The following is a 53921-nucleotide window of genomic DNA, read 5'->3' on the forward strand; positions in this document are numbered from 1 at the left end:
TGAAGGCACAGACGTCTTCTCGATCATGCGGACGGCGATCCACGAACAGCGCGAGCGCGAGGACCGATTGGGAGACCTCGGACTCGTGGTCTGCCGGTGGGGGCAGCGCGATGCGCTGGCGATGACCCCGCTGGCGGACCGCCTGCGGTCAGCCATCGAGCGGGCCGAGCCCGCGCGGGTCACTGCCCGCTACCGGTGCTCATGCTGCAGCCGCGACCTGACTGATTGCGCAGGAGCGACACGAATCGCCCGTCTGGGGGCCTGAAACTGTCGCTCCTGCGCAATAAGTCGGGATCAGCGCGGGGGGTCAGAGGCCGATGATGAGCTTGAGGAGGAGGAAGGTGAGGGCGGCGACGATGCCGGCGCCGGGGAAGGTGAAGATCCACGCGCCGACGATGTTCTTGGCCACGCCCCAACGCACTGCCTTGACCGACTTCGTCGAGCCGACGCCCATGATCGCCGAGGTGATGGCGTGGGTCGTCGAGATCGGGGCACCCGTGGCGGTCGCAACGTAGAGCACGGCGGCAGCCGTCGTCTCCGCCGCGAAGCCCTGCGGCGGGTCGAGGTGGATGATGCGGCGGCCGAGCGTACGCATGATCCGCCACCCACCGGCATACGTGCCGGCGGAGATGACCACGGCGCTCATGACGAGGACCCACAAAGGGATCGCGTCGTCGCCCTCGGCGGCGAACCCACCGACCGTGAGCGCGAGCACGACGACACCGGCGGTCTTCGCGGCGTCCTGCATCCCGTGACCGAACGCCATGGCGGCAGCGGACACGGTCTGCGCGTAGCGGAAGTTGCGGTTGACCTTGCCCGGGTGTCCACCCTTGAACAGCCACAGGATGGCCGTCATGACGAGGAAGCCCACGATGAGCCCGACGATCGGGGAGGCGATCATCGGCAGGATGACCTTCTCGAGCACCGCTCCCCAGTGCACGGTGGACGAGGCAGCGATCGCCGCCCCGCCGAGGCCGCCGATGAGGGCGTGCGAGGAGGACGAGGGCAGGCCGTACCACCACGTGAGCATGTTCCACGCGATGGCGCCGACGAGGCCGGCGGCACAGATCGTCAGGCCGACCTTGCCGGCGGGCGCGTCGATGATGCCGCTGCCGACCGTCTTGGCGACCTTGGTGCCGAGGAACGCTCCGGCGAGGTTGGCGATGGCCGCCATGCCGAGCGCGATGCGCGGGGTGAGGGCACGGGTTGACACCGACGTCGCGATCGCGTTCGCGGCGTCGTGAAAGCCGTTGGTGTAGTTGAAGCCCATCGCCAGCGCGACGACGAGGGCCACCGGGATCCAGCTCTCCACGGTGGTCAGGACTCCTTGACGGCGATGCTCTCGACCTTGTGGGCCACGGTCTCGAAGGCGTCGGCCGCGGCCTCGAGCTCGTCGATGAGCTCCTTGTGCTTCATCACCGTGATGGCGTCGGCACCCTCGGCGTTGAAGAGCTCGGCGAGCATGCGGCGGTAGGCCTTGTCGGCGGAGTTCTCGAGGCGGTTGATCTCGATCCAGAAGGAGCTGAGGTCCTTCATCGAGCGCAGCCGCGGCATCGCCTCGACGGTGACCTCGGCCATCCGCGAGAGGATCTCGACCTGCTTGACGACGCCCTTGGGGAACGTGTCGATCCGGTAGAGCGCCACGAGGTCGGCCGCGGCGTCCATGTGGTCGACGCAGTCGTCGAGCGCACTGGCCAGACCGTGGATGTCCTCACGGTCGAAGGGCGTGATGAACGAGCTGTTCACCTTGCGGATGAGCTCGTGCGTGGACTCGTCGGCGGAGGTCTCCACCTCGTCCATGCGCTTGGCGATCGCCTCGCGCTCCTCCTGGCTCTGTGCGCCGAGGATGGCGGTGAGCTCGGCGGCGCCTTCGACGAGGTGCGCGGCGGACTGGGAGAACAGGTCGTAGAACCCGGTGTCCTGGGGGGTCAGGCGGAAGCCCACGTGAGTGCTCCGAAAAGGCTCGAGGTCAACGGTCGCGGACAAGGCTACGGCCTCCCGGCCAGATCCACGTCATCGGCCGTTACCGCTCGGTTCGCCTTCGCGCAACCCGTGCGACTCGTGTGACGCGGGAGGCCCCCGGGACGAGAAGCGGTGCCGGACCGGGAGCGCCTCACGGCGCGTGGCCGCTCGTAGCGGCTGAATTTGGGACCCGGGGCTGCCGCGGTCCGGCACCACCACGAGAGCCTAACGCGCCGATGCCCCGAGTCTGTTCCCGAACCACAATCCCGTATGCCGTCCGCCCACCGACACTCTCGTCCCACCGGAGCTTCGGTCACCGTTGCGTCCGGCAAGATGCCGGTGGAGCCACCACAGTTGCGGACGCAAGCGTCAGTCGAGCTCGTCGGCCCGCCACAGCCGGGCGCACGCGACGAGGTCCTCGCCGGTGCGTTGCATCGCCGCGGCGCTCGTCGTGAGGGCTCCGGCCCAGGCCGGGTCGGTGTCGTCGCGGTCGTGTGCGAGGTCGGCCCGGCCTGCGGCGACGACCGAAGCGAAGGCCGCCGCACGCTCCAGCGCGACCGCGAGGTCACCCTCGAAGACGCCCGTGAGGATCTCGTCCGCGAGCGACTTCACCTCCTCCGGACCCGGGGGCTCGGCCACCCCGGCGACGGCGTGGGCGACGTCGGTGTACCGCACCCCCGCGGCGTACTGCCTGCTCGCCTCGACCGGCTGGCGACGCACCCACTCGCGGACGGCATACAGGCGCCAGAGGGCACCGGGCAGGCTGCGCGCGGGTCGTCCGGCCCACAGGTCGGCGACCGTCGACAGGCCCAGCTCGTCGACGAGCGCGACGAGTCGTGCGGTGACCTCGGGGTCGTGGGCGGCTCGCCCGGTGCCGACGAGGACGGCGGCGGTCTGGTGGGCGATCTCGGTCGTCTCGGCGGGACCCGGAAGGGTGCCACCGTGCGCCTCGAGCGCGTCGGGACCGAAGTGCACGGGACGCCGAGGAAGGCTGCGGCCACTGTCTGTCACGCTCCCATCCTGCCCCGTACGTTGGGGAGATGATGTCCACCGACGGCCCGCCCGCCTACGAGACCCTGCTCTGGGAGGTCTCCGACGACGGGATCCTCACGCTCACGCTCCACCGGCCCGACGCGCTCAACGCCTTCACGGTGACGATGGCGCGCGAGCTCGAGGACGCCTTCAGGCGGGTCAACGACAACGACACGGTGGCCGCCGTCGTCGTCACCGGCTCGGGGCGCGCCTTCTGCGCCGGAATGGATCTGTCGCGCGAGGGCAACGTCTTCGGGCTCGACGAGTCGCTGGCGCCGACGCTCGACGACATGCGCGAGCGCCTCGACTCCCCTGAGATCGCGGACGGCGTGCGCGACACCGGCGGTCGCGTCGTGCTCGCCATCTATGACTGCACCAAGCCGGTCATCGCCGCGATCAACGGCCCCGCCGTCGGCATCGGCGCGACGATGACCCTGCCGATGGACGTGCGGCTCGCATCGACGTCGGCGCGGATCGGCTTCGTCTTCGGACGGCTCGGGATCGTGCCCGAGGCCTGCTCATCGTGGTTCCTGCCGCGGCTCGTCGGCATCTCGCGGGCGCTGGAATGGACCTACTCCGCCGACGTCCTCACCGCCGAGGAGGCCCTCGACGGAGGCCTGCTGCGCTCGGTGGTGGAGCCGGAAGCGTTGCTGGACACGGCATACGGGCTCGCTCGTCGCTTCGTCTCGGGACGCTCGCCGGTCGCGACCGCACTGACCCGGCAGATGATGTGGCGCAACGCCGCTCAGCCGCACCCGCTCGAGGCGCACCGCGTCGACTCGCTCGCGATGTGGTGGACGAGCGTGCACGACGGCCGCGAAGGCGTGGCGGCGTTCCGCGAGAAGCGCGCGCCGGAGTTCACGTCCGCGGCATCGCGAGACTTGCCGAAGTGGTTGCCGTGGGACTGAACCGGTTCGTCGAGGCGCAGGACGCCGGCGGCACCTATGCGACGGCGCTCGCCGAGCTGCGCCGCGGCCGCAAGACGAGCCACTGGATGTGGTTCGTCTTCCCCCAGGTCGAGGGGCTCGGCCGCAGCGAGATGGCGCAGAGGTATGCCGTGTCGGGGCTTGCGGAGGCGCGCGCCTACCTCGCGGATCCCGTTCTCGGACAGCGGTTGCGCGAGTGCGCCGAGGTGCTGCTCGAGCTCGACGAGCCGGATGCGGTGGCGGTATTCGGGTCCGTCGACGCGATGAAGCTGCGGTCGTCGATGACGCTCCTCTCGTGCGCTGCGGAGGTCGAGCTCGACCGGGCGCTGTTCGACGGGGTGCTCGAGAAGTGGTTCGACGGCGAGCCGGACCCCGCGACCCTCGAGCTGCTGTGACGGTCCCTAGGACCACATCCGGCCAGGCTCTTCGGAGAACGAACCCATATTGTGCGCATGACGAAGGAGACGCGAGCAGCCGCGAACAGCCGCCTGCGGATCTCTCTGGCGGTGGTCGGGGTTGGGCTCGTGGCCGCAAGCATGTTCGCCTTCGCCGACGGTGAGGTCGGCCCGGGCGCGGGCATCCTCACGGTCGGGGTGGTATTCCTCATCGCTGCGGCCGCCGCCTGGTCGCCGCGTGGTCCCGCGTCCTTGGCGAACCTCAACCGCTACCAGACGTCGTCCGACAGTGGCTACGTCCCTCCCGTCGGCGACAGCGGTGGGGACAGCCGCGGCGGGGACGGTGGCGGCGGGGGCGGAGGCGGGGACTGACCCACGACAGGGAGCTCGACCTGGTGGCGCACGACCGGCTCTGCCGTCGCCCGCGGAGTGCCGGGTATCGTCGGCGCACGTGCGAGCCGGGCTCGCGCAGGGCCTCTAGCTCAATTGGCAGAGCTGCGGACTTTTAATCCGTAGGTTGTGGGTTCGAGTCCCACGGGGCCCACCGACGTCAGCCGGTGACCATGATCTGCGCGGCTGACTCCTTGAGCTTCGCCTCGGCCCACTTCATCTGGCGGACCGTCTCGGGGTGGCAGTCCTCGGCGAGCTTCTGGAGCTCGCTGTCCTTGAGCGCCTTGGCCGTCTGCAGGAGCACCTCCCAGTCGAGCGAGACTCCTGCTGCCTCGCGGTGCAGGTGGCGCAGGTCGGCGAGCAGGAGCAGACCCGGCTCGTGGAACCGGCCCATGAGCTCGGACCCCTTCTGCTTCGCGGTCGCGAGGAGGCCGCCGGGCTCGGCCGGCTCCGCGTCGAGGTCGAGGCCGCGCGAGCGCCCGACCTCGGCGAGACGACGGACGTGTTCCTGGGACCAGCCGGCCAGGTCGCGCGCGACGTGGAACACCTCGTGGTCGGCCTTCTGCTGGTCGGCCAGGCTGAGCAGCGCCTCGACGAGGCCGTTCTCGGCGCGGTGCAACTCCTCGACCGCCGCACCGACCTTGTTGCCCCTGAGGCTGCGCAGGGTCTGGGTGATCTTCACGACTCCTCCTCGCTGGTCCCGATGCGTTCGTCGACAGCGGCTGACTCCCCACCCCGGGTCGCCTGGACGGACCCACCCACGGGGCGGGAGGCGGTCGTCGTCGGCGCCGGGGCCGGGGTGCCGTCAGTGCGGGAGACGAGCGTGGCCGATGCCGCGGCCGTCTTGAAGATCGGCTGCTTGGACGCGGGGTCCCACTCGGTGATCGTGAGCTCGTTCGCCGCTCGGTCGCGCGCCGGCTGACCGCCGTTCTCACCGCCGTTCCCGCCGGCCGACGCTCCCGTGTCACCCGTGTCCCGGTCCCAGTAGCCGTAGTGGAACGGCAGGAAGAGCACGCCGTCCCGCACGCCACTCACCCGGACCCGTGCAGTCACCTCGCCGCGCGGGGTCGCCACGCGCAGCACGTCGCCCTCCGACCAGCCCTCGCGGGCGGCGTCGCGCTCCGACGCCTCGACCCACACCTCCGGCGCCGCCGCCGCGAGCTGCGGGGCGCGACCCGTCTTGGTGCGCGTGTGGAAGTGGTAGAGCGTCCGGCCGGTGATGAGCTGGTAGGGGTACTCCGCCGAGGGCAGCTCGTGCGGCGGCAGGTAGTCGGCGGACCGGAGGATCGCCCGGCCCTCCGGGTTGAGCGCCTTGTAGGCGTCGGCGTCCTCGGGGGCGCCGGTCACCATGTCCTTGCCGTAGCTCTCGCAGTCGTCCGGCGCGGCCCGGAACGCACCGTCCACGTAGATCCGCTCCGTGCCGTCGGGTGCGTCCTCGGTACACGGCCACTGGATGCCGCTCGGCCCACGCAGCTTCTCGTAGGTCATGCCCGAGTAGTCGCAGGGGCGTCCGCGGCTGCACTCCTTCCACGCCTCGAACGCCTCCTCGGGCGTGCTCCACTTGACGAGCGGGGCTCCGTCCTTGTCGCGCAGTCCGAGCCGGTGCGCGTAGTCGACGAGGATGTCGAGGTCCGGGCGGGCCTCGCCGGGCGGCTCGACGGCCTTCTCGGAGAGGTGGACCGTGCGGTCGACGTTGGTGAAGGTTCCGGTCTTCTCGCCCCAGGTTGCCGCCGGCAGCACGACGTCGGCGAGCTCGGCCGTCTCCGTGAGGAAGAGGTCCTGCACGACGAGGAACAGTCGGTCCTGCGACAGGATCGACCTGATCCGCTCGAGCTCTGGCAGCGAGACGGCCGGGTTCGTGCCGGTGACGTAGAGGAAGCGGATCGACCCGTCCTCGACGTAGCGCATGATCTGCATCGCATGGGTGGGCGACGTCCAGTGCGGGATGTCGGTCGGCTCGATGTTCCACACCTTCGCCAGTTCGGCGATGTGGCTCTCGTTGTGCCAGTTGCGGAACCCCGGCAGGTCGCCGTCCGCGCCGGCCTCGCGCGTGTTCTCGGCGGTCGGCTGGCCGTTCATCTGCAGGACGCCGCACCCGGGGCGCCCCAGCATCCCTCGCAGGATGTGGATGTTGTTCACCTGCACCGACGCGGCGGTCGCCTGGTGCGACTGGTAGAAGCCCTGCAGCACCGTCGACATCAGCCGCTCGGCAGTCCCGATGACCCGTGCCGCCTCGCGGACGTCCTCGACCGGCACGTCGCAGACCTCGGCCGCGCGCTCCGGCGGGTACTTCGCCACGACCTTCTCGAGATCCGCGAGCCCCACCGCGTGCTTCTCCACGTATGCCGTGTCGACCCATCCGTTCTCGACGAGCTCGTGGATGAGGGCGTTGAGGAGCACGAGGTTGGTGCCCGGACGGGGAGCAAGGTGGACCGTCGCCCGCTCGGCGACCGGTGTCCGGCGCGGGTCGACGCAGACGAGCCGCGGTGGGTCCACGCCGTCGAGCCGGTCGAGCATGCGCGACCACAGCACGGTCTGCGTCTCGGCGACGTTGTGCCCGAAGAGTGCGATGACGTCTGCGTGGTCCACGTCCGTGTAGGAGCCGGGCTGGCCGTCGCATCCGAACGACTGCTTCAGTGCCTCCGCGGCGGTCGCGGTGCACAGGCGCGTGTTGCCGTCGACGTGGATCGTCCCGATCCCGCCGTGCGCGATGAGCCCGAGCGTGTAGTACTCCTCGAGGAAGAGCTGCCCGGTCGTGTAGAACGCGACCGAGCTCGGCCCGCGCTCCTCGAGGAGCTCTGTCGTGCGGCCGGCCACCGCCGCCATCGCGGTGTCCCAGTCGGTCTCGACGAGCCGGCCGTCGCGGCGGACGAGTGGTCTCGTCAGCCGGTCGGCGGACGCGTTCGCCTGCCACCCGAAGAGGTCCTTGGGTCCCAGTCGTCCGTGGTTGACGCGGTCACCGGCCCGGCCCCGGACACCGACGATCCGTCCGTCCTTGACGGCGATGTCCATGGCGTCGCCGTTCGAGTGCAGCAGCGAGGCCGACTGCACCCACGCGTCGACGTCGGACTCGGCCAGACCGTCCTCGAGGCGACAGTCGACCCTGACCGGCCACGGCTCCCCAACGGCATACGGTGTGCGGCTCCCCCACGGTTCGGCAATGCGGTCGATGGACGTCACCCCGACGACTTACCCGACATCTGTGCCCACAAACGCGGACGTCCGCACTCTCCCGTGCCACCCTTCTGGGCGTGCCGTGGTGTCGTCAGCCACGCATAGCATCGGGGTCATGCGATCCGTCGACGAGGCCCACTCCCGCCCCGAGGGCACCAGCGACGCGACGGTCGAGGCCGTCGGGAAGCTGTCCGAGGCGTTCGAGGTGATCGAGGAGGCACGTGGCTCGCTCTATGCCTTCCACCGCAACCTCGGTCGCGCCGACCTCACCCTCGGCGAGGCCGTCAACAAGCTCCGCGAGGCGGGCCACGACGAGATCGCCGACGAGATCGAGGCCGACCTCCTCGGCCGCAACGTCCTCGCCGGGCGGTGGACCTTCCAGGTCGTCGAGGAGTTCGACGACGGCTACTACACCGCGTTCCGCGAGCACGACCGTCGGGTGCGCGACGCGCTCATGGGCGGCCGGCGCCACGTCTTCGAGGCCGAGATGAAGCAGGAGCGGCGGACCTACGATCGTCCGGGACACGAGGCCACGCCCGACGACGTGTGAGGGCGCAACGCCTCACATCGGCAGTGGAACTCCCTTGTCCCGCAACGTGTGCGCCAGGGCGAGCAGCACCATCGAGACGAGGATCGATCCGAGGAAGCCGCGCAGACCGCTGATCCGCCGGTCGAGGGGCCGGTCGGGGCGGCGACGGATCCCGACGAGCTCGAGGACGGCATACGCGAGCACGCCGGAGGCGGCCGGAAGGGTGAGCGTCACCCAGAACCAGAACCACCGGGTCCCCACCCGCGGCGCCGGCCCCAGGACGAGGAACGCGAAGAGCGCCAGCCCACCGAACGACACGGCGTTGGTGACCCACGACCCCTCGGAGAACTCGAAGGGCTTCATCGGCACCTGGGCCTCGCGGAGCTGTCCGACGATGGCGGTGGACTCCTCCGTCGCGGGCTCCTGGTAGTCGTCACCCCTGCTGCTCACACCGGTGGACGAGGCGACCTGCCAGCCGGGGTCGCCCCAGGAGCGCCACACGAGGATGCCGCCGAGCGGGTCGCCCTTCGGCGGGAGATAGACACCCTCGCCCGTCTCGTCGAGGTCGCCACGCATCGTGGACGCCTGGGCACGCGTGAGGTCGAGTGGCCCCGACTCAAGCCGCTCGGCGGCGTACCACTGCTGGACCGAGCCGTCGGCGATGTCCCTCTGCAGCTGCTCGAAGGTCGAGGCCCGCAGTCCGGTCTGCCACGCGGATGCGAGGAGGACGGCGACGACCGCCACGACCACGCCGCCGAGGGCGACGACGAGGCGGTCGCGCCACCCAGCCCACGTGCGTGGTTGCTCCGGCGTCGCCGCGGGCGGCGCCGAGATCGGCGCCGCCGGGCCCTGCTTGGCCTCGTCCCCCACCCCGACCGTCATGGATGAAGAGTGGCACGACAAACCCCCGCTGACCAGATGTCAGCGAGGGCCTGCGAGTCAGTGGCGCCGAGCGCCTCGCAGATCAGTCGAAGAGCTCGCCGAGGAAGGACTTCTTGCGGCGGTAGCCGGGCTGGCCGTAGTAGCCCCGGCCCGAGGTGGAGTAGCGCGGCGCGTGGCCGTAGGGCTGGGCCGCGGGCTGGCCGTAGGGGCCCTGCCCGTATGCCGGTTGCTGCGGCGCCGCTGCGGGCGGCGGTGCCTGCTGGGACTGCTGCCCCTGCTGGGAGGGCCCGGCGTAGTAAGCCGCCTCGGCGTTGACGAGCGCCTCGAGCTCACCACGGTCGAGGAAGAGGCCACCACAGCCGGTGCACTGGTCGACGTGGACCTGGTTGCGCTCGTAGCTGCGCATCTCGGATCCGCACTTGGGACACGTCAGGGTGCTCATGCCCGCTCAACGACCGACACCCACGGCGAGTGCCCGGTCGGCGTCCCGACTTCCGACGAGCCGTCAGCGGGCCGCGTCGAGCACGACCGGCAGGAGGAAGAGCATGCCGAGCGACCACGTGAGGTGGGTGACGATCGGGCCGAGAATGCCGCCGGTGACGCGTCGCTGGAGCCCGACGACCATCCCGACGAGCGCCGCGGCGAGGACGAGCAGGGCGATTCCCGAGCCGGCGACGACGAGCGCATAGACCACGGTCGTCACGAGCACCGCGTGCCGGCGGCCGACCGCGGCGAAGAGCGAGCCACGGAAGAAGAGCTCCTCCGCGACACCGTTGACCGCGGTGATGACGGCGACGACCGCGAACGACCCGAACCGGGCGTGGTCGAGGAGGCGGTCGACCGGCTCACGGAGCCCGGGGATCCGTGCGACAGCGACGGCCCCGACGAGGAAGAGTCCCAGCAGCATCGTGCCGAGGACGAGCGACTGCACCACGGACCTGCTCGGGCGGTCGCCCGCGCGCGTGTGCGCGAACCCGAGGTGGAGCGGCCCGGACATCAGCGCGCCGAAGGTCCACACGGCCGCGAGTGCGAGGGTCGCCGGATAGAAGAGGTCGTTGCCCGGTTCGATCCGCAGTGCCCAGGCGTTGACGCCCAGCCCGACGACGAGGGTGGCGAGTGCGACGACCCGACGCCGCTTGAACGCCCAGTCGCTCTCGGTGTGGTCGCGCGGGACCGGCGTCACGAGGGCAGCGTTGAGGAATCTCCGCAGTTCGTCGACCGGATTCGCCATGACGAGTGAGACGATGCCACAGATGACTTCCTCCCAGCAGCCTTCAGTCCTCGTGACGGGCGCGACCGGCTACATCGGGTCCCGTCTCGTGCCGGTGCTCCTCGACGCCGGGCTGCGGGTCCGCGTCCTCACCCGCTCCGCCGACCGGCTGCGCGCCCGTCGCTGGGCCGACGACGTCGAGGTCGTCGAGGGTGACGCGACCTCGCGCCAGGACCTCGACCGAGCCCTCGAGGGCATCGACGTCGCCTACTACCTCCTGCACTCGATGGACGGCAAGGACGACTTCGAGCAGCGCGATCGCGACCTCGCCCGCACCTTCGGGCTCGCCGCGCAGGGTGCCGACGTCGGCCGCATCGTCTACCTCTCCGGGTTGCACCCCGACAGTGGCCACCTCTCCCCCCACCTCGCGTCTCGGGTCGAGGTCGGTGACCTGCTCATGGCCTCGGGCGTGCCCACGGTGGTGCTCCAGGCAGCGATCATCATCGGCTCGGGGTCGGCGTCGTTCGAGATGCTGCGCCACCTCACCCGCAAGCTGCCGGTCATGGTGACGCCGAAGTGGGTCAACAACCGGATCCAGCCGATCGCCATCGCCGACATCCTCCACTACCTCGTCGGTGCGGCGACCGTCGAGGGCGACGTCAACCGCACCTTCGACGTGGGCGGGCCCGAGGTCCTCACCTACCGCGAGATGATCCAGCGCTTCGCCCGCGTCGCCGGGCTGCGAGAGCGGGCGATCCGCACCGTCCCCGTCCTCACCCCGGGCCTCGCGAGCCACTGGGTCGGGCTCGTCACCCCCGTGCCGTCGGGCATCGCCAAGCCGCTCGTCGGCAGCCTCATCCACGAGGTCGTCTGCCAGGAGGACGACATCGACGACGTCGTCGGACCCCCGCGGGGCGGCAAGACGGGCTTCGACGACGCCGTCCGCGCGGCGCTCGACGGTGCCAAGGACCGCCCCGAGCCGGGCACGGTTGACCCGGCCCGGCTCACGGCCGCCGACCCCGACTGGGCCGGCTGAGCGACGACCCCGCCGCCCGGCCGCGGGTCAGTCGCGGCGCATCGTCACCTGGGCGACGTCGAGGTAGCCGGACGCGAACCCCGCCTCGCAGTAGGCGAGGTAGAACTCCCACATCCGCTTGAACGTCTCGTCGAAGCCGCCGCCCTCGATCCGCGGCCACGCCTCGAGGAACTGCATCCGCCACCGGCGCAGCGTCTCGGCGTAGTCGCCGCCGAACGCCCGGACCCCGCGCACCCGCAGACCCGTATGCCGTCCGGTCACCTCCGAGATCGCGTCCAGCGACGGGATGAGGCCACCGGGGAAGATGTACTTCTGGATCCAGCCGTAGGAGTTGCGGGTGGCGAGGTAGCGGTCGTGGCCCATGAGGATCGCCTGGACGACGGCCGTCCCGCCCGGGGCGAGCAGCGCGTCGATGGCGGAGAAGTACGTGGGCCAGTACTCCTCACCGACGGCCTCGATCATCTCGACGGACACGACGGCGTCGAACTCGCCGGACACCTCGCGGTAGTCCTGGAGGCGCACCTCGACGCGGTCGGACAGGCCGGCTGCGGCGATCCGCTCGCGGGCGAGCGCCTGCTGCTCGCGCGACAGGGTGATCGTGAGGACGTCGGCGCCGCGGGCGGCGGCGCGCAGGCTCAGCTCGCCCCAGCCGGTGCCGATCTCGAGGACGCGGGACCCTGCACCCACCCCGGCGGAGTCGAGGATGGCGTCGATCTTGCGGTGCTGGGCCTCCACGAGGTCCTGCTCGGCCAGCGGCCGGCTGTGGTCGAAGAGGGCCGAGGAGTAGGACATCGTCGGGTCGAGGAAGGCCGCGAAGAGGTCGTTGGAGAGGTCGTAGTGCGCCTCGATGTTGGCCCGGCTGCCGACGAGCGTGTTGCGGGTGCCGGTGGGCAGCGCGCGGTCGACGATGCGGCGCATCGAGAGGACCGGCTTGGGCAGCAGGCGCCCCATGCGGGCGGCGAACGGGAGCAGCGCCTGGGCGAGGTCGGTGCCCGGGGCGGCTCGCCAGTCGCCCGCCATGTAGGCCTCGCCGAGACCGATCTTGGGGTGCTCCTCGAGACGGCGGTAGAAGGCCTCCGGCCTCACCACGTCGAGGGTCGGGCCGTCGGGCGTGCCACCGCCGACGTGGGTGCCGTCCGGGTAGCGGACGTGCACCGGCAGGCCGGCGACGATGCGGTGCACGAGGGCACGGGCGACGGCGCCTCGGGTGAAGAGGGCTCGCGCGGTCGGGAGCTCGAGCGGTGGCAGGGCTTCGGAGGTCATCGGACACTCTCCTCGTCGTGGGCGGGGCGGGGCTGGACGGGCAGACGGCGGGCCCACAGGCGGATGCCGTGCATCCGGATGAGAGCCGTCACCCGTTGGGGCATGAGGGGGTGGCGGGCGACGGTGCGCACCACCGACGTCGGCGTCGCCGGGACGACCGCGCCCTCGACGACGGCCGTGAGGACGAGCTCGCCCTCGCGGTGCAGCCGGATGCCGACGGACACCCGGTCGGCGTCGAGGTGGAAGCGGATCGCGTACTCCCCGGACGTGTCGTTGAAGGGCGAGACGTAGAAGTCCTTGTCCACGGTGGCGGCACCGCCGGGATCCGGACGGACGGCATACGCGTGTCGTCCGCCGTAGGTGTTGTGCACCTCCACGACGACGCCGCGCAGGGCCCCGCCCGCGGTGAGGCACCAGTAGGCGGTCATCGGGTCGAAGACGTGCCCGAGGACCCGCGCGTGGGTGAGGGCGACGACCCGGGTCACCCCGTCGACGGGGATGCCGGAGCGCTCGAGGCAGCGCAGGACGTTGGCCTTGAGCTCGGACAGCGACCCCGCACCGGCGAGGTGGTCCTCGGCATGGAGGCTCGCGACCGGACGCAGCCAACGCGGGAGGGTCGGCGGGTCGTCGAGGTCGACGAGCCACTGGTAGTGCCGGTGCGTGAAGGTGTGGCGCATCGGCGTGTGGCGCGTGTGGTGGACCTGCCCGACGACGAGAGCGGGGAGTTCGGGGAGCGTCACGACCTGGTCGGTGACGGCGGGCCGGACCTCGGTCATGTCCAGGCGACCCCGAGCGCCCGGGCCGCCTCGACGCCCGATCGGCAGCCGTCCTCGTGGAAGCCCCAGCCCCAGTGGGCGCCGGCGAACGCCGTTCTGCCCGTGGTGATCTCGTCACGCCGGCGCTGCGCGCGGACGGCGGCGAGGTCGTGGATCGGGTGGGCGTAGTCCATCACCGCGACGATCGAGTCGGGGTCGATGAGCGCGGTGGCGTTGAGGGTGACGTAGAGGGGATCGGAGGCCGGGAGGCCCATGAGCCGGGTCATGTCGTAGGTGACGACGGGCCCCGTCGCCCCGGTGTCGTGGCCGGGCCTGGCGACGCGGTAGTTCCACGACGCACGCGCCCAGCGCGCCGAGGGGAGCAAGGAGTCGTCGCGGTGGAGCACGGTCTCGTTGCGGGAGTAGCGGAAGGTACCGAGGACCTCCTTCTCGGCGGGCGTCGCGTCGACGAGCAGCGCCAAGGCGTCGTCTGCGTGGGTCGCGAGGACCACGTGGTCGAACCGTTCGGCGCCACCCTCGCGGGTCGTCACGGTGACGCCGTCGTCGTCGCGCTCGACCGCGAGGACGCCGGAGCCGCGTCGGACGTCGGGGAGGCGGGCCGCGAGTGCCTCGACGTAGGTCGCCGACCCGCCGACGACGGTGCGCCACTGGGGCGAGCCGGTGACGCTGAGCATGCCGTGGTGGTCGAGGAACTGGAAGAGGTAGCGCGCGGGGTAGTCCATCGCGTCACCGCGCCCGCTCGACCACACGCACGAGACGAGCGGGACGGCATACAGCTCGACGAAGCTCTCGGGGAAGTTCCGGGAGGCGACGAACTCGCCGTAGGTCGTCTGGTCCTCGTCGGTGGTCTCGGCGAGGAAGGCCGACGCCTCGGCGTGGAAGCGCCGGACCGAGCGCAGCATCGTGACGAAGTCGCGGTCGAGCAGCTGGCGTGGGCGGGCCAGGAAGCCGGTGATGCCGCGGCCGCCGGCGTACTGCATGCCGGTGGACGGGTCGAGGATCGACATCGACATCTCGGTGTCGCGGACCTCGATCTCGAGCTCGGCGAAGAGCCGCTGCAGGTGGGGGTAGGTCCGGTCGTTGTGCACGATGAAGCCGGAGTCGACCCGGACCTCGGCGGCGCCATCGGGCTCGCTCGCGTCCGCGCGTGCCCGCGCGCGCGAGGGGATCGTGTGGGTGTGGGCGTGGCCGCCGAGCCGCTGCTCGGACTCGAAGAGGGTCACGCGGTGCTGCCGGGAGAGCACGTGCGCAGCGGTGAGGCCCGAGACTCCGGAGCCGACGACGGCGGTGCGCGGTGCAGCGTCAGTCGAGGTCATGCCGTCCATTCGTGGCGCCGGTGGGATTGGATGGGTCCATCTTGGGGCCAGCCGGCACCAATCTCTGCAGGAGGCGGCCCCGAATGTCGACCGTGAGCACTTCGTCACCCGATCTTGCCCTGCGCATCGCCGACGCTCTGGTCCCCCTCCTGCGTGGGCCGTTGCCGGTGGGGCTGAGGGTCTGGGACGGCTCGCGGGCGGGGCCGGAGGAGGGGCCGGTCGTCGCCCTTCGCTCACCGAGGGCGCTCCAGCGGCTCCTGTGGTCGCCGGGCGAGCTCGGCGCGTCTCAGGCCTACGTCACGGGCGAGCTCGACATCGAGGGGGACGTCGGAGAGGCCCTCGACCTCGCGCGCGAGGCGCTCTCGGCCCGCGGGGTCACCGGGCTCGGCGTGGGCGTGCTCGCCCGCACCGCACCCAGGCTGGTCGCGTTGGCGCGCGAGCTGGGAGCGTTCGGTGCCCCGCTGGCCGCACCGGCCAGCCAGGCGCGGCTGCGCGGCCGGCTCCACTCGCTCGGGCGCGACCGGTCGGCGATCAGCCACCACTACGACCTCTCCAACGACTTCTACGAGCTGCTCCTCGACCCCCACATGGCCTACTCGTCGGCGTGGTGGAGCGACATCCCGTCGGCCACCGGCCAGTCGCTCGAGTCTGCGCAGGCCGCCAAGCTCGACCTCGTCTGCCGCAAGATCGGCCTCACCGAGGGCGCGCGGTTCCTCGACGTCGGCTGTGGCTGGGGCTCGCTCTCCCTGTATGCCGCGGAGCACTTCGGCGCGCAGGTCACCGGCGTGACCATCGCCGCCGAGCAGAAGCGGTTCATCGACGCCCGCGTCCGCGAGCGCGGGCTCGAGGACCTCGTGACGATCCGGCTGCAGGACTACCGCGACGTCGCCGACGGCCCCTACGACGCCGTCGCCTCCATCGAGATGGGCGAGCACGTCGGGCAGGGCAACTACCCGACCTACGTCTCCGTGCTGCGCGAGGCGGTCAAGCCGGGTGGTCACGTCCTCGTCCAGCAGATGTCCCGGCGCGGCCGCCACCCGGGGGGTGGGCCGTTCATCGAGTCGTTCATCGCGCCCGACATGCACATGCGCCCCGTCGGCGAGACCGTCGAGCTTCTCGAGGCCGGCGGGCTCGAGGTCCGTGACGTCCACGCCATGCGGGAGCACTACGTCTGGACCGTCGACGCCTGGCTCGACACCTTCGAGAAGAACTGGGCGGCGGTCGTCGACCTCGTCGGCGAGGAGGTCGCGCGCGTCTGGCGGCTCTACCTCGTCGGTGGCGGCCAGGCGTTCCGGGACGGGCGCATGGGCGTCGACCAGATCCTCGCGCGTCGCCCCGGCGGTCCGATGCTCGCCCATGAGACGGTGCGCTGATGGGCCGCTTCCTCGTCGTCACCCTCCTGTCGCTCGCGACGTCCGCCGTCGTCATGACCGTGACGGCGCTCGTCGCCCGCCGCCTCGGCAAGGTCAGCGTCGTCGACATCGCCTGGGGCCTCGTCTTCGTGGCGATCGCCTGGGTCTGCACCCTCGTCGGTGCCGGCCCACGTCCGCTCCTGCTCGCCGTGCTCGTCACCGTGTGGGGCGTGCGCCTCGCGTGGCACATCCGCCGGCGCGCGCTCGGCGCCGGTGAGGACCCGCGCTACGAGAAGCTCCTCTCCGCGGCGCCGCCCGAGAAGCGCTTCTCGTATGCCGTCCGCCGCGTCTTCCTCGTCCAGGGGCTCGCGGCCTACCTCGTCTCCATGCCGCTCCAGGTGGCGGCGGCGGCGGACAGCAAGCCGCTCGGCTGGGTCGCGGCGCTCGGCCTCGTCGTCTTCGTCGTCGGCGTCGGCTTCGAGGCGATCGGCGACCTGCAGCTGGCGCGCTTCAAGGCCGACCCGTCCAACAAGGGCAGGATCATGGACCGCGGCCTGTGGGCGTGGACGCGCCACCCGAACTACTTCGGCGACTCGGCCGTGTGGTGGGGACTGTGGGTGATCGCGGCCGAGGTGTGGCCGGGCGTGCTCACCGTGTTCTCGCCCGCGATCATGACCTACTTCCTCGCGTTCGCCACGGGCGCCCGGCTGCTCGAGTCCGAGATGGCCAAGCGCCCCGGCTACGCCGAGTACATGCAGCGCACGTCGATGTTCTTCCCGCTCCCGCCCCGCCGCAGCCGCGCCACCTGAGGACGTCGGCGCTGATCAGCGCCACTTTTTGGGCTGACGGCCCGCCACCGATCGGCCCTGGACCTCACTACCGTCGATGACGAGGACAACCCTCACGTCATCGAAGGAGAGTGATCCCTATGGACCCCATCTGGTGGTGGGTCGTCGCAGCGGTGGTGCTCGTCGCCCTCGTGCTGCTCCTCGTGCCGCAGATGCGGCGACGTCAGGAGGAGTCGCGAAGGCGTCAGGCTGCCGAGGTGCGCGAGGAGGCGCAGGAGCACTCGCAGGTCGTGCGAGAGCGTGAGGCGCACGCCGCGCAGGCCGAGGCCGAGGCGCGTCAGGCGCGGGCCGAGGCGGAGCAGAAGCTCGCCGAGGCAGAGAAGCTCGAGACCGAGGGCCACCGGCGCGGGCAGACCGCGGCCGAGGCGCGCGCGGAGTACGACGAGAAGCTGCAGCGGGCCGACGAGCTCGACCCGGACGTCGACGCCGACGGTCGACGTGACCGTGGCGTCGTCGACGGCGACCGCGACGTGCGGGCGAACCGTGACGATGTCGCCGACCGCGACCGAGACGGCTTCGGAGACGGCGACAGACGGCTCGACCGTGACGACCTGCCCGGCCGTGACCGTGGCGACGTCGCCGCCCGCGAGCGCGACCGCGACGGCTTCGGAGACGGCGACGGGCGGCTCGACCGTGACGACCTTCCTGGTCGCCACGAGCGGGACGACGTCCGCCGCGACGTCTGACCGGTCGTCCGACCGACACCCCGTGCACCGTGAGTCGCACGGGGTGTCGTGCGTCCCGGGGGCGGGGATCCTCCGGGTCAGGCGGCGACGGAGGCGACGGCGTGGATGACGATGCCAGCGAGGGCGCCGACGATCGTGCCGTTGATGCGGATGAACTGGAGGTCGCGGCCGACGTGGAGCTCGATGCGCTCGGCCGCCTCACGACCGTCCCACTGCTCGACGGTCACCGAGATGACCTCGGCGAGCTCGGAGCCGTAGGTGTTGACGAAGAACGACACCGCCTCGCCGAGGTGGCCCTCGAGCCGCGTGCGCCACGCGTCGTCCTCCACCAAGTGGCGGCCGAGGTGCTCGAGCAGCTCGTCGCCACGCGTGTGGAAGTAGGACGTGGGGTCGTCCATCGCCGTCTCGAGGGCGGTCGCGAACGAGCGCCACAGGCCGACCGCCGTCTCCGGGACCTGCGGGTGTGACAGGAGCCGCTCCTTGAGCGACTCGGCCCGCGCCATAACCTCGGGGTCGGACTGGAGGTCACCGGCGAGGCGGGTGAGCAGCTCGTCGAGGGCGACCCGGGCCGGGTGGCCGGGCGTGACGCGGATGTCGCGCAGCCACGTGAGCACCTGCTGGTAGCTCCAGTTGATGACCTTGTCGTCGACCCACGGCGGCGACCACCACGGCGCCCGCTCGCCGATGACCGACGCGAATTTCCCGGGGTTGTCGCTCAACCAGCCGTGGAGCTGCTCGAGCCCGAGGTCGACGAGACCGTGGTGGGTCTGCTCGTCGACGACACCCTCGAGCAGCGACCCGGCGATCGGGCTGATCGGCTCCTTCGCCAGCCGGGGCAGGAGGAAGTCCTCCATGACCTCTCGGACGTCGTCGTCGGACAGCCGGCCGAGCCCCGCCCGCGAGACCCGGACGACCTCGGTCATGACCCGTCGCCGGTGGGCGGGCACCGAGAGCCACGTCCCGAGCCGCTCCCCCACCCGAGCCGCCGCCAGCCGCTCGCGGGCGATCTCCTCGGTGAGGAAGTTCTCGGTGACGAAGTCCTGAAGGTTGCGGCCGATCTCGTTCTTGCGCTTGGGGATGATCGCCGTGTGCGGCACCGGCAGCCCGAGCGGGTGGCGGAAGAGCGCCGTCACCGCGAACCAGTCCGCGAGCGCACCCACCATGGCGGCCTCCGCACCGGCGTTGACGTAGCCGAGCCAGCCCGAGTCCGAGCCGAGCGTCACGGCATACACGATCGCGGCGAGGACGAGGAGCGAGAGGGCGACGGCCCGCATGCGGCGCAGGCCCACGCGGCGCTGGTCGTCGGCGGGCGACGGGGCGAGGAGGCTCACGGCCACGATCCTGCTACACGACGGCTCCTAGACTGTGACCGTGCATTTCCTCAACGGCCTCCAGCCCCAGTTCGACCTCACGTACGACGACGTCTTCATGGTCCCCAACGAGTCCGACGTCACGAGCCGCCTCGACGTCGACCTGAGCACCGAGGACGGCACGGGCACGACGATCCCGCTCGTCGTCGCCAACATGACCGCGATCGCGGGCCGCCGGATGGCCGAGACGACCGCCCGCCGCGGCGCGCTGACGATCATCCCGCAGGACATCCCGGTCGAGGTCGTGAGCGAGGTCATCGGCTGGACCAAGCGCCGACACCTCGTCTTCGACACCGCGATCACGCTCGACCAGCACACGACCGTCGGCGAGGCGCAGGTCCTCCTCGGCAAGCGCGCGCACGGCGCCGCGGTCGTCACCGAGGGCGACCGCCCCGTCGGTCTCGTGACCGAGAAGGACCTCACCGGCGTCGACCGCTTCGTCCAGGTGCACGACGTCATGTCGCGCGACCTCGTCACCGTGACCGACGACGTCGACGTCGTGGGGGCCTTCGACACCCTCAACGAGAGCCGCCGCCGGCTTGCCCCCGTCGTTTCGGCCGACGGCACCCTCGTCGGTGTCCTCACCCGTCAGGGCGCGCTGCGGGCCAACCTCTACTCCCCCGCCGTCGACGCCGACGGCGCGCTGCGCATCGGCGCCGCGGTCGGCATCAACGGCGACGTCGCCGCCAAGGCGTCGCAGCTCCTCGAGGCCGGCGCCGACGTCCTCGTCATCGACACCGCCCACGGCCACCAGCGCAAGATGCTCGAGGCGCTCAAGGCCGTGCGCGACCTCGACCCGCAGGTCCCCGTCGTCGCCGGCAACGTCGTGAGTGCCACGGGCACCCGCGACCTCATCGAGGCGGGGGCCGACATCGTCAAGGTAGGCGTCGGTCCGGGTGCGATGTGCACGACGCGCATGATGACCGCTGTCGGTCGTCCGCAGTTCTCGGCCGTGCTCGAATGCGCCTCTGCCGCACGGGAGCTCGGCAAGCACGTCTGGGCCGACGGTGGCGTCCGCCACCCGCGCGACGTCGCGCTCGCCCTCGCCGCCGGTGCCTCCAACGTCATGATCGGCTCGTGGTTCGCGGGCACCCTCGAGTCGCCGGGCGACCTCTTCACCGACGAGAAGGGGCGCCAGTTCAAGGAGTCCTTCGGCATGGCCTCCTCGCGCGCCGTCCGCAACCGCACCGCGACGGACTCGGCCTACGAGCGCGCCCGCAAGGCGATGTTCGAGGAGGGCATCAGCTCGGCACGCATGTTCGTCGACCCCGCCCGGCCGTCGGTCGAGGACGTCATCGACGAGATCATCTCGGGCCTGCGGAGCTCATGCACCTACGCCGGGGCGCGCACCCTCGCCGAGTTCCACGAGCGCGCCACCGTCGGCATCCAGAGCACCGCCGGCTTCGCCGAGGGACGACCGCTGCACCAGTCCTGGTGACACCAGTCCTGGTGACCGGCGCAGGCTGCCCGTGAGGTCCCGTCCCCCGTGGGCGTATGCCGTCCTCGCGGCACTCGTCGTCGCCCTCGCCGTGGGTGCCGCGTGGCTCACGCGGCCGTCGACGGAGGGCCTCGAAGGCGTGTGGGAGGCCGCGGCCGTCGACGGTGAGGTGCTCGGCGGCCGGGCCCTCGTCGCGACCGACGACAACGTCGCGGTCGACCTCGTCTCGGGCACACGAATCACCCTCGGCTCGGTGCGGGGTGGCACCCGGGCCATCGGCGCCGGCCGGCTGCTCGTCCTGCGCGACGACGGTCCCCGCCCCACGCTCGACGGGGCCGGGCTCGACGGCGGGTCCCGCTGGACCTGGCAGGGACCGCCAGCTCACCGCGTGACCTTCGTGGCCGCGGCCTCGGCGACGACGGTCGTCCAGGCGTGCGGCGGCACCCCGGTCGCCTGCCGCCTCATCGGCGTCGGCACCAACGGCAGGGAGTCGTGGCAGGTCCAGCAGCCGACGGCGTCGGGCACCGAGGCGCCGGCCATCGGCGCCGACGGCAACCTGCCGACGGTCGGGGCCCTGCCGACGAAGGACGGGACCGTCGTGCTCGTCGACCCCACGAGCAGCCGGATCCTCCTGCGACCGCCGGCCGTGGCCTCCGTGGGCCGCGACGGCGCCCTCACGCTGAGCGCCCCCTCGGGTGGCGACTGCCGTCGCACGACCTTCACGACGCTCGACCGGTCCTCGACGACGACCTCGCCGGGGTCGTGCGACGCGTCGCCCCCGGCCTCGGCAACGGACACGACGGTCCGCGGAGGAGGGCGTGCCCACGCCTGGTGGTGGCCCTTCGGCGACGGCCACGCGACGCTCGAGGTGGGCGGCCGGCATACGGGCCGCGTCGTGGGCGACGACCCCCTGCGGGCGCTGCGCGTCGACGACGACGGGATCACGGTGCGGGAGGGTGAGGTCGTGCGTCGCTACGCATGGCAACGTTGAGCCATGACGTACGACGTGGGCGCGGTGCGCAGCCTCTTCCCTTCGCTGCTCGAGGGAGCGGCACACTTCGACGGGCCAGGCGGCTCGCAGACCCCAACCCCTGTCGCGGATGCGGTGCGCGACACGCTCGTCTCCGCGATCTCGAACCGCGGTGACGTCACCCCGAGCGAGCGCCACGCCGACGCGGTCGTCACCGAGGCGCGCGCGGCGATGGCCGACCTGCTCGGCGCCGACCCGCGCGGCATCGTCTTCGGGCGGAGCGCGACGGCGCTGACCTACGACCTGTCGCGCGCGCTCGCGAAGACCTGGCAGCCCGGCGACGAGATCGTCGTGACCCGGCTCGACCACGACTCCAACATCCGGCCGTGGGTGCAGGCGGCCGAGTCGGTGGGCGCGGTCGTCAAGTGGGCGGACTTCGAGCCGGACACCGGTGAGATGCACTCAGCCGCGGTCACCTCGCTCCTCAGCGACCGGACGCGGCTCGTCGCGACGACCGCCGCCTCCAACCTCATCGGCACCAAGCCCCCCGTCTGCAAGATCGCCCGCGCCGTCCATGAGGTCGGCGCCCTGCACTGGGTCGACGGGGTGCACGCGACGGCGCACGCGTCAGTGGACCTGCCCTCGCTCGGCGTCGACTTCTGGACGTGCTCGCCCTACAAGTTCCTGGGCCCGCACCTCGGCGTCCTCGCGGCGTCGCCGGAGCTGCTCGAGACGCTGACGATGGACAAGCTGCTGCCGTCGAGCGACGCCGTGCCCGAGCGGTTCGAGCTCGGCACGCTGCCCTACGAGCTGCTCGCCGGCACGACGGCCGCGGTCGAGGTCCTCGCCGGGCTCGACCCGTCGGCGACCGGGTCGCGTCGCGAGCGGATCCTCGCGTCGTTCGCGGCGCTGGAGGAGCACGAGCACCGTCTCCTGTCCCGTCTCGAGGCAGGCCTGCTCGGTATGCCGGGTGTCCGCCTGTTCTCGAACGCGCGCAAGCGCACGCCCACCCTGCTCTTCACGGTCGAGGGGATGACCGCGCAGGAGGTGCGGCGCGGGCTGGCCGAGCACGGCGTCAACGCTCCGGCGTCGCACTTCTACGCAATCGAGGCCTCGCGTCACCTGGGGCTCGGCGACGAGGGTGGCGTCCGGGTCGGGCTCGCCCCCTACACCGATGACAACGACATCGACCGCCTCCTCGCCGCCCTCGCGGACCTCACCCCCTCACGTACCTAACTCGCCAATTCCTCCCGTTCGGTACGCCGAGCCCTGTACCGAACGGGAGGAATTGGTGAGTTGTGCACGGGTCAGGTCGGGCGGCGCTCGACGAAGCCGCCGGCCCGCACGTCGGCGATGCTCGCCGCACCGGCCAGGCCCATCGTGAGATCGAGCTCGGCGACGACGTCGTCGATGACCGACTGCACCCCGTCGGCGCCGTCGAGCGCGAGCCCGTAGATGTGCGGCCGCCCGAGGAGCGTCGCGTCGGCCCCGAGCGCGAGGGCGACGAAGACGTCGGCACCCGAGCGCACCCCGCTGTCGAGGAGGACGACGGGGTCGGGCCCGATGCGCTCGCGGACGGCGACGAGGGCGTCGAGGGAGGCGACCGACCGGTCGACCTGGCGGCCGCCGTGGTTCGACACGATGATCCCGTCGATGCCCGAGTCGACGGCCCGCTGCGCATCGTCCGGGTGCAGGATCCCCTTGAGCAGCACCGGAAGTGACGTCCGGTCACGCAACGTCTCGATGTGCTGCCACGACAGCCCCGGGTTCGAGTAGATGTCGAGGAAGGTCTCGACGGCGGCCCGCGGCTCCGGTGAGCGCAGGTTGTCGCGCACCCCACCCGGGTGGCGCCGTGCCTGGCTCACGAGAGTCCTTGCGCCGCTCGCGACTGCGACGACCTTCTCGGCTCCCTTGGTGCCGGCGAGCGGGGACGGCTCCTCGCCGGCGGCGGCCACCCGCTCGCGGACGACCTCCATGAACCTCGGGTCCGAGGTGTACTGCGCGATGCCGATGCCCTGCGTGAACGGCAGCGACCCGAGGTCGAGGTCCCGGGTGCGCCAGCCGAGCATCGTCGTGTCGAGCGTGACGACGAGCGCCTGCGCACCCGCCGCCTCGGCCCGCCCGAGGAGCGAGTCGACGAGCGCCTCGTCGACCGACCAGTAGAGCTGATACCACCACGGCACGTCACCCATCGCGCGCGCCGTCTCCTCCATGGGCACGCACCCCTGCGTCGAGAAGACGTATGCCGTCCCCGCCGCTGCCGCTCCCCGCGCGATCGACTCGTCGGACCGGGGCGCGACGAGGTCGGCTGCGCCGACGGGCGCAAGCATGACGGGTGCGGCGAGCGGCGTCCCGAGGACCTCGGTGCGCAGGTCGCGGGTGGTGGTGCCATGGAGCATCCGCGGCACGACCTGCCACCGGTCGAAGGCGGCACGGTTGGCGTCGACCGTCGCTCCGGCCCCGGCTCCCCCGGCGACGTAGGCCCAGGCGCGGTCGCTCATCGCCGCCCGCGCCCGTGACTCGAGCTCGTCCGGGTGCGTCGGCACGCGCGGCGACTGGCCTAGGGTGCCGCGACGGTAGATCGTGCTCTGCCGGGCACGGCCGGGTCCGACAGGGGGCACGGGAGGTCGCTGCTCGCTCACCCGCGCCACGCTAGCGACCCCACCCCCACTTCTTGCCCGGATGCGACACAGTCCGTCGGGCCGCAGGCCCTGGGCCTGTGTCGCATCCGGGCAAGAAGTCGCGGGTTCGCGCGAAGGTGCGGTCGGCGAGCAGTGGGTGAGGATGGGGGCATGGTCGCGCTGCTCGCCCCGCTCGAGGCACCCGTTGAGCCCACCGACGCCCTGCGGCGGATCGCCTTCCTCCTCGAGCGCACCCGCTCGGGGACCTACCGCGTCGAGGCCTTCCGCAACGCGGCGAAGGCACTCAAGCAGCTCGACGACGGCGAGGTCGACGAGCGGGTCGCCGCCGGGACCCTCCAGCAGATCCCGGGCATCGGCAAGTCCACGTCCGCGGTCATCGAGGAGGCCGCGCGAGGTGAGCTGCCGGCATACCTGGAGTCGTTGCAGGACAGGAGCGGTGGCCCGCTCGCCAGCGGTGGTGAGGATCTGTATGCCGCGCTGCGCGGCGACTGCCACCTCCACTCGGACTGGTCCGACGGCGGGTCGCCCATCGACGAGATGGTGCTCACCGGCATCGAGCTCGGCCACGAGTGGATGGTGCTCACCGACCACTCGCCGCAGCTGCGCGTCGCCAACGGCCTCACCGCCGAGCGGCTCACGAAGCAGATCGCCATCGTCGACGCGATCAACCGCGGTGTGGGAGAGGCGTTCCGGCTCTTCAAGGGAATCGAGGTCGACATCCTCGACGACGGTGCGCTCGACCAGACAGACGAGATGCTCGCCCGGCTCGACCTCGTCACGGCGTCGGTGCACAGCAAGCTGCGGATGAACTCGGCGCCGATGACCAAGCGCATGGTCGCCGCGGTTCTCAACCCGAGGGTCAACGTCCTCGGCCACTGCACGGGCCGTCTCGTCACGGGCTCACGCGGCACCCGTCCGCAGTCGGACTTCGACGCCCACGCCGTCTTCGAGGCGTGCCTCGAGGGCAACACGGCAGTCGAGATCAACAGCCGGCCCGAGCGGCAGGACCCGCCGGACGACCTCATCGAGCTCGCGCTGGAGATGGGGTGCCTCTTCGCCGTCGACTCCGACGCGCACGCGCCGGGTCAGCTCGACATGAAGGCCTACGGCTGCGAACGGGCCGAAAGGCTCGGCGTGCCCGAGGACCGGATCATCACGACGTGGGACGCCGACCGCGTCCACGCCTGGGCCAACCCCGACCGCTGAGGCCTTGACGTTCAGCCGCCGCTATGTCTCAATGAGTCAACACATTGAGACAAAGGGGTGCGCCATGAACGACCAGGTGCTGAGCGACCTCACCAGGCTCGCCTCCATGCTCGTGGCCTACACGGTGGTGGCGCTGGTCATCGTCCTCGTCATGCGGCGGCGCGGCCCGGTGTGGGCCTCGAGCGCATCCAACGCCTCCCTGCTCGCCCTGACGCTGACGTTCGTCGTTCCCGCGTTCTTCGCCGCGCCAGGGGGAATGGCCCGCCCGTTCGTGGCGACGGCGCCGGTGGCGCTCATGGCCCAGTGCACGGCCGTCGCCGTCACCACCGCGCTGGGCTCCCGGCTCAGCCGGCTCCCGGCCGCCGGCGACGTGCGGACCGCGAAGATCGCACCCCGGCGCCTCTTCGTCGCCCGCGTCCCGCACCAGCGGTCTGCGGCACTGGCCAGCGCCGTCATCGCGTTCGCCGCGATGACCGCGGCGAGCCTCATGGCGACCGGTGGCACGTCGCTCGTGCGGGGCGACGATGGGGGCCAGGGCGTGTCCGGCGGCTTCCCGGGCTGGCCGACGATGCTTCCGGCGGGGTGCGCGGCGCTCGTCCTGGCGGCCTGCTCGTGGTGGGCCCTGCGCGAGATCCACGACCGGCCCCGGATCGCCGACCCGCTCGACACCCAGCTGCGGGCCCGGGACGCCTCAAGGGTCCTGCGCGCCTCGGCCTTCGGCTTCGCGGTCACCGGGAGCGCCGTGCTGTTCTCGATCGGTGCGCACATGAACGAGGTGAGCCAGCTCTTCCGGATCGAGTCCGAGACGGCACCGCGGTCGCCGTGGGACTTCTACCAGTGGACCGCGTTCGCGCTCTACGTCCCCGCCATCGCTCTCCTCCTCGTCGCGCTGGGGGCACTGGCCGGCTCGGTCGGCTCGCGCGAGGAGCTCGACGAGGCCACTCGCCCCGCCGAGAACGGGAGCGGCGCCGACGCCCTGGGGCGGCTCGAAGCCGGGAAGCGTGCATGAGCGACATCGTCGTCACCGTCGACGTCTCCGCGGCGGAGCCCCCCTACGAACAGGTCCGTACCCAGCTCGCCGGACTCATCGCCAGAGGCAACCTCGCCGAGGGCGACCGGCTGCCCACCGTCCGCGCCCTCGCCGGCGACCTCGGGCTGGCGGTCAACACCGTCGCCCGGGCCTACAAGGAGCTCGAGGCCGAGGGCCTGGTCACCACGCGCCGTCGCGCCGGGACCGTCGTCGCCGGCGGCGGCCACGCCACCGACGTCGCCCTGCACCGCAATGCGGCGGCCTACGCCGCGGCCGTCGCCAGGGCCGGGCTGAGCGACTCGGCGGCGATCGACCTCGTCCGCGCGGCCCTCCGCGAGGCCCGTGCGTGACCTCCGCAAGGCACCCCTCGAAGGCGGGTGGACGGCATACGAAGGGGTCGCCCTGAGCACGGAATCGGCTCGTTTTGGAACCTGCGCACAAGTCCCTTATGCTTTCCGAGTCCACGACGGATCCGAGCGCCCGCGCGCTGCGCGACTGTGGAGATTCGATCGAAAGATAGGGTCCCCATCGTCTAGCGGCCCAGGACCCCGCCCTTTCACGGCGGTAGCACGGGTTCGAATCCCGTTGGGGATACGCAGTACCGGTCTTGCACCAGCAAGGCCCCGTAGCGCAGTTGGTTAGCGCGCCGCCCTGTCACGGCGGAGGTCGCGGGTTCGAGTCCCGTCGGGGTCGCAGAGATTGCGAAGCACAGCGAAGAGCCCCACACCGGATGGTGTGGGGCTCTTCGCTTGCTCGAGAACACCGCGGTCAGCGGCTCACCTCGATGGCGATCTTGCCGCGCACGTGACCGGTCTGGCTCAGCGCATAGGCCTTGGCCGCGTCCTCGAGCGCGAAGACCTCGGCGACCGGCACAGTGAGCTTCCCGGCGTCCGCGAGGTCTGCGAGCGCCTGCAGGTCGGCCGAGTCGGGGCGCACCCAGGCAGAGATGCCACCGGCCTCCTCGACGCGGCCGTCGGCGATCGACCCGTGCCGACCGCCCTCTGCGAGAACGGCCTTCGTCACGTCGAGCACCCCGCCGACGAAGTCCGCGACGACGTCGACGCCGTCGGGCGCGAGCTCGCGGACCCGCTCGGCGAGCCCGTCGCCGTAGGCCACCGGCTCGGCGCCCATCTCGCGCAGGAAGCCGTGGTTGCCCTCCGACGCCGTCCCGATGACGCGCGCGCCGAGGTCACGCGCAATCTGCACCGCGAGGATGCCGACACCGCCGGCCGCCGCGTGAACGAGGACGGTGTCCCCCTCCTTCGTGCCCAGCCGGTGGAGCAGCTGGTATGCCGTGAGCCCGGTGAGCGGGAGCCCCGCGGACTGGTGCCAGTCGAGCCTCTTCGGCTTGCGGGCGACGGTGCGCACCGGGGCGGCGACGAGCTCGGCGAAGGTGCCGTGCTGCACCCAGTCCTTGCGGGCGTAGGCGATGACCTCGTCACCGACCGCGTACTCCGGGGTGTCGAGGCCGACCGCCTCGACGACACCGGCGACGTCCCACCCGGGGATCGCCGGGAAGTCGACCTGCATGAGGCCGTCGAGGTAGCCGCCCATGACCTTCCAGTCGACCGGGTTGACCGAGGCGCTGCGCACGCGGATGAGGACCTCACCCGGGCCGACCCTGGGGTCGGGGAGGTCGGTGAGCTCGAGGGTGTCGGGGGTGCCGTACTGGCGATAGGTGATGGCTCGCATGTCCGGACCCAACGCGGTGGCGAGGGGTGCGCATTCCGGGGGCGGACGGCATACGCTCGGTTCATGAGCCACAGGGTCTTCGGCATGCCCGTCGCGTCGGTCTACCCGCACTACGTGGCGAAGGCCGAGAAGAAGGGCCGAACGCAGGCGGAGGTCGACGAGGTCATCCGGTGGCTCACCGGCTTCGACGACACCGAGCTGCAGCGACATCTCGACGAGGAGACGACGTTCGAGAACTTCTTCGCGCAGGCCGACCTCAACCCGCACGCCTCGCTCATCACCGGCTCCGTCTGCGGGGTCAAGGTGCAGGAGGTCGAGGACCCGCTCATGCGGCGGATCCGCTACCTCGACAAGCTCGTCGACGAGCTCGCCAAGGGCCGCCCGATGGAGAAGGTCCTGCGCGGCTGAGCGGATTCGGACGGGCTCGGACCGTGGGTTATAGTTGCCGTCGCGTCAGGGCGACCTGGCGCATGTTCCACCCCGGCCAGGTAGCTCAGTTGGTACGAGCGTCCGACTGAAAATCGGAAGGTCGACGGTTCGACCCCGTCCCTGGCCACCACCACGAAACCGCAGGTATGCCGTCCGGCACGCCTGCGGTTTCGTCGTTCCGCGGTCGGTCGGCCGGTGGCTCAGGCCGGCGGGTAGGCGCTGCGGCGCAGCAACCGCGCGAGGTGGGCGGCGTTGGCCGCGAGCGTCGCCGTCGTCGAGGCGGTCTTCTCGGGCGTCTCGTCGAGGTCCTTGTAGTCGGTCGTGTGCATCGCCTCGCCGTTCCAGTACGTCACCCCACCGGCCGGGATGGTGAAGCCGACGTCGTTGAGGGCCTGGAAGAGCGTGGCGGAGATGGCGTGAGCGCCGTCCTCGTTGCCGGTGACGACCGCGGCGGCGACCCTGCCGTAGGTCCGCGGCTGCCCGGCGTCGTTGGTGTCGGAGAGCTCGGCGTCGAGACGCTCGAGCACCCGCTGGGCGACGCTCGAGTGCTGGCCCATCCACGTCGGCGTGCCGAGGACGAAGATGTCGGCGGCAAGGATGCGCTCGCGCAGGGCCGGCCACTCGTCCCCCTCCCCCATGTCCGACTCGACGCCGGGGCGCAGGTCGTGGTCGACGGCACGGACGAGCTCGCCCTCGACGCCGTGCTCACCCATCGCGTCGAGCAGCTGCTGGGTGAGCAGGTCGGTGCTCGACGGCTCGGGGCTCGGCTTGAGGCTGCAGGTCAGGGCGAAGGCGCACAGGCGGGCGGTGTCGGTGTCAGTGTCGGTCATGTCGGGCAGGTACCCGACATCGACGTGGCGCACACGTGCGAGCACGCGTGCCACTCGGGCGTGCACTCACCAGCAGGCGGAGGGGCGTCAGGACGCGTCCGCCACTTGGCGCCGGCTCCGCAGGAGCTCGCGCTCCGAGGCGGTCGTCCCACCCCACACCCCGAAGTCCTCCACGGCCAGCGCGTGCTCCAGACACTGCACCCTGACGGGACAGCCACGACAGACGGCCTTGGCCGTCTCGGAGCGGGTGGCCCGCTCCCGACCGCGAACCTCCTCGAAGTCGAAGAATGCGGCGACCGACAGGGTCCGGCACCTGCCCCGGTCCTGCCACTCGTAGGCGTCGAGCAGTGGCTTGGGCAGTCTCGCGATGTCACGGTCCCGTCGCATGGTGCGCTCCTCCGGTGGTCGTCGGGCGAGGCCTGTCACGTCCTTGCCCGGCGGGCCCCACCGGCAAACACCCTGCTCAGCCGCCGGAAATCGGGCCGCCGACCGACACGAAGGGTTGTGTCCCGAACTGCCGCTCGCCTTGTATAGGCTCCTGCTCGCGGGAGCGTCAGCGGCCAAACCACGAGCCGGTCGGACGAGCCGTCGTCTTCCTCCGGAGCAGTCACCGATGACATCCTCTGTCCCGGCGCCCTCGGGCGAGTTCGACCCCGGCGTGGCTCGTGAGCTGGCCGAGCTCGCCCAGGCCCTCCAGGCCGAAGGTGGCCGTCAGGGAACCCTCCAGACCGTGTGCGAGCTGGCCGTGAAGGTCATCGTCGCCGACCACGCCTCGATCACCGTCCGGACCCAGAGCGGGTTCCGCACCGTCGCCACGACGAGCGACCTGCCCGAGGTCGTCTCGCAGATCCAGTGCGAGACGGGTGAGGGACCCTGTGTCGACGCTGCGGACGAGCACGCCACATGGGTCACGGGCGACCTCGCCGCCGAGGCCTGCTGGCCGGAGTTCGGTGCCAGGGTGGCGCGGCATGCAGGGGTGCACAGCATGTTGTCGAACCGGCTCTTCGTGAGGGACAACGAAGTCGGCTTCCTCAATGCCTTCGCCCACCGTCCCCACGCCTTCGGTGAGTCCGCCGTCGCCATCTTCGGCGTCTTCGCGGCCCATGCCGCCGTCGCGCTCCTGGCGGCCGAGGAGCAGGAGCGGGCCGACAACCTGGAGATCGCACTGCACAACAGCCGCCGCATCGGGACGGCGATCGGCATCCTCATGCACGCACGGCGCGTCGACGAGGCCGCCGCGTTCGACCTGCTGCGACGTCAGAGCCAGGACACCAACCGCAAGCTGTCCGCGATCGCCGAGGACGTGGTCCGCACGGGAGGGCTCTGAGTCCGACCCCACCCCGCGGTTGGACGGGGGGGACGAGTGGCGGGGTGACGAGTGGCGGGGTGACGGCGTGGCGGACCGGGGCGGCTGAGGGTTCAACCGCCCCGGCCCTCCGGGTCGCCCCATGTCCCCAGGACGGACCCGTCCCCTGTCCTACCCAGCGCCTCGGGCGTCATTCACGGCCCGGCCGAAAGGCCGAGGAGGTTTCGGTCTCGAACAACGCGGGTAGGCCCAGTCATGGACAGCGACGACGTCAGCCCACACCAGGACCGCACAGGTGGCTGCAGCGTCGTCGAGTGCATCCCCGCCGCGGTCTTCCCGAGCACCCGTGACCAGCTGCTCGTCGCGCTGGTGCGGCACCACGCGAGGAGCTCGCTGCTCTGGGAGCTGTCCCGGCTCCCGGAGGGCCGCACGTTCGGCAGCGCTGCCGAGGTGGACGCGACGCTCAACGCATCACACCGGGTGGCGACACCGCTCGAACCGTGGTGACGAGGGCGTGGTGACGACGGCGTGGTGACGACGCCGGTACTGACCACGCCCGTGGCGCGGACGCCCGTGGCGACGAAGGGCTGACCTTCAGGCGGCGGGCTCCATCGAGCACCGCAGCCGGCGCAGGATCCCGGACAGCAGCCTGGACACCTGCATCTGGCTGACACCGAGCACCGCTCCGATCTCCGACTGGGTGCACTCCTCCACGAACCGCAGCCGGACGATCTCACGCTCCCGGTCGGTGAGCTGGGCGAGGGCGTGCCTCAGGGCGTCGCGGACCACGAGGCGGTCAGCCTCGTCCTCGCCGTCGACACCGACGTCGAACGTGCGCACGTCGCGGCCGGGCACATCGAGGGAATGGGCGTGGTAGGCCGTGGCACACGCCGCCGTCTCGTCGAGCTCGGCGAGGTCGAGGGCGAGCCGCTCCGCGAGCTCGGCGCGGCTGGGCTCACGCGACAGCTCGTGGCGCAGGTCCTCCTCCGCGGCCAGCAGCTGGACCCGCCGCTCCTGCAGGCGGCGGGGTGGCCGCACCGCCCAGCCACGGTCACGGAAGTAGCGCTTGACCTCACCCGAGACGGTGGGCACGGCATACGCGGCGAAGCTGTGTCCGCGACCGGGCCGGTATCCGCGGACGGCCTTGACCAGGGCCATCCGCGCGACCTGGAGGAGGTCGTCGTCCTCGATGCCACGTCCGCTGTAGCGGCGCGCCACCATGTCGGCGAGGTCGAGGCTGAGCAGTACGGCCTCCTGCCGGCAGCGCTCGGTCTCGCGGGCGGAGCACCCGTCGAGCCCCTCGAGGAGCCGCTCGGCTCGCGCGCATCGTTCGTCGCGTGACTCGGTGGCGGGCAGGGGATGCAGGGTCGTCACGGTCATGGCGGCGTCGTCCTTCGATCGAGGAATGGCGCCTGTGTTGGACCATGGATGTGAACGTGTGCCTCCATCCGAACACCGTCGGCGCAGACCATCCACACCGGAAACGAACGATGAGGGCCGCAAAACGAAGCAACCGGACGAATCGTCGACGGACGCGACGCGGGCATGCTAAGGCGCCGCGGGCTCCGCGAAACCCGGGTGCCGGGACCCGGCCTTCTTCCCGATGGCGAGGTGTCCGCCGAGGTACCCGGACGCCGCGGTCACGGCGGCCGCGGCCAGGGAGAGCCCCACGCCGGCCGATCGCGACCCCGCTCGGCGGGCGGCCAGCGACGCTCCGAAGAGCCCGACGGCGACCCCGTTGAGCGACGCGTGGAGGGCACCGGTCCGGGAGTCCGGTCGGTCGAGCCGACGCCACTCGGCGAGACCGGTCACCGCTGCCGGGGCCGCGCTCAGCAGGCCCAGCGCGACCAGGGCGTCGGCCGCGGACTCCTCGGACGCTCGGCCGCGCAGGTCGAGGGCGAGGCTCGACGCCCAGAAGCCGATGGGAAGGTCGGTGAGGAAGGGGTGCAGCGCATGCCCGACGGGGATCCCACGCAGCCACGAGTCGACGGCACCCTCGGGCAGCGCCCGTGCCACCCGGCCGACCGCCGCGACCAGCCCGTCGAGGCCGGGAGCGGACTCGAGACGGCGCATCGCCGACACCGCCATGGAGGACCCGTCGGCAGGTACGGGCAGTGGTTCGGTCGTCACGTGGGCCGCCTTTCGAGGTTGCGCTCGACCTACCCCCCGACGGAGGGAGCCAAACGCGGGTGTTTGAAGAGGTCGGTCGCAGGGCAACCAGACGGTGCGGCCATGTGCTGGACTACGAGAGCGTGCCCTCCGCAGACCGGGGCGTGGCCGCGCCACAGATGGCCGTGACCGGTCGGGACGCGACAGCAACGACGACGAGAAGAGGCGGAAACTGTGGGATCCGGCGGACTTCCGGACATCGTGGACGCCGTGGTCATCGGTGCCGGACCCAACGGTCTCGTGGCGGCCAACGCCCTCGCCGACGCCGGGTGGGACGTGCTCGTCCTCGAGGCCCAGGACACGATCGGTGGGGCTGTGCGCAGTGCCGAAGTCATCGCACCGGGCTACGTCACCGACCTCTTCAGCGCGTTCTACCCACTCGCCGCAGCCAGTCCGGTCATCCGTGACCTGCACCTCGAGGAGCACGGGCTCGTCTGGCGGCACGCACCCTCGGTCGTCGGTCACGCCTTCCCCGACGGGCGCGCTGCCGTCCTCCACCGCACCGTGGAGGACACGGCCGCGGGGCTCGATGCGGACCACCCGGGCGACGGTGACGCCTGGGTCGAGCTGCACCGGCAGTGGACGGCCGTCAGGGGGCCGCTGCTCGACGCGCTCTTCACACCCTTCCCGCCCGTGCGGGCCATGCTGTCCGTGCTGCGCACCCAGCGCGCCGCCGGCCTGCTCGACCTCACCCGACTCGGTCTCACCCCGGTGCGACGCCTCGGCAGTGAGAACTTCGGGGGCGACGGGGGACCGGCCCTGCTCGCGGGCAACGCGATGCACAGCGACCTGCCGCCCGACGGCGCAGGGAGCGGCTTCTTCGGGTGGCTGCTGTGCATGCTCGGGCAGGACGTCGGCTTCCCGGTCCCGGAGGGTGGTGCGGGGGTGCTGGCCGACTCGCTCCGCCGGCGGGCAGAGGCGCGCGGTGCGCAGTTCCGTACCTCGAGCCCGGTGACGTCCGTGACCGTGCGGGGCGGGCGTGCCGTCGGGGTGGAGATCGCCGGTGGTGGCTCGGTGCGGGCCCGTCGCGCGGTCGTCGCCGACGTCGTCGCCCCGGCGCTCTACGGCGACCTTCTGCCGCGCGACAGCCTGCCCGCCGGTCTGCTGCGCGACCTCGACCGCTTCGAGTGGGACGGCGGCACGATCAAGGTCAACTGGGCCCTCGACGCCCCCGTCCCGTGGCGGGCACCGGGACTCGCGGGCGCGGGCACCGTGCACCTGGGCGTCGACAACGACGGCCTGCTCGAGGCGGCCAAGGACATTGCGCTCGGGCGTGTCCCCGAGCACCCCTTCCTGCTCTTCGGCCAGATGACGACAGCGGACCCGAGCCGCTCCCCCGCCGGCACCGAGTCGGCGTGGGCCTACACCCACGTCCCCAGCGGTCTGGAGTGGCAGCCCGATGCCCTCGCCCGCCACGTCGACCGGATGCGGACGAGCGTCGAGGAGGTCGCCCCCGGCTTCGCGGACCACCTCGTCGGCGAGCACGTGCAGTCACCAGCCCTCCTCGAGGAGTGGGACGCCAACCTCGTCGGCGGCGCCATCAACGGCGGCACCTCCGGTCTCCACCAGCAGCTCGTGCTGCGACCGACACCCGGCCTCGGGCGACCCGAGACACCCATCGAGGGGCTCTTCCTCGCGAGCGCGTCCGCCCATCCCGGCGGCGGCGTCCACGGCGCCTGCGGCTGGAACGCCGCCCGTGCCGCCCTCGCCACCCAGAGAACCGGCCGCCGGCTGCGGCGCGCCCTCGTCGGCACGGCGTGGGAGCGCGTGCTGCGCGACCCGAGGAGCCCACGATGACCCCCACCGCACCAGCGCCCTCAGGGGCGGCCCTCGTCACCGGTGCGTCGAGCGGCATCGGTCTCGCCACCGCCGTGGCGCTCGCCCGGCGAGGGTGGACCGTCGTCCTCGTCGGCCGCGACCAAGGCACCCTCGAACGCGCGCAGCGGGCGTGCGAGCGCGCCGGCGGGACAGCCGTCGTCGAGGTCGCCGACGTCCGCGACTCCGACGCCGTCCGCCGCGCCTTCGAGGTCGCCGACGAGCAGCCCGGCGGTCTCGACACCGTGGTCCACTCGGCCGCGACCCTCGCCTACGGCCGCTTCGAGGACGTGCCCGACGACGTCTTCGAGGCGGCTCTCGACACGACCCTGCTCGGCACGACGCGCGTATGCCGTGAGGCCCTGCGCCGCTTCCGGCCCGCCGGCCGCGGCCGGCTCGTCGTCATCGGCTCGCTGCTCGGCAAGACCGCGGTCCCCGGGATGTCGAGCTACACGACGTCGAAGTGGGGCCTGCACGGTCTCGTGCGCTCGCTCCAGCTCGAGAACCGCGACGTGGACGGCATACAGATCTCGCTCGTGTCCCCCGGTGGCGTCGACACACCGGTCTACCAACAGGCAGGGACCTTCCTCGGCCGTCACGGGCAGCCGCCACCGCCGCGGGCGTCGGCGGCCGACGTCGCCGACGCCGTCCTCGACTGCCTCGACCGGCCCCGACGCGAGGTCAACGTCGGCGCCGGCAACGCGTTGACGGTGTTCGGCTTCCGGGTGCTGCCCACCGTCTACGACCGCCTGGTGGGTCCGCTCATGACGCGCATCGCGCTGCAGCCCGGCGAGGGCGTGCCCGACACCCCGGGCAACGTCCTCGAACCACGACCGGAGGGCGAGGCCGTCGACGGCGGCTGGACGCCCCGCAGGACCGGTGCCAGGGGCACCCGCGAGATGGAGGAGACCATGGTGCACGAGACAGACGAGTCCTCGTCCCCCCAGGGACAGCCGCAGCGACGGACCGTGGCGGCCCCGGCCGGCCGAGTCTGGGACGTCCTCGCAGACGGGTGGACCTATGCGAACTGGGTCGTGGGGACGGCGCGGATCCGTGCGGTCGACAAGGCATGGCCGGCGCCCGGGTCACGCATCCACCACTCCGTGGGTCTCTGGCCGGCCCTGCTCTCGGACACGACGCGTGTCGAGGAGTGCGACGCGGGCCGCCGCCTGCTCCTCACGGCCCGGGGATGGCCCCTCGGCGAGGCGCGAGTGGAGCTCGTCATCGAGCCGGACGGGCCCGAGAGCTGCACCGTGACCATCACGGAGGACGCGGTCTCGGGACCCGGAACCCTGCCGCCCCGACTGGTGCGTCAGGCGATGATCCTGCCCCGCAACCACGAGACCCTCAAGCGTCTCGCCTACCTCGCCGAGGGAGCCGCCGCCCCTCTCGGGGACGGCGACTGACCCTGGCGGATCCTCCGGTCAGCGCCCGTCGCGGGCCCGCGACGCGTGCGCGGTGGCGTCGGTGCCCAGACGGCCGTCAGCGACGGTGTCGCGGCGACGGCTGAGGGCGAGACCGAGCGCCACCATGCCCGCACCGAGGAGGAAGTGCAGCCAGTCGTCGGCCGAGTTCACGGGCACGAAGTTGGCCGACGAGTCCTTGTCGATGAGCAGGCCGTAGATCCAGAGCAGCAGGTAGATCACCCCGCCGCCGATGAGGTAGGACCGCGCACCCGACCACGTCCGCGACATGGCGAGCCCGGCGACGCCGAAGAGCAGGTGGACGATGTTGTGCAGGATCGACACCTGGAAGATGCCGAGCAGCATGGCGTCCGAGTCGTGGCTCGCGAACGTCATGTCGCCGTAGTTCGAGGTGATGCCCGGGACGAACCCGAGCACCCCCACGAGCAGGAAGACGACTCCGACGATCCTCGCGGCCTGCTGGACCGCGCTGAGGGTTCTGTCAGGGCGTGAGGTGGTGCGGTCTCGGTCAGGGGTGATGCTCATGACGCTCTCCTCGTGTCGGTGCGTGTGTGCCACCGACCTACCCGGTGGTCGTGGGTCCCATCCCTCCTCGTGCCCGTCGGGAGCGGCCCCGACGGAGTGCTCGACGGCTCACCGGTGACCTGCCGCGGGTTTGCGGGACGCCGGGCCGGGTAGGCCAACATCCCCCGCGGAACGACCGCGGACCCGACCAGAGAGGACGTGGAACGCATGACGAGCGACACCACGAGCATGGACTCGACCACCGCGAGCGGCGGGACGACGGACGAGGCTAAGTCGGCCGCAAAGGACGTGGCGGGGACGGCCAAGGAGCAGGCGGGCCAGGTCGCGGGTGAGACCCGTCGGCAGGCACGCCAGCTCTGGGACCAGTCCCGCGACGAGCTCGTGCAGCAGAGCGGACAGCAGCAGACCCGGCTCGCCGCCACGTTGCGCGACCTCGGGTCCGAGCTGTCGGCCATGGCGGACGGACCCGACCAGGGCGGGACGGCCACCGGCCTCGTGCGCGACGTGGGCGACCAGGTGTCGTCCGCGGCCGCCTGGCTCGAGAACAAGGAGCCCGGTGACGTGCTCCAGGAGGTCCGCGACTTCGCGCGCCGCCGTCCCGGGACCTTCCTGCTCGTCGCCGCCGGCCTCGGCGTGCTCGGCGGCAGGATGACCCGGGGTGCCGTCGACGAGGCCAGGGACTCGACGGGCGCACTGGGTGCGGCCACGACCACCTCGAGCGGCAGGGGCACCTCTGTCGGCACGACCGCCGACTTCGGGTCCACCGGGACCGGGACCTCGGCCTACGCCGAGGGCACCACCCCGTATGCCGGCGGCTCGGGAACCTACGCGGGCGGCCAGACCGCCTATGCAGGCGACGACACGGCATACCTCGAGGGCGACGCGAGCGTCGCGGGGGGCGAGTCGACATGGACCGGTGACGTGCAGCCGCGCGATGTCGGGGTCACCGAGCCGACCCAAGGCCGCCCGGCCGAGGGCCTGCGCCCGCGCATGCCGGAGGGAGGGACGCACTCGTGAGCCACGCCGCCAACCGCCCCTCGTCCGACGAGGAGCTGCCGCTGCGGTCGATCGGGGCCCTCGTCTCCGACATCAGCAGCGACCTGTCGACGCTCGTCCGTCAGGAGGTCGAGCTCGCCAAGGCCGAGGCCAAGCAGAGCGCGACCCAGGCGGGCAAGGGCGCCGGCATGCTCGGGGCCGCCGCGGTCGCCGCGCAGCTCGCACTCGTCTTCCTGTCGGTCGCCGCGTGGTGGGCCCTCGGTGAGGTCATCGGGCGCGGCTGGTCCGGTCTCGTCGTGGCCCTCGTGTGGGCCGTGATCGCGGCGATCCTCGCGGCCACGGGTCGTTCGCAGCTCAAGAAGTCACCGATGGGCCTGCCCCGCACCACCGAGACCGTCAAGGACATTCCCGAAGCGCTGAAAGGACACCAGACACCATGACCTACTCCACTGACCCCCACACGACCACTCCCGTGTCGTCGGACGACCCCGAGGCCATCCGCCGCGAGATCGAGCGGACCCGCGGACGTCTCTCGGAGGACGTCGACACCCTCGGTGAGACCGTGCGTCCCGGCAACGTGGCACACCGCACGGCGGTGTCCGCCAAGGGTCGCCTGTCCTCGATGAAGGACTCCGTCATGGGGTCCGCTCACGACGCCCAGTCCGCCGGCGGCGGCGCCGTCCACGCCGTCACCGACACTGCCGGGGACCTTCCGCGGCAGGCCCGCAGCAAGGCGCGCGGCAACCCGCTCGCCGCGGGCGCGGTGGCGATGGGCCTCGGTTGGCTCGTCGGATCGCTCATGCCGGCCAGCGAGAAGGAGCGCCAGCTCGTCTCGACGGCCAAGGACCAGGCGCAGCCCCTCGTCGACGAGGCGAAATCCGTGGCGCAGGACGTCGCGCAGGACCTCAAGGAGCCCGCGTCCGAGGCGGCCCGTGCGGTCAAGGAGACGGCCCAGTCGGGCGCACAGGAGGTCAAGGACGAGGGCCAGAGCCGCGCCCAGGACGTCAGGACGTCCGCCGGCGGCAGTGGCGTCTGAGCCCATACGGCAACGCACCGCCGAGTGCTCTCGCGCCGCGACTGCGGTCGATGACCACACCGTCCGCCGGGGCACCCCAGGAGGGTGGCCCGGCGGTCGGCTGTCCGGGGCCGGAAGTCCCCGACGGCTAAGGCCGGGACGCGCGATCTTCTGGCCTATTTTGGAGCGAAAGGAAGCAGGTCGTCCAAACCTTCGCGAACCTGCCGTCTCCCAACGCAAGTTGTGTGGTGCCGACATGCAGACAGACCGACTGATGCAGCAGCTCGGCGCGCAGTTCGCCGAGCTGAGCGTGAGGCTCTCGTCCCGCGACGACGCGGGCATCGACCCCGACCGGGTCGTCCGGATGGCCGCGATGGCCGTCCCCGAGACCAACCACTGCGGCCTCACCGTGCTGCGCTCCGGCCACAAGCCGTACACGCTGAGCAGCACCGACGAGCTCTCCCTCGCCGTGGACCGGATCCAGTACTCGCTCGGCGAGGGACCCTGCCTCGACGCGGCGGAGTCCGACACCGCCGAGGTCGTCGGGCACCTCGCGCGTGACGACCGGTGGCCCCGGTTCGGTCCACGCTGCGTCGAGGAGACCGGTGTCGTGAGCATGCTGTCGGTCCGACTCGCCGTGCTGGGGAAAGACCAGGCGGCCATCAACTTCTACTCGCGACTCCCCGACGCCTTCGGTGGGACCGAGGTCGCTGCCGCCTCGATCTTCGCCCCCTTCGCCGCGCTGGCCGTCGAGCACCGCCTTCGCGAACAGGACGCCCGCAACTTCGCTGCGGCTCTGTCGAGCAGCCGTCAGATCGGCACGGCCATGGGCATCCTCATGGCCCAGCGCAAGGTGAGCTCGGAGGAGGCGTTCGCCCTGCTGCGGACCGCCAGCCAGCACCTCAACCGCAAGCTGCGCGACGTCGCTCTCGAGGTGGAGGAGACCGGCGAGCTGCCGGTGCGACCGGCCTCCTCACGGGTCCTGCGGAAGGATGGGAAAGACCGCGACGTCCGCGCGCCTGCCGAAGACGGAAACCCGGCATGAGCGGCACCCACGACCAGGGTCTCTTCTTCGAGACCGACAGCCTCGACGAGGCCGCGACCCTCCTCAGCGACACCTATGCCCGGACCCGCATCTCGGACCGGCGCCATCCCGCCGGGACGGTCATGCGGATCCACCAGCGGCCACTGACACCGGACGTGCGCCTCGACGACCTCGAGTTCGGCCTCGGCTTCGGCGCGGAGGTCGACCCCCTCGAGACGCTCGTCTTCACCGAGCTCAACTCGGGCCGCACACGCGTCGACTCGAACGGTCGGAGCCGGCGCTACGAGGCCGGCGAGTCCTACCTCGTCGCCCAGCCGGACCAGGCCTACATCGGCACCGTCGAGGACATCTCCATGTCCATGGTCCTCATGCGGCCTGCCCTGCTCGCCAAGGTCGCGGCGACGGCTGGGGCGGGCCGGACACCGGTGCGGTTCGTCGCGCACGAGCCCGCGTCCCCGCAGGCGGCCCTGCGGTGGCGGGGTGCGTGCGCCTACGTCCGTGCGTCCGTCTTCGCGGCGCGGGACACGGCCCAGAACCACCTCGTCCGGAGCAATTCCGCGGCCCTGCTCGCCTCGGTCGCACTCGACACCTTCCCCAACACCGCGTCCGCCGAGCCGACGGTCCAGGACGGCCACGACGGCCACCCCGAGACGGTGCGTCGCGCGATGCGCTTCATCGACGACAACGCCGACCGCGACATCGTCGCAGCCGACATCGCCGCCGCCGCCTCGGTGAGCATCCGCGCGCTGCAGCTCGCCTTCCGGCGCCACCTCGGCACGACACCCATGGCCCACCTCCGTGATGTGCGACTGGCACTCGCCCACGACGAGCTCGTGGCCGGGCACAGCGAGGACACCACGGTGATGTCGGTCGCGTCGCGCTGGGGGTTCGGCAATGCGGGCCGCTTCGCCCACCTCTTCCGCGAGCAGTACGGCCAGGCGCCCGCCGAGGTGCTGCGCGGCAGCTGACCGGTGGGGGGGCGACCCTCGCCCTCGTCGAGGAACAAGGTCGAAGGTCCTTGGTGCCCCGGTGAGCACCGGCGGACGGTGGGAGAGGGACAGAACCACCATCCGAAGGTCGTGATCTCCATGGCGACGACAGCCCATGACGTCCCAGCCCTCCGCTCCTACCCCGTCCACGTCGACGCCGTCGACGAGCCCGCCGTCTCGCGGTGGCTGTGGCTCGTCAAGTGGCTCCTCGCGATCCCGCACTACGTCGTGCTCGTCTTCCTCTGGGCGGCCTTCGTCGTGCTCAGCGCCGTCGCCCTCGTCGCGATCGTCGTCACCGGCCGCTACCCCCGGGCCATCTTCGACTTCAACGTCGGGGTCCTGCGGTGGTGGTGGCGGGTCACCTACTACTCCTACGGAGCGCTGGCGACCGACCACTACCCGCCGTTCAGCCTCGAGGACGACCCGACCTACCCGGCACACCTCGAGATCGACTACCCCGAACACCTGTCGCGGGGTCTCGCGCTCGTCAAGTGGTGGCTGCTGGCGATCCCGCACTACCTGGTCGTCGGCATCCTCGTCGGCGGTGGCTCCACGATCGCGTGGCAGACCGGTGACGACGCACGCTGGGTCCTCGGCGGCGGACTGGTCGGGCTGCTCGCGATCGTCGCGGCCGTCGTGGTCGCCGTGACCGGCGCCTATCCTCGCCCGCTCTACGACCTCCTCCTCGGGCTGAACCGCTGGGTCCTGCGCGTCGCTGCGTATGCCGGCCTCATGACGGACGAGTACCCGCCCTTCCGCCTCGACCAGGGTCCCCACGAACCGCAGGGCCGCGTGGTGATGACCACCGGCGCGCCGCCGTCGAGCGCACCGACGTCGGATGCTCCGCCATCGAGCGCATCGACCCCGGGTGCGGTGACGTCCACCGCCCCGCCGACGGGACGTCCTGGCTGGGGTGCGGGCTCAGTCACCACGGTCGTCCTCGGCTGCATCGCCGCCCTCACGTCGCTCACCCTGGTCACGGGCGGCGTCGCCGCCCTCGTGGCTGACGGGGTGGGGCGAGACGCGGACGGCTACCTCACCTCGCAGACCGAGAGGTTCACGAGCGACGGCAGCGCCGTGCTCTTCGGCGACATCCGTCTCGACACGGCCGGCGCGAGCTGGGTCCCCGAGACGCTCATCGGCGACGTTCGCGTGACCGTCACCCCGAGCGACCGCACCGACGACGTCTTCTTCGGCATCGGGCCGGAGGCGGACGTGTCCGCGTTCCTCGGCGGCACGGCATACACGGAAGCGCGTGGCGCGGGTCTCGAGCCGCGGCAGGTGCCCGGCAGCGGGACGGCGAGCGCCCCTGTGGCCCAGTCCTTCTGGGACGCTTCGGCCTCCGGCACGGGTCGACAGGTCGTCACCTGGTCGCCACGCGACGGGAACTGGTCGGCGGTCCTCATGAACCCCGACGGGAGCACCGTCATCTCGGCCGATGTCACGGTCGGTGCCACCTTCCCGTGGCTCTTCCGTCTCGGCCTCGGTCTGCTCCTCGCCGGTCTGGTCGTCGCCGCGACCGGCGCGGCGCTCATCTCACTGGCGCTGCGCCAGGTGACGCGAGAGGGAAGGTGATCGGGATGACGCACACGTGGGTCGTCTACGAGTCGATGTTCGGCAACACCCGTGAGGTCGCCGAGGCGGTCGCCGCGGGCCTGCGCGAGGGCGGTGAGGTCGAGGTCCACGAGGTCTCCGACGCCACTCGCCTCCCTCCCGGACTCGACCTCGTCGTCGTCGGCGGCCCCACCCACGCCTTCGGCCTGAGCCGCGCGTCGACACGCGAGGACGCGGGCACGAAGGCCCACCGGGCGGTCGAGTCGGCGTCGATGGGGGTGCGCGAGTGGCTCGCCGGCCTCGACGGGTCCACCCTCCCCGCCTACGCGACGTTCGACACCCGGGTCAACCACCCTCGCCTCCCCGGTTCGGCGGCCAAGAAGGCCGCCAAGCGCCTGCGCCGGATGGGTGCCACGCAGGCTGCCGACCCGGAGTCCTTCTGGGTCGAGGGGACCGAGGGTCCGCTCGTCGACGGAGAGCTGGACAGGGCTCGCGGCTGGGGCCGCTCACTCGCCCACGTCTGACGAGCCGGCGCAGCCCGGGACTCAGCTCCCGGGCTGCGGGTCCGGGCGCGTGACGATCCCGCCCGTGGGCGGGGTGTCGAGGAGCGTCGGGACGTAGTCGAGCAGCTGCATGCCCTCGTCGAACGTCCGGCTCTCGACGAGCTCGAGCGCCACATCGGGGTAGCCGTCGAAAACCCGTTCCTGCCCCGTCGCGCCCGTAATGAAGGGGAAGACGACGAGGCGATAGCGGTCGACGAGACCGGCGGTGAGGAGCGTGCGGCAGACCGACAGGCTGCCGAGGGTGCGCATGGGGCGGGTGCCCGACTCCTTCTGCGCGTGGACCCAGTCGACCGGATCGTCCCTCACGACAGTGGTGTTCGCCCACCCCGGCGAGTCGCCGAGCGTCGACGAGAAGACGACCTTGGGCATCGCCGCCAGCTGGGCGAAGCCGGGGTCGTCACCGACCTGCTCGGCGAACCCGGACATGAGCCGGTAGGTCGTCGCCCCCATGAGGACGGTGTGCTCCTCCTGCTGCTCGTCGAGCCACGCCATGTACTCCGGCGACTCGACGCCCCACAGGCCGGGCCAGCCCTCGGCAGCGGCGTACCCGTCGAGGCTGATGATGAGGTCGACCATGAGGCTCTGCACGGTGCTCCCCTTCCTCGGACCTCGCAGTCTTGCGTATGCCGTCCGCCCGCGGAAGTGCCCTGCCTCCAGCGCCGTGCTCACCCCACCTGGAAGGCGGCCAGGCCGGGGGCGGGATGTCGCGGGTCGACGAGGAGGCGCTGGCGATCGGCCGAGGTCCCTTCCGCGAGGAGCCTGTCGACGACGTCCTGGACGGCCGCGAGGTCGCCGTGCGCCTCGAGCGCGTCCGAGGTGAAGGCCAGCAGCGACCCGACTGCCTGCTTCGCCGGCACCAGGTCACCGGTGGCGGGGTCGAGGAGACGCTCGCCGAGTCCGTGGCGGGCCGCGCGCCACGCGGCCGTGCGCAGGGCCAGGGTCGAGAAGCGCGCACTGGCCACGCGCGCAGCCGGCGGGTCGCCGGCGACCGTATCGACGAGCGCACGGCAGAGCCCCGCGACCGCGACGGCGACGGTGGGGTCGGGCACGACGTCGGTGACCCGGACCTCGACGGTCGGGTACCTCGCCGAGAGCCGCGCGTCGTAGTAGAGCATCCCGGCGTCGAACGCCCCACCGCCCGCGACGACCGCGTCGGCCGTTCGGCGGTAGGTGTCGACATCGCGCCAGAGCGGCGCCGGACCGGCTGTGGGGAGCTGCGACAGCACGATGGAGCGCCAGCTCGCGTGCCCGGTGTCGCGGCCGTGCCAGTAGGGGGAGTTGGCCGTGACGGCCGTGAGCACCGCGAGCCATGGGCGTAGGCCGTCGAGGACGGCGACCCCCTCGTCGGGCGAGTCGACCGAGACGTGGACGTGGGTGCCGCAGGTGAGCTGCTGGGAGGCCAGCTCGCCGAACTCCTTCCCGATCCGGTCGAAGCGGTCGGACACCACCGGCGTCGGGAGGTGCTCCCCCGGCCAGGTTCCCGATGCGACGACGACCGCCTCCTGCGTGGCCGCCAGTCCGGAGACCCGGCGGCGCAGGTCCTTCAGGTCGGAGGCGAGGGTGTCGAGCGAGGCGGTCGGCCGGGAGCAGACCTCGACCTGCTCCTGCTTGAACTCCCCCTTGACCCACGCGTCCGCGGCGGCCTCGGCGATCGCCGGACCGATCGCCACCGGCCCACCCATCTCGGCGTCCACGAGCAGGAACTCCTCCTCGACCCCGACGGTGCGGGGCGTCACCGAAGGCTCGACCGACCGGCTGACCACGCCCCGAGGATCTCATCCGAGAACCGTCCACCGAGGAGTCCGCTCGCTTGGATCCCGAAGACGAGACCACCCGCCAGCTCGGGCTCGGCACGCACGAGCGGCGCGATGACCTCCCGCCGCAGGACCTGCTCGTGCACGGCGTCGGCCTCGACGTGCTCGGCGTAGTAGTGCTCCGTGGCAGGGCCGCAGCCGAGCCGCCGAGCCGCGCGGACGAGGCGCGCCGAGCCCGGCGACGAGGTCAGCTCGATGACGGCGAACAGCCCGACCGCGGCTCCCCGCAGCTCCCGCCGCATGCCGCACAGGGACATGAGGTTGACCTCCGCCAGGGCGGCGGCGCTCACCTCGTCGAGGTGGTGACCGTAGTGGTCGCACAGCCCGAGCTCTCGCATCATCGCCGCGAAGAGCTCGGAGTGCATCTGCTCTGCGCGACCCGCGCCGTACTCGTCGTGCTGCACCGTCATGAGCCCCGCCTTGGCCGGACCGTCGAGCCGGGAGATCACGAGGAGCTGTGGGTCCGCCTCCTTGAGGTGGTAGGCCGACCGGTGCGTGACGTACTCGCGCATCTGACCCAGCGTCCCCCGCTCGGCGAGGTGGTGGGAGATGCCCGGCTCGCCGACCCGCTCGGTGAGGAGGGCTCCGATCTCGGCCTCGAGGTCGTCGCCGCCGGGCACGTCGCGCCGCAGGGCGGTGAGGAAGGTCGACTCGAGCTCGAGACGGACGCCCAGCAGCTCGTGGTGCCACTCCATCTCCTCCGGGACGCCGTCGAAGCCGCGGTAGTGCAGCTCGTAGCAGACGTGGAGGGCCAGCTGGAGGTCGTCGCCGTAGGGGTCGACCTCGCCCGACGTGGGGAAGGGATCCCCGATGCGACCGGTGCAGAAGTCGATCACCGCCGCGGAGATCGGACCACGCGGTGTCGGCAGGGGCGGGCGCGCCGACGGCGCGTGGGCGGACTCGGGCAACCGGCACGAGGCCGTAGGCGTGGCCGTGGGCGTGGTCGCGGGCGCGGGCGCCGGCGCCACCCGCGTGGCCGAAGTCACCGGAGTGGGCGGCGCCGTCTGACTGTCCTTGCTCACCGTGCGTGACCTCGCCGGAGCGGACAGCGTCGGACCAGCCTTCTCGGAGGGCGCAGCAGGCGTCACGGTGGCGGTCACGACTTCTCCCCGTCCGCCGGCGCGCCCCGACCGGCACGCACCTTGTCGCGGTGGCTCGTGTCGCAGAAGGGCGCGATGCGACTGCGGCGGCATGTGCACAGCGCCACGGTCCCGCGGTCGGAGCGGACGACCTCGCCGTCCGGTGTCACGACCTCGACCGGCCCCTCGACGAGCACGGGCCCCTCACCCGTCACCACCACGCGGTTCACGCGCGCTTCCCTGCCGGTCGTCGTCATGCCGTCGCCTCCAGTCCCACCGTACCCACCGTCGGGCGCACCGCACGCACGACGGCCAGCTCCTCGAGCTCCTGGCCCTCGGCGACGAGTCCGCGACGCCGCATCGCCGCGGCGCGGGCCCGCATCACCGGACCGAAGGCCTCCGGTTCGCGCCGCACGACCTCGACGCCGAACCCGTACTGCACGAGGCAGCGGGTGGTCGCGTCGACGTCGGCGACGTCGGACTGCACGATCAGCAGGCTGCCTCCCGGGGCCACGTGGGCGTAGGCCTCGCGGCAGATCCGGTCGAGGAGCAGCCGTCCGTCGGGCCCGGCGTCCCAGCACCGGTCGACGCGGTGGCGGGAGGGACGGCTCGTGAAGGAGGGCACGTAGGGCGGGTTCGCCAGGATGAGGTCGAACTGCCCGACCTCGTCCAGTGCCGCGAAGAGGTCGCCGCGCAGGACGGTGACGGGGACGCCGTGACGGCGCGCGTTGATCCAGGCGTTTGCGGACGAGCGGTAGGACAGGTCGACAGCCGTCACGTCGGTGGCGCCGGCGAGCGCGGCGGCGACGGCGAGTGCACCGGTCCCGGTGCACAGGTCGAGGACCCGCGCGCCGACGGCGCAGCCCAGCTCGGTCATCGTGTCGGCGAGCAGCCACGTGTCGGCCTGCACCGGGTAGCACCCCGGGAGCCTCACGAGTGCGGGACGGGACCCCTCGAGCCCGGACTCCGGCTCCTGCAGTCGGCTCATGATGCTCCTCGGTCGTCGGACGGCGGAGGCGTGGTGTGCCCCCGGCGATCCCATACCCGCGAGCGAGCCGGTTCATGCTTCGCGCGAGGACCTCAGGCCCGAGGGGCGGTGAACCTCCGCAGGAACGCCGAGAGAAGCCCCGCCGACGCCTCGCGGGGGAGCGCCTCGATGAGGGTGAGGACACTGGTGAGGTCGAGGTCGCCTCCGTCGCGCGCCGCGTCCGCCAGTGCTGCCGGATCCGGTATGCCGTCCGCGGACAGTGCTTCCGGGCTCGGCAACGCGTGGCCGCGCACCACGGCGGCTCCCTCGACGAGGGCAGCGCCGAGCTCGTCGACCAGCCCCTCGGTCACGGGCGTGATGGTGAGGTGTGCGGTGTGCGGCACGACGCTGCCGTCGGACTGCTCGAGCGCGGGCTGACCCTGCAGGACGAACCCGCGCTCGGCCACGGCCGCCACCCAGAGCAGCGGGTCGACCCGCCGCTGCGGCTCGACGTCCTCGTCCGTGGCGACGGCGACGAGCGGGCCCTGCCGGTCTCCGAGGATCCGCAGCCCTTCGATCCCCTCGACCGTGGCGACCACGGCGGCGGTCGCGTCGACGACGCGACGGGTGAGGCCGGCATACCCGCTCGGTCCGAGGGTCTGCACGACCGCCCAGGCCGCGGCGAGGGACGTCGCCGAGCGGGTGCCGAGCATCGTCGGGTTGACGACGGGGTAGCCGAGCCAGCCGGTCGTGGCGAAGTAGCGCGCGAGGTCGAGCTCGCCGTCGGCGAAGAGGAGGAGTGAGGCGCCCTTGGGGACGTAGCCGTACTTGTGGATGTCGGCGCTGATGCTCGTCACCCCCGGGACGCGGAAGTCCCACTGCGGCAACGGATCCCCGCCCGCCTCCTCCCACCACGGGAGCACCCAGCCGCCGACGCAGGCGTCGACGTGGCAGGGGATGTCGAGGTCGGCTGCGGCCCCAGCCACCTCGGCGATCGCGTCGACCACCCCGTGGGGGTAGGACGGGGCGGACACGACGACGAGCGCCACGTCGGGCCCGAGGGCGGCCTCGAGGGCGCCGGGCGCGGCTCGGCCGGTCCCGACCTCGACGGGGACGACGTGGGCGTCGAGGCCGAAGTAGTGCGCCGCCTTGTGGAACGCGGCATGGGTCGACGACGACAGCACGAGCCGCGGTCGCCCGCTCCCACCCCGGGCGACCCAGTGGTCGCGTGCGGCCTTGACGGCGAGCAGGCAGCTCTCCGTGCCACCGGAGGTCACCGACCCGGTGGCGGTCGGGCCGTGGAGCATGCTGCGGCCGAACGCGACGAGGTCGGACTCCATGAGCGCCACCGACGGGAAGGTCGTCGGGTCCAGCCCGTTGACGGGTTGGAGGAGCCGCATCGCCTGTGCCGCAACCTCATCGAGCTCTGGTCGACCGTGGTCGTAGACGTAGGAGAGCACCCGACCGCCATGCGTGGGCGCGTCGTGCTCGCGGTAGGCGCGCAGCTGAGCGAGCACCTCGTCGGCCGTGCGTGCGTCAGCGCCCATCGAGCGCCACCTCCGGTTCCTCGTGGCGCCGCAGCACCGAGATCGAGACGAGTGCGAGTGCCGCCGGCACGAGGGTGAACGCGAGCCCGATGGCGATGTGGGCGCTGCGCGGCTGGGCCGCCGGGTCACCCGCGCTCGAGACGAACCCGCCGACGGCGAGCATGGCGAGGACGACCGCGGGCCCGAGCGCGAGCCCGGCCGTCTCCAGGGCGGTCCACACCCCGCTCATCGCACCGCCTCGGGCCCGTCCCGCCTCCTCGATGACGTCCGGGAGCATCGCCAGCGGGAAGAGCTGCATCCCGGCATACGCGACGCCGCCGGCCGCGAGGGCGAGGACTGAGAGCCAGACCCAGCCGGCCACGAGCGCAGGCACCTGCACGACGCACGCGGCGACGAAGAGCCAGGACGCCGAGAGGTATGCCGTCCGCTTGCCTCGCGCGGCCGCGTGCCGCTTCCACAGCGGCATGACGACGAGGGCAGGGGCGACGACGGCGGCGAAGAGGATGCTCACCCACGACTGCGAGCCCAGCAGGTAGGTCGCGACGTACTGCGCGGCGGCGAGGACGATGCCGGTGGCGAGGGCCTGGAGGACGAAGACGACGAGCAGCGAGCGGAAGCGGGGCAGGTCGCGCACCGCGTCGAGGCCGGCGCGCAGGGTGACCGCCTCGCCGGACCCGCGGGCGACGCTCTCGTGACCGCGGAGGCTGGCGACGGTGGCGAGCATGCCTGCGGCGAGGGCAGTCGCGGACACGACGGCCATGACGAGGTAGCCGGCCCGTCCGCCGCCGAGGGCGTCGCGGACGGCAGGGGCGCCGGCGCCGAAGGCGAGGATGGCGAGGGCGAGCACGCCCACCCGCCAGGCCATCATCCGGGTGCGCTCGGCGTAGTCGCTGGTGATGTCGGCGGGCGCCGCGATGTAGGGCACCTGGAAGAGGCTGAACGACGTCGTCGCGAGGATGAAGGCGACGACGACCCACAGGGCGGCGATCGCGGTGCCGACGCCGTCGGGCACGGCGAACATCGCGACGAAGCCGACGGGCAGGGTGACCGCGCCGAGCAGCATGAGCCGGTGGCGCGACCCACGGGTCGCGACCTCGTGGTCGCTTCGCGCTCCGATCGCCGGGTCGATGACGACGTCCCACACCTTGGGGACGAGGACGACGACGGCTGCGAACGCCGCGGCCACGCCGAGGGTGTCGGTGAGGTAGTAGGCGAGGACGAGGCCCGGCAGCGTGCCGAACCCGCCCGTGCCCACGCTGCCGGCGGCGTAGCCCGCGGTCTGGGCGCGGGTGAGGCGGTCGCGGGGCATGCACCGCAGTATGTCCGTCGGTGGACGGCGGGGCGGGAGATCGGCACCAGCCGGGCCGCGCCGTCCCGACCGTCGAGGTCCTCAGTGCCCGGCGTCGCTCCGGACCAGCCGCAAGGCGCCGAGGGTGGCGGCACCGACCGCCCACCCGACCATCGTCAGCCGCGCCAACGACACCGTCATGTCGTCGAGCGGTCCCTCGCCGAAGATGAGGAAGAGCGCCGCGGAGCCCGGCAGCCACGACGACACCGTCGCTGCCCACTCGAACGGCAGGTTGGCCACGATGGGCGGCAGCACGAGGAGCAGGGCCAGTGCCAGCACGAGGGAGGCCGCCGTGCTGCGGGTCGCGAGTCCGAGCCCGATGCCGAGCAGCGCGCCGCAGGCGAGGACGACGGCGAGCTCCCCGGCGGAGCGCAGGCCGTCGTCGAGCGGCAGGCCGACGCCCGCGAGCGCTCCCATGACGAGGCTCGCCAGGGTGACGAGGATGATCCCGATGAGTGTGACCGTGAGGACGATGACGAGGCCGCGGGCCGCGAAGAGGATGCCGCGCCGCGGTGACCACTGGAGCGTCGGGACGATCGCACCGGTGGCGTGGTCGGCCGTGCTCGTCATGACCGCGAGCGCGACCGTCCCGAAGAGCGCAAACATCGCGGTGAAGCGGGCGCCGTCCCACCCGGTGGCGTCGGCGGGGATCGACTCCGGGTTGCTCGCGGCGTCGACACCCGCGAGCACGGCGACCCCGACCATGAAGAGCCCGAGGCACACCACGAGGACCCAGCTCGACCGGACGCTCCAGATGCGGCTCCACTCCGCTCGTCCTGCCCGGGCCAGGACCGTCGCACTGCTCATCGGACCCCTCCTTCCGCCGACGCCGGCACGTGGCCGTGGTGCTCGACGCTGCCCTCGGTGAGGGCGAGGTAGGCGTCCTCGAGGGACTGCTCCACCTCCGCCAGGTGGTGGAGCGGTATGCCGTGTGCGTGCGCAAGGTCCCCGACCGCGCTCGCCGCAAGCCCGCGGACCTCGAGCTCGCCCTGACCGTGTAGTGCGACGGTCACGTCCCGCGCGAGCAGGGCGGCGAGGTCGTCGGCCCGGGGCGAGCGCACGCGCACCCGCTGGCCGTCCAGCCCGGCGAGCAGCCCGTCCATCTCGGTGTCGGCGATGAGCCGACCGCGCCCGATGACGACGACCCGGTCGGCGATGAGCTGCATCTCGCTCATGAGGTGGCTCGACACGAGGACGGTGCGACCCTCGTCGGCGAACCCGCGCAGCAACGCCCGGATCCACCGCACCCCGTCGAGGTCGAGGCCGTTGACCGGCTCGTCGAAGAGCAGCACGGGTGGGTCCCCGAGCAGGGCTGCCGCGATCCCGAGGCGCTGGCGCATGCCGAGCGAGTAGCCCTTCACCCGGCGTCCCGCCGCCGCCTCGAGACCGACCTGCTCGATGACCTCGTCCACCCGCGAGCGCGCGATCCCGTTGCTGTGGGCGCCGATTCGCAGGTGGGACCGCCCGGTCCGACCGGGGTGCATGGCGCCCGCGTCGAGCAGCGCGCCGACCTCGCGCAGCGGTGCGGGGAAGTCGGTGTAGCGCTTCCCGCTCACCCGCGCGCTGCCGGCCGTCGGCCGGTCGAGACCGAGCACCATGCGCATCGTCGTCGACTTGCCCGCGCCGTTCGGCCCGAGGAACCCCGTGACCTTGCCCGACTCCACCGCGAAGGTGAGGTCGTCGACGGCGCGCACCCCGGCATACACCTTCGTCAGTCCCTCGACCGTGATCATGACCCGCTCCCTCTGCTCGTCCGACCGCTGCGTCGGACGCTAGGGCCGGCGGCGGCAGCGACGGGGGTGCGACCTGTGAAGGTTGTGTGCAGATCGGCGCCCGTCCCGGCGGGAACTGCCCGGACGGACGGGACACCGACCCCTGTCGGCAAGGACGCGGGGCGGCCCACCGTTGGGGTCGTCCAGCTCTTCCGACAACCACAGGAGACGCCGTGAGCGCCACCATCGCCCCCGACCACACCGCCCGGCTCGACCTCGAGCCCGCGCGCAGCACCCACACCTCGACCGGCCGCGGCTGGGCGTTCACCGGCGTCGCCGCCGGGCTCGCCTCGATCGTCGGCATCGCCGCCTCGATGCAGATCGACGCGGTCTACTCCCCCGACGCCGACGGGGACCCCGACGCCATCGTCGCCCGGCTCGCCGAGCTCGTCCCGCAGATCCTCGTCTTCCACACGGCGACGATGGTCTCGGTCGTGCTGCTGCTCGTCTTCGCGGCCGGCCTTCGCCGGCGCCTCGCCGACCAGCTGCCGAGCCGCAGTCTCCTGCCCGACGTCGCGGCCGGCGGACTGGGCCTCGTCGCGGTCGCAGGCCTCATGGGCTCCGGTCTCACCACCGAGTTCGTCTTCGGCGTCTCCGACCCCGGCAACGGGCTCGTCCCCGAGTCGGCGGTCTTCTTCAACCACTGGGTCGGCACGATCCCGTGGCTCTGGGTCGGCGCCGGCGCCACCGGTGTCGCCGTCGCGGTGAGCGCGCTGCGCCACGGTGCCGTCTCGCGGTGGCTCGGCTGGGTCGGGATCGTCCTCGGCGGGCTCACGCTCCTGCTCGGCATCTCGCCGCTGCAGTACATGGCGGGCATGACCGGTCCGGTGTGGCTCTTCGTCACCGCCCTGGGCCTCGCCCTCGGCGACCGGGCCACCCGTTCGCGGGTCTGACAAAAGCCCTGATCAGCACCGTGAACCGACGCTATGGTGCCGACATCATGAGCCCCTCCGACGCCCTGACGAGGGTCGGCCAGCCCCGGGCGGCCGCGGTCATCGCCGCGTCCGCCTGGGGCACCGCCGTGCTCGCGGTGGCGCTCGTCGTCATGGCCCGCCCGGCACTCGGCGAGGGTGTCTGGTTCTTCGTCGTCGACGTCGCGGTGGCGTGCGTCTACGGCACGGTGTCGGCCCTCATCGTCTCCCGCCGCCCGCACCCCGTCGGCTGGCTCCTCGCCCTGGCCGCGATCGGTGGCGGAGTGGCCGCCCTCGGCTTCGGCTACCCCGCCCTCGCCTCGCAACGCCCCGGCCTTCCGGGCGCGGACCTCGTCCAGTGGCTCCAGAGCACCGCGTGGGTCCCGGGCACGCTCGCCCTCTTCCTCGTCGTGCCGTGGCTCGTGCGCGACCACCCGCTCGGCCGCGCCCGGTGGGGAGTGGCGGCCGGCGGCGTCGTCATCGTCGCCTTCCTCGCCGCCCAGCTGCTCGACGCACGAGCACCCTTCACGATCCTTCTCGCGCTCGCCGTCGTCCTCGGGCTGGTCGCCGCCGGCGCGGTCGAGCACCGCCACCGCCGCGGCCCCGTCGCCGAGCGCAACGGTCTCGGCTGGCTCGCCCTCGGTGCTGCGCTGCTCGCCCTGTCGTTCGTCCCCCTGCTCCTGCCGCCGGGTGCCCTGCCCCTCCCCGTCTGGACGACGCCCGTCCTCCACCTGCTCTCGCAGGCCGTCTATCCAGCGGCGATCCTCGTCGCAGTCCTGCGCAGCCGCATGTGGGGACTGCAGCTCGCCGTGAGCCGCACCGTGCTCGCCGGCCTCGTCACGGTCTCGCTCGTCGCGGTCTACGTCGTCGCCACGGTCGTCGCCACGAGCCTCCTGCCCGGTGACGGCGCCGGTCTCGTCGGGGCCGGAGTCGTCGCCGTCGCTGTCCAGCCGACGAGGTTCTGGCTGGAGCAGCGCGTCCACCGTCTCGTCTACGGCGTCGCCGCCTCCCCCGACCACGTCGTCCGCCGCCTCGGCAGCCATCTGCGCCTCGCCGAGACGACCGACGACCTCCTGCGCGGCCTCGCCGCCGACATCGGCTCCGCGATGCGTCTGGAGTCCGTGACGGTGGCCCTTCCTGGCCGCGAACCCGTCGTCTGGGGTATGGCGGGTGCCCACCCCGTGCGCGTCCCGCTCGACCACCGCGGCGAACCCGTCGGCGAGCTCGCCGTCACCCTGCCCGGTGGTGAGAGCCTCGGGTCGCGCGGGGAGCAGATGCTCGGCGACCTCGCCACGGTCGTCGCGACCGCCGCCGCCGTCACCCGGGCCGCCGCCGACGTCGACGACGCCCGGGCGCGCCTGTCCCGGGCCCGGCTCGAGGAGCGCCGCGTCATCCGGCGCGAGATCCACGACGGTCTCGGGCCCTCGCTCGCCGGCCTGCGGCTCGGGCTCCAGGGCGCCCGCAACCTCATGGCGACCGACCCGTCCGCTGCCGCCGCGCTGCTCTCGACGCTCCAGTCCGAGCTCGACCAGCGGGTCACCGACGTCCGCACGCTCTCGCACCACCTGCTCCCGCCCGTCCTCGACGAGCTCGGGCTCGCCGCCGCCCTGGCAGAGCTGTCCGCCCGCCACGCGGAGGACGGCGTCGAGATCGCGCTGGACCTCGGTCACGACGACGCCCTCGACCCACAGACCGCCG

58 protein-coding genes and 4 tRNA genes (2 of these 62 running past the window's edge) are annotated in these 53921 nt (G+C 72.2%); 34 read left to right on the top strand and 28 right to left on the bottom strand.

Annotation, left to right across the window (positions count from 1 at the left end; all coding sequences use genetic code 11):
* Positions 1-265: the 3' end of a hypothetical protein gene (locus N798_RS00600; protein WP_156971556.1), read on the top strand. Its footprint begins 488 nt before the window's first position; the window shows 265 of its 753 coding nt (coding positions 489-753); the start codon falls outside the window, past its left edge; its stop codon occupies positions 263-265.
* 42 nt (positions 266-307) lie between these two features.
* Here the strand turns inward: N798_RS00600 and N798_RS00605 are convergent, their stop codons facing one another.
* The 3 genes from N798_RS00605 to N798_RS00615 form a co-directional block, all read right to left on the bottom strand.
* The gene (locus N798_RS00605) at positions 308-1312 is read right to left on the bottom strand and encodes an inorganic phosphate transporter (RefSeq protein WP_035945380.1); all 1005 of its coding nucleotides are present in this window, start codon (positions 1310-1312) and stop codon (positions 308-310) included.
* A gap of 5 nt (positions 1313-1317) precedes the next feature.
* Complete coding sequence (locus N798_RS00610) at positions 1318-1944, bottom strand: DUF47 domain-containing protein (protein WP_035945382.1); 627 nt, start codon at positions 1942-1944, stop codon at positions 1318-1320.
* A gap of 387 nt (positions 1945-2331) precedes the next feature.
* On the bottom strand, positions 2332-2973 hold the full coding sequence (locus tag N798_RS00615; RefSeq protein ID WP_035945384.1) for a hypothetical protein: 642 nt from the start codon (positions 2971-2973) through the stop codon (positions 2332-2334).
* A gap of 29 nt (positions 2974-3002) precedes the next feature.
* Between N798_RS00615 and N798_RS00620 the strand changes: the two genes are divergently transcribed.
* The 4 genes from N798_RS00620 to N798_RS00635 all read left to right on the top strand — a co-directional run bounded on the left by N798_RS00620 (position 3003) and on the right by N798_RS00635 (position 4859).
* The gene (locus N798_RS00620) at positions 3003-3902 is read left to right on the top strand and encodes a crotonase/enoyl-CoA hydratase family protein (RefSeq protein WP_084099909.1); all 900 of its coding nucleotides are present in this window, start codon (positions 3003-3005) and stop codon (positions 3900-3902) included.
* The gene (locus tag N798_RS00625; protein ID WP_035945385.1) at positions 3893-4315 is read left to right on the top strand and encodes a DUF1810 domain-containing protein; all 423 of its coding nucleotides are present in this window, start codon (positions 3893-3895) and stop codon (positions 4313-4315) included. Before N798_RS00620 ends, N798_RS00625 begins: the two co-directional genes overlap by 10 nt.
* A gap of 57 nt (positions 4316-4372) precedes the next feature.
* Positions 4373-4687: a hypothetical protein gene (locus N798_RS00630; protein WP_035945386.1), complete on the top strand. Its 315-nt coding sequence runs from the start codon at positions 4373-4375 to the stop codon at positions 4685-4687.
* Between the two features lie 99 nt (positions 4688-4786).
* Positions 4787-4859: transfer RNA gene (locus N798_RS00635), tRNA-Lys, on the top strand.
* Positions 4860-4865: 6 nt separating this feature from the next.
* Here N798_RS00635 and N798_RS00640 read toward each other — a convergent pair.
* Both N798_RS00640 and N798_RS00645 read right to left on the bottom strand, forming a co-directional pair.
* Positions 4866-5387, bottom strand: a complete 522-nt coding sequence (locus N798_RS00640) for a hypothetical protein (RefSeq protein WP_229708532.1) — start codon at positions 5385-5387, stop codon at positions 4866-4868.
* A complete protein-coding gene (locus N798_RS00645; RefSeq protein ID WP_035945387.1) occupies positions 5384-7885 on the bottom strand; it encodes a molybdopterin oxidoreductase family protein in 2502 nt (833 codons plus the stop codon). The genes N798_RS00640 and N798_RS00645 overlap by 4 nt, the downstream gene beginning before the upstream one ends.
* 109 nt (positions 7886-7994) lie before the next feature.
* Here N798_RS00645 and N798_RS00650 point away from each other — a divergent pair, with 109 nt between their 5' ends.
* The gene (locus N798_RS00650) at positions 7995-8429 is read left to right on the top strand and encodes a hypothetical protein (protein ID WP_035945388.1); all 435 of its coding nucleotides are present in this window, start codon (positions 7995-7997) and stop codon (positions 8427-8429) included.
* 12 nt (positions 8430-8441) lie between these two features.
* Here N798_RS00650 and N798_RS17110 read toward each other — a convergent pair whose 3' ends face one another.
* From N798_RS17110 to N798_RS00665, 3 genes are all read right to left on the bottom strand, one after another.
* Entirely contained in the window at positions 8442-9290 is an 849-nt protein-coding gene (locus N798_RS17110) for a hypothetical protein (RefSeq protein WP_156971557.1), read from the bottom strand.
* 82 nt (positions 9291-9372) lie between these two features.
* Positions 9373-9732 carry a TFIIB-type zinc ribbon-containing protein gene (locus N798_RS00660; RefSeq protein ID WP_035945389.1) on the bottom strand — a complete coding sequence of 120 codons (360 nt, stop codon included), beginning with the start codon at positions 9730-9732 and terminating at the stop codon, positions 9373-9375.
* A gap of 63 nt (positions 9733-9795) precedes the next feature.
* Positions 9796-10521: a CPBP family intramembrane glutamic endopeptidase gene (locus N798_RS00665; RefSeq protein WP_035945390.1), complete on the bottom strand. Its 726-nt coding sequence runs from the start codon at positions 10519-10521 to the stop codon at positions 9796-9798.
* A gap of 22 nt (positions 10522-10543) precedes the next feature.
* Between N798_RS00665 and N798_RS00670 the strand changes: the two genes are divergently transcribed.
* A complete protein-coding gene (locus tag N798_RS00670) occupies positions 10544-11536 on the top strand; it encodes an NAD(P)H-binding protein (protein WP_035945392.1) in 993 nt (330 codons plus the stop codon).
* Between the two features lie 27 nt (positions 11537-11563).
* Here N798_RS00670 and N798_RS00675 read toward each other — a convergent pair whose 3' ends face one another.
* Genes N798_RS00675 through N798_RS00685 form a run of 3 tightly spaced genes read right to left on the bottom strand, consistent with a single transcriptional unit; the run spans position 11564 to position 14891 of the window.
* A complete protein-coding gene (locus tag N798_RS00675; protein ID WP_035945394.1) occupies positions 11564-12799 on the bottom strand; it encodes an SAM-dependent methyltransferase in 1236 nt (411 codons plus the stop codon).
* Entirely contained in the window at positions 12796-13575 is a 780-nt protein-coding gene (locus N798_RS00680; RefSeq protein WP_035945396.1) for a DUF1365 domain-containing protein, read from the bottom strand. The genes N798_RS00675 and N798_RS00680 overlap by 4 nt, the downstream gene beginning before the upstream one ends.
* Positions 13572-14891: an NAD(P)/FAD-dependent oxidoreductase gene (locus N798_RS00685; RefSeq protein ID WP_035945731.1), complete on the bottom strand. Its 1320-nt coding sequence runs from the start codon at positions 14889-14891 to the stop codon at positions 13572-13574. Before N798_RS00685 ends, N798_RS00680 begins: the two co-directional genes overlap by 4 nt.
* 83 nt (positions 14892-14974) lie before the next feature.
* Between N798_RS00685 and N798_RS00690 the strand changes: the two genes are divergently transcribed.
* From N798_RS00690 to N798_RS17115, 3 genes are all read left to right on the top strand, one after another.
* A complete protein-coding gene (locus tag N798_RS00690; RefSeq protein ID WP_035945398.1) occupies positions 14975-16264 on the top strand; it encodes a class I SAM-dependent methyltransferase in 1290 nt (429 codons plus the stop codon).
* Positions 16264-17052, top strand: coding sequence for a DUF1295 domain-containing protein (locus N798_RS00695; protein WP_035945400.1), 789 nt, complete (start codon positions 16264-16266; stop codon positions 17050-17052). The genes N798_RS00690 and N798_RS00695 overlap by 1 nt, the downstream gene beginning before the upstream one ends.
* Positions 17053-17171: 119 nt before the next feature.
* Positions 17172-17777, top strand: coding sequence for a hypothetical protein (locus tag N798_RS17115; protein ID WP_052116773.1), 606 nt, complete (start codon positions 17172-17174; stop codon positions 17775-17777).
* Positions 17778-17854: 77 nt separating this feature from the next.
* Here the strand turns inward: N798_RS17115 and N798_RS00710 are convergent, their stop codons facing one another.
* A complete protein-coding gene (locus N798_RS00710; protein ID WP_035945733.1) occupies positions 17855-19108 on the bottom strand; it encodes a DUF445 domain-containing protein in 1254 nt (417 codons plus the stop codon).
* A 40-nt stretch (positions 19109-19148) separates the two neighbouring features.
* Between N798_RS00710 and guaB1 the strand changes: the two genes are divergently transcribed.
* Genes guaB1 through N798_RS00725 form a run of 3 tightly spaced genes read left to right on the top strand, consistent with a single transcriptional unit; the run spans position 19149 to position 22791 of the window.
* Complete coding sequence (guaB1, locus tag N798_RS00715) at positions 19149-20585, top strand: GMP reductase (RefSeq protein ID WP_035945735.1); 1437 nt, start codon at positions 19149-19151, stop codon at positions 20583-20585.
* 31 nt (positions 20586-20616) lie between these two features.
* Entirely contained in the window at positions 20617-21576 is a 960-nt protein-coding gene (locus N798_RS00720) for a hypothetical protein (protein WP_035945405.1), read from the top strand.
* A gap of 3 nt (positions 21577-21579) precedes the next feature.
* Positions 21580-22791, top strand: a complete 1212-nt coding sequence (locus N798_RS00725) for a cysteine desulfurase-like protein (protein ID WP_035945407.1) — start codon at positions 21580-21582, stop codon at positions 22789-22791.
* A gap of 71 nt (positions 22792-22862) precedes the next feature.
* Here the strand turns inward: N798_RS00725 and N798_RS00730 are convergent, their stop codons facing one another.
* Entirely contained in the window at positions 22863-24197 is a 1335-nt protein-coding gene (locus tag N798_RS00730; protein WP_229708531.1) for an alpha-hydroxy-acid oxidizing protein, read from the bottom strand.
* 150 nt (positions 24198-24347) lie between these two features.
* On the opposite strand from N798_RS00730, the gene N798_RS00735 reads away from it, so the two are divergent.
* From N798_RS00735 to N798_RS00755, 5 genes are all read left to right on the top strand, one after another.
* Entirely contained in the window at positions 24348-25403 is a 1056-nt protein-coding gene (locus N798_RS00735) for a PHP domain-containing protein (protein ID WP_035945410.1), read from the top strand.
* Between the two features lie 64 nt (positions 25404-25467).
* Complete coding sequence (locus N798_RS00740) at positions 25468-26412, top strand: hypothetical protein (protein ID WP_035945411.1); 945 nt, start codon at positions 25468-25470, stop codon at positions 26410-26412.
* Entirely contained in the window at positions 26409-26783 is a 375-nt protein-coding gene (locus N798_RS00745) for a GntR family transcriptional regulator (protein WP_035945412.1), read from the top strand. Before N798_RS00740 ends, N798_RS00745 begins: the two co-directional genes overlap by 4 nt.
* 171 nt (positions 26784-26954) lie before the next feature.
* Positions 26955-27027, top strand: a tRNA-Glu gene (locus N798_RS00750).
* 25 nt (positions 27028-27052) lie between these two features.
* Positions 27053-27126 (top strand) — tRNA-Asp (locus N798_RS00755).
* 75 nt (positions 27127-27201) lie between these two features.
* Here the strand turns inward: N798_RS00755 and N798_RS00760 are convergent.
* Positions 27202-28125 carry an NADP-dependent oxidoreductase gene (locus N798_RS00760; protein ID WP_035945413.1) on the bottom strand — a complete coding sequence of 308 codons (924 nt, stop codon included), beginning with the start codon at positions 28123-28125 and terminating at the stop codon, positions 27202-27204.
* 63 nt (positions 28126-28188) lie between these two features.
* On the opposite strand from N798_RS00760, the gene N798_RS00765 reads away from it, so the two are divergent.
* On the top strand, positions 28189-28533 hold the full coding sequence (locus N798_RS00765) for a DUF2200 domain-containing protein (RefSeq protein ID WP_035945414.1): 345 nt from the start codon (positions 28189-28191) through the stop codon (positions 28531-28533).
* A 74-nt stretch (positions 28534-28607) separates the two neighbouring features.
* Positions 28608-28684, top strand: a tRNA-Phe gene (locus tag N798_RS00770).
* Positions 28685-28754: 70 nt separating this feature from the next.
* On the opposite strand, the gene N798_RS00775 is transcribed toward N798_RS00770, so the two are convergent.
* Positions 28755-29384: a flavodoxin family protein gene (locus N798_RS00775; RefSeq protein WP_052116816.1), complete on the bottom strand. Its 630-nt coding sequence runs from the start codon at positions 29382-29384 to the stop codon at positions 28755-28757.
* Between the two features lie 87 nt (positions 29385-29471).
* Positions 29472-29771 (bottom strand): WhiB family transcriptional regulator, encoded by a 300-nt coding sequence (locus tag N798_RS00780; RefSeq protein ID WP_035945416.1) that lies wholly within the window; start codon positions 29769-29771, stop codon positions 29472-29474.
* Positions 29772-29997: 226 nt separating this feature from the next.
* Between N798_RS00780 and N798_RS00785 the strand changes: the two genes are divergently transcribed.
* Together N798_RS00785 and N798_RS00790 are read left to right on the top strand one after the other, a co-directional pair.
* Positions 29998-30711, top strand: coding sequence for a GAF and ANTAR domain-containing protein (locus tag N798_RS00785; RefSeq protein WP_052116774.1), 714 nt, complete (start codon positions 29998-30000; stop codon positions 30709-30711).
* A 234-nt stretch (positions 30712-30945) separates the two neighbouring features.
* On the top strand, positions 30946-31197 hold the full coding sequence (locus tag N798_RS00790) for a DUF2795 domain-containing protein (RefSeq protein WP_035945417.1): 252 nt from the start codon (positions 30946-30948) through the stop codon (positions 31195-31197).
* An 87-nt stretch (positions 31198-31284) separates the two neighbouring features.
* Here the strand turns inward: N798_RS00790 and N798_RS00795 are convergent, their stop codons facing one another.
* Complete coding sequence (locus N798_RS00795) at positions 31285-32070, bottom strand: sigma-70 family RNA polymerase sigma factor (protein ID WP_035945419.1); 786 nt, start codon at positions 32068-32070, stop codon at positions 31285-31287.
* A gap of 168 nt (positions 32071-32238) precedes the next feature.
* Entirely contained in the window at positions 32239-32820 is a 582-nt protein-coding gene (locus N798_RS00800) for a DUF2231 domain-containing protein (RefSeq protein WP_156971558.1), read from the bottom strand.
* Positions 32821-33069: 249 nt separating this feature from the next.
* Between N798_RS00800 and N798_RS00805 the strand changes: the two genes are divergently transcribed.
* Both N798_RS00805 and N798_RS18285 read left to right on the top strand, forming a co-directional pair.
* Positions 33070-34656, top strand: coding sequence for a phytoene desaturase family protein (locus N798_RS00805; RefSeq protein ID WP_035945741.1), 1587 nt, complete (start codon positions 33070-33072; stop codon positions 34654-34656).
* Complete coding sequence (locus tag N798_RS18285) at positions 34653-36080, top strand: SDR family NAD(P)-dependent oxidoreductase (protein WP_198030688.1); 1428 nt, start codon at positions 34653-34655, stop codon at positions 36078-36080. Before N798_RS00805 ends, N798_RS18285 begins: the two co-directional genes overlap by 4 nt.
* Before the next feature lie 18 nt (positions 36081-36098).
* Here the strand turns inward: N798_RS18285 and N798_RS00815 are convergent, their stop codons facing one another.
* Positions 36099-36623: a DUF4383 domain-containing protein gene (locus N798_RS00815; RefSeq protein WP_084099987.1), complete on the bottom strand. Its 525-nt coding sequence runs from the start codon at positions 36621-36623 to the stop codon at positions 36099-36101.
* A 207-nt stretch (positions 36624-36830) separates the two neighbouring features.
* Here N798_RS00815 and N798_RS00820 point away from each other — a divergent pair, with 207 nt between their 5' ends.
* The 7 genes from N798_RS00820 (at position 36831) to N798_RS00850 (ending at position 42746) form a co-directional block, all read left to right on the top strand.
* Positions 36831-37640 carry a hypothetical protein gene (locus N798_RS00820; RefSeq protein WP_052116775.1) on the top strand — a complete coding sequence of 270 codons (810 nt, stop codon included), beginning with the start codon at positions 36831-36833 and terminating at the stop codon, positions 37638-37640.
* The gene (locus tag N798_RS00825) at positions 37637-38059 is read left to right on the top strand and encodes a phage holin family protein (RefSeq protein WP_035945423.1); all 423 of its coding nucleotides are present in this window, start codon (positions 37637-37639) and stop codon (positions 38057-38059) included. Before N798_RS00820 ends, N798_RS00825 begins: the two co-directional genes overlap by 4 nt.
* Entirely contained in the window at positions 38056-38655 is a 600-nt protein-coding gene (locus N798_RS00830; RefSeq protein WP_052116776.1) for a DUF3618 domain-containing protein, read from the top strand. Before N798_RS00825 ends, N798_RS00830 begins: the two co-directional genes overlap by 4 nt.
* Before the next feature lie 235 nt (positions 38656-38890).
* Positions 38891-39679, top strand: a complete 789-nt coding sequence (locus N798_RS00835) for a GAF and ANTAR domain-containing protein (RefSeq protein WP_156971559.1) — start codon at positions 38891-38893, stop codon at positions 39677-39679.
* Positions 39676-40647 (top strand): helix-turn-helix transcriptional regulator, encoded by a 972-nt coding sequence (locus N798_RS00840; RefSeq protein ID WP_035945426.1) that lies wholly within the window; start codon positions 39676-39678, stop codon positions 40645-40647. Before N798_RS00835 ends, N798_RS00840 begins: the two co-directional genes overlap by 4 nt.
* Before the next feature lie 120 nt (positions 40648-40767).
* Complete coding sequence (locus N798_RS00845) at positions 40768-42243, top strand: DUF4389 domain-containing protein (protein WP_035945428.1); 1476 nt, start codon at positions 40768-40770, stop codon at positions 42241-42243.
* A gap of 5 nt (positions 42244-42248) precedes the next feature.
* The gene (locus N798_RS00850) at positions 42249-42746 is read left to right on the top strand and encodes a flavodoxin family protein (protein WP_035945430.1); all 498 of its coding nucleotides are present in this window, start codon (positions 42249-42251) and stop codon (positions 42744-42746) included.
* A 21-nt stretch (positions 42747-42767) separates the two neighbouring features.
* On the opposite strand, the gene N798_RS00855 is transcribed toward N798_RS00850, so the two are convergent.
* The 3 genes from N798_RS00855 to N798_RS00865 form a co-directional block, all read right to left on the bottom strand.
* Positions 42768-43373 carry a dihydrofolate reductase family protein gene (locus N798_RS00855; RefSeq protein ID WP_035945431.1) on the bottom strand — a complete coding sequence of 202 codons (606 nt, stop codon included), beginning with the start codon at positions 43371-43373 and terminating at the stop codon, positions 42768-42770.
* A 77-nt stretch (positions 43374-43450) separates the two neighbouring features.
* Positions 43451-44521 carry a carboxylate-amine ligase gene (locus N798_RS00860; RefSeq protein ID WP_188450419.1) on the bottom strand — a complete coding sequence of 357 codons (1071 nt, stop codon included), beginning with the start codon at positions 44519-44521 and terminating at the stop codon, positions 43451-43453.
* On the bottom strand, positions 44518-45435 hold the full coding sequence (locus tag N798_RS00865) for an iron-containing redox enzyme family protein (protein ID WP_229708529.1): 918 nt from the start codon (positions 45433-45435) through the stop codon (positions 44518-44520). Before N798_RS00865 ends, N798_RS00860 begins: the two co-directional genes overlap by 4 nt.
* Here N798_RS00865 and N798_RS18560 point away from each other — a divergent pair.
* The gene (locus N798_RS18560; protein ID WP_229708520.1) at positions 45410-45607 is read left to right on the top strand and encodes a hypothetical protein; all 198 of its coding nucleotides are present in this window, start codon (positions 45410-45412) and stop codon (positions 45605-45607) included. The genes N798_RS00865 and N798_RS18560 overlap by 26 nt on opposite strands.
* 88 nt (positions 45608-45695) lie before the next feature.
* On the opposite strand, the gene N798_RS00870 is transcribed toward N798_RS18560, so the two are convergent.
* The 6 genes from N798_RS00870 to N798_RS00895 all read right to left on the bottom strand — a co-directional run bounded on the left by N798_RS00870 (position 45696) and on the right by N798_RS00895 (position 51273).
* Positions 45696-45908 carry a CDGSH iron-sulfur domain-containing protein gene (locus N798_RS00870; RefSeq protein WP_229708518.1) on the bottom strand — a complete coding sequence of 71 codons (213 nt, stop codon included), beginning with the start codon at positions 45906-45908 and terminating at the stop codon, positions 45696-45698.
* Between the two features lie 23 nt (positions 45909-45931).
* Positions 45932-46666 carry a HemK2/MTQ2 family protein methyltransferase gene (locus N798_RS00875; RefSeq protein WP_188450418.1) on the bottom strand — a complete coding sequence of 245 codons (735 nt, stop codon included), beginning with the start codon at positions 46664-46666 and terminating at the stop codon, positions 45932-45934.
* A 92-nt stretch (positions 46667-46758) separates the two neighbouring features.
* Positions 46759-48192, bottom strand: a complete 1434-nt coding sequence (locus N798_RS00880) for a pyridoxal phosphate-dependent decarboxylase family protein (protein ID WP_035945435.1) — start codon at positions 48190-48192, stop codon at positions 46759-46761.
* On the bottom strand, positions 48182-49501 hold the full coding sequence (locus N798_RS00885; RefSeq protein ID WP_035945437.1) for an MFS transporter: 1320 nt from the start codon (positions 49499-49501) through the stop codon (positions 48182-48184). Before N798_RS00885 ends, N798_RS00880 begins: the two co-directional genes overlap by 11 nt.
* 81 nt (positions 49502-49582) lie before the next feature.
* Positions 49583-50347, bottom strand: a complete 765-nt coding sequence (locus tag N798_RS00890) for a hypothetical protein (protein ID WP_035945439.1) — start codon at positions 50345-50347, stop codon at positions 49583-49585.
* Entirely contained in the window at positions 50344-51273 is a 930-nt protein-coding gene (locus tag N798_RS00895) for an ABC transporter ATP-binding protein (RefSeq protein ID WP_035945440.1), read from the bottom strand. Before N798_RS00895 ends, N798_RS00890 begins: the two co-directional genes overlap by 4 nt.
* Positions 51274-51485: 212 nt before the next feature.
* On the opposite strand from N798_RS00895, the gene N798_RS00900 reads away from it, so the two are divergent.
* Both N798_RS00900 and N798_RS00905 read left to right on the top strand, forming a co-directional pair.
* A complete protein-coding gene (locus N798_RS00900) occupies positions 51486-52205 on the top strand; it encodes a hypothetical protein (protein WP_188450417.1) in 720 nt (239 codons plus the stop codon).
* A gap of 47 nt (positions 52206-52252) precedes the next feature.
* On the top strand, positions 52253-53921 hold the 5' portion of the coding sequence (locus N798_RS00905) for a sensor histidine kinase (RefSeq protein ID WP_035945755.1). The gene runs 284 nt beyond the window's last position; only the first 1669 of its 1953 coding nucleotides appear in the window; it begins with the start codon at positions 52253-52255; its stop codon lies off the right edge, out of view.

Source organism: Knoellia flava TL1 (assembly GCF_000768675.1).
Classification (GTDB): Bacteria; Actinomycetota; Actinomycetes; order Actinomycetales; family Dermatophilaceae; genus Knoellia; species Knoellia flava.

What these genes read in the sequence shown, in the direction of transcription:
- N798_RS00620 (WP_084099909.1), top strand. Translation starts at nt 3,003, where the DNA reads ATGATGTCCACCGACGGCCCGCCCGCCTACGAGACCCTGCTCTGGGAG.
- N798_RS00630 (WP_035945386.1), top strand. Translation starts at nt 4,373, where the DNA reads ATGACGAAGGAGACGCGAGCAGCCGCGAACAGCCGCCTGCGGATCTCT.
- N798_RS00650 (WP_035945388.1), top strand. Translation starts at nt 7,995, where the DNA reads ATGCGATCCGTCGACGAGGCCCACTCCCGCCCCGAGGGCACCAGCGAC.
- N798_RS17110 (WP_156971557.1), bottom strand. Translation starts at nt 9,290, where the DNA reads ATGACGGTCGGGGTGGGGGACGAGGCCAAGCAGGGCCCGGCGGCGCCG.
- N798_RS00660 (WP_035945389.1), bottom strand. Translation starts at nt 9,732, where the DNA reads ATGAGCACCCTGACGTGTCCCAAGTGCGGATCCGAGATGCGCAGCTAC.
- N798_RS00665 (WP_035945390.1), bottom strand. Translation starts at nt 10,521, where the DNA reads ATGGCGAATCCGGTCGACGAACTGCGGAGATTCCTCAACGCTGCCCTC.
- N798_RS00670 (WP_035945392.1), top strand. Translation starts at nt 10,544, where the DNA reads ATGACTTCCTCCCAGCAGCCTTCAGTCCTCGTGACGGGCGCGACCGGC.
- N798_RS00675 (WP_035945394.1), bottom strand. Translation starts at nt 12,799, where the DNA reads ATGACCTCCGAAGCCCTGCCACCGCTCGAGCTCCCGACCGCGCGAGCC.
- N798_RS00680 (WP_035945396.1), bottom strand. Translation starts at nt 13,575, where the DNA reads ATGACCGAGGTCCGGCCCGCCGTCACCGACCAGGTCGTGACGCTCCCC.
- N798_RS00685 (WP_035945731.1), bottom strand. Translation starts at nt 14,891, where the DNA reads ATGACCTCGACTGACGCTGCACCGCGCACCGCCGTCGTCGGCTCCGGA.
- N798_RS00690 (WP_035945398.1), top strand. Translation starts at nt 14,975, where the DNA reads ATGTCGACCGTGAGCACTTCGTCACCCGATCTTGCCCTGCGCATCGCC.
- N798_RS00695 (WP_035945400.1), top strand. Translation starts at nt 16,264, where the DNA reads ATGGGCCGCTTCCTCGTCGTCACCCTCCTGTCGCTCGCGACGTCCGCC.
- N798_RS17115 (WP_052116773.1), top strand. Translation starts at nt 17,172, where the DNA reads ATGGACCCCATCTGGTGGTGGGTCGTCGCAGCGGTGGTGCTCGTCGCC.
- N798_RS00725 (WP_035945407.1), top strand. Translation starts at nt 21,580, where the DNA reads ATGACGTACGACGTGGGCGCGGTGCGCAGCCTCTTCCCTTCGCTGCTC.
- N798_RS00735 (WP_035945410.1), top strand. Translation starts at nt 24,348, where the DNA reads ATGGTCGCGCTGCTCGCCCCGCTCGAGGCACCCGTTGAGCCCACCGAC.
- N798_RS00740 (WP_035945411.1), top strand. Translation starts at nt 25,468, where the DNA reads ATGAACGACCAGGTGCTGAGCGACCTCACCAGGCTCGCCTCCATGCTC.
- N798_RS00745 (WP_035945412.1), top strand. Translation starts at nt 26,409, where the DNA reads ATGAGCGACATCGTCGTCACCGTCGACGTCTCCGCGGCGGAGCCCCCC.
- N798_RS00760 (WP_035945413.1), bottom strand. Translation starts at nt 28,125, where the DNA reads ATGCGAGCCATCACCTATCGCCAGTACGGCACCCCCGACACCCTCGAG.
- N798_RS00765 (WP_035945414.1), top strand. Translation starts at nt 28,189, where the DNA reads ATGAGCCACAGGGTCTTCGGCATGCCCGTCGCGTCGGTCTACCCGCAC.
- N798_RS00775 (WP_052116816.1), bottom strand. Translation starts at nt 29,384, where the DNA reads ATGACCGACACTGACACCGACACCGCCCGCCTGTGCGCCTTCGCCCTG.
- N798_RS00780 (WP_035945416.1), bottom strand. Translation starts at nt 29,771, where the DNA reads ATGCGACGGGACCGTGACATCGCGAGACTGCCCAAGCCACTGCTCGAC.
- N798_RS00785 (WP_052116774.1), top strand. Translation starts at nt 29,998, where the DNA reads ATGACATCCTCTGTCCCGGCGCCCTCGGGCGAGTTCGACCCCGGCGTG.
- N798_RS00790 (WP_035945417.1), top strand. Translation starts at nt 30,946, where the DNA reads ATGGACAGCGACGACGTCAGCCCACACCAGGACCGCACAGGTGGCTGC.
- N798_RS00795 (WP_035945419.1), bottom strand. Translation starts at nt 32,070, where the DNA reads ATGACCGTGACGACCCTGCATCCCCTGCCCGCCACCGAGTCACGCGAC.
- N798_RS18285 (WP_198030688.1), top strand. Translation starts at nt 34,653, where the DNA reads ATGACCCCCACCGCACCAGCGCCCTCAGGGGCGGCCCTCGTCACCGGT.
- N798_RS00815 (WP_084099987.1), bottom strand. Translation starts at nt 36,623, where the DNA reads ATGAGCATCACCCCTGACCGAGACCGCACCACCTCACGCCCTGACAGA.
- N798_RS00820 (WP_052116775.1), top strand. Translation starts at nt 36,831, where the DNA reads ATGACGAGCGACACCACGAGCATGGACTCGACCACCGCGAGCGGCGGG.
- N798_RS00830 (WP_052116776.1), top strand. Translation starts at nt 38,056, where the DNA reads ATGACCTACTCCACTGACCCCCACACGACCACTCCCGTGTCGTCGGAC.
- N798_RS00835 (WP_156971559.1), top strand. Translation starts at nt 38,891, where the DNA reads ATGCAGACAGACCGACTGATGCAGCAGCTCGGCGCGCAGTTCGCCGAG.
- N798_RS00840 (WP_035945426.1), top strand. Translation starts at nt 39,676, where the DNA reads ATGAGCGGCACCCACGACCAGGGTCTCTTCTTCGAGACCGACAGCCTC.
- N798_RS00845 (WP_035945428.1), top strand. Translation starts at nt 40,768, where the DNA reads ATGGCGACGACAGCCCATGACGTCCCAGCCCTCCGCTCCTACCCCGTC.
- N798_RS00850 (WP_035945430.1), top strand. Translation starts at nt 42,249, where the DNA reads ATGACGCACACGTGGGTCGTCTACGAGTCGATGTTCGGCAACACCCGT.
- N798_RS18560 (WP_229708520.1), top strand. Translation starts at nt 45,410, where the DNA reads ATGCGACCGGTGCAGAAGTCGATCACCGCCGCGGAGATCGGACCACGC.
- N798_RS00875 (WP_188450418.1), bottom strand. Translation starts at nt 46,666, where the DNA reads ATGAGCCGACTGCAGGAGCCGGAGTCCGGGCTCGAGGGGTCCCGTCCC.
- N798_RS00880 (WP_035945435.1), bottom strand. Translation starts at nt 48,192, where the DNA reads ATGGGCGCTGACGCACGCACGGCCGACGAGGTGCTCGCTCAGCTGCGC.
- N798_RS00885 (WP_035945437.1), bottom strand. Translation starts at nt 49,501, where the DNA reads ATGCCCCGCGACCGCCTCACCCGCGCCCAGACCGCGGGCTACGCCGCC.
- N798_RS00890 (WP_035945439.1), bottom strand. Translation starts at nt 50,347, where the DNA reads ATGAGCAGTGCGACGGTCCTGGCCCGGGCAGGACGAGCGGAGTGGAGC.
- N798_RS00895 (WP_035945440.1), bottom strand. Translation starts at nt 51,273, where the DNA reads ATGATCACGGTCGAGGGACTGACGAAGGTGTATGCCGGGGTGCGCGCC.